Origin of the sequence: Glaesserella sp., from assembly GCF_041817755.1 — a bacterium.
In the GTDB taxonomy this organism is placed as follows: Bacteria; Pseudomonadota; Gammaproteobacteria; order Enterobacterales; family Pasteurellaceae; genus Glaesserella.
This window is the reverse complement of the sequence record NZ_JBGYBX010000023.1, coordinates 1-53,352: the sequence shown is the minus strand read 5'-3', so window position 1 is coordinate 53,352 and position 53,352 is coordinate 1. Positions and strand designations below refer to the sequence as shown.

50 protein-coding genes, 3 tRNA genes and 1 pseudogene are annotated in these 53,352 nt (G+C 44.2%); 29 read left to right on the top strand and 25 right to left on the bottom strand.

The features are described from left to right. Positions 1–154, top strand: a pseudogene (locus ACEYKX_RS02850) (elongation factor Tu); the annotation flags it as partial. A gap of 315 nt (positions 155–469) precedes the next feature. Continuing rightward, positions 470–1,057 (top strand): NAD(P)H-dependent oxidoreductase, encoded by a 588-nt coding sequence (locus ACEYKX_RS02845; protein WP_373767019.1) that lies wholly within the window; start codon positions 470–472, stop codon positions 1,055–1,057. 140 nt (positions 1,058–1,197) lie between these two features. Here ACEYKX_RS02845 and ACEYKX_RS02840 read toward each other — a convergent pair whose 3' ends face one another. Then, complete coding sequence (locus ACEYKX_RS02840; protein ID WP_373767020.1) at positions 1,198–2,460, bottom strand: O-antigen ligase family protein; 1,263 nt, start codon at positions 2,458–2,460, stop codon at positions 1,198–1,200. 116 nt (positions 2,461–2,576) lie between these two features. Here ACEYKX_RS02840 and rfbB point away from each other — a divergent pair, with 116 nt between their 5' ends. The 8 genes from rfbB (at position 2,577) to ACEYKX_RS02800 (ending at position 11,271) form a co-directional block, all read left to right on the top strand. Then, on the top strand, positions 2,577–3,641 hold the full coding sequence (rfbB, locus tag ACEYKX_RS02835; protein WP_373767021.1) for a dTDP-glucose 4,6-dehydratase: 1,065 nt from the start codon (positions 2,577–2,579) through the stop codon (positions 3,639–3,641). Positions 3,642–3,698: 57 nt separating this feature from the next. Further along, on the top strand, positions 3,699–4,577 hold the full coding sequence (rfbA, locus tag ACEYKX_RS02830; RefSeq protein WP_373767022.1) for a glucose-1-phosphate thymidylyltransferase RfbA: 879 nt from the start codon (positions 3,699–3,701) through the stop codon (positions 4,575–4,577). Between the two features lie 3 nt (positions 4,578–4,580). After that, positions 4,581–5,459, top strand: coding sequence for a dTDP-4-dehydrorhamnose reductase (rfbD, locus tag ACEYKX_RS02825; RefSeq protein ID WP_373767023.1), 879 nt, complete (start codon positions 4,581–4,583; stop codon positions 5,457–5,459). Further along, positions 5,456–5,998, top strand: a complete 543-nt coding sequence (rfbC, locus tag ACEYKX_RS02820) for a dTDP-4-dehydrorhamnose 3,5-epimerase (protein WP_373767024.1) — start codon at positions 5,456–5,458, stop codon at positions 5,996–5,998. The genes rfbD and rfbC overlap by 4 nt, the downstream gene beginning before the upstream one ends. A 120-nt stretch (positions 5,999–6,118) precedes the next feature. After that, on the top strand, positions 6,119–6,334 hold the full coding sequence (rpsU, locus tag ACEYKX_RS02815; protein WP_373767025.1) for a 30S ribosomal protein S21: 216 nt from the start codon (positions 6,119–6,121) through the stop codon (positions 6,332–6,334). Between the two features lie 152 nt (positions 6,335–6,486). Further along, entirely contained in the window at positions 6,487–8,241 is a 1,755-nt protein-coding gene (gene dnaG, locus ACEYKX_RS02810) for a DNA primase (RefSeq protein WP_373767026.1), read from the top strand. Positions 8,242–8,340: 99 nt separating this feature from the next. Beyond that, a complete protein-coding gene (gene rpoD, locus ACEYKX_RS02805; protein ID WP_373767027.1) occupies positions 8,341–10,212 on the top strand; it encodes an RNA polymerase sigma factor RpoD in 1,872 nt (623 codons plus the stop codon). A gap of 57 nt (positions 10,213–10,269) precedes the next feature. Further along, positions 10,270–11,271 carry a DUF3298 domain-containing protein gene (locus tag ACEYKX_RS02800; RefSeq protein WP_373767028.1) on the top strand — a complete coding sequence of 334 codons (1,002 nt, stop codon included), beginning with the start codon at positions 10,270–10,272 and terminating at the stop codon, positions 11,269–11,271. A gap of 173 nt (positions 11,272–11,444) precedes the next feature. Here the strand turns inward: ACEYKX_RS02800 and ACEYKX_RS02795 are convergent, their stop codons facing one another. Next, complete coding sequence (locus ACEYKX_RS02795; protein WP_373767029.1) at positions 11,445–12,740, bottom strand: NCS2 family permease; 1,296 nt, start codon at positions 12,738–12,740, stop codon at positions 11,445–11,447. Positions 12,741–12,761: 21 nt separating this feature from the next. Next, complete coding sequence (locus ACEYKX_RS02790; RefSeq protein ID WP_373767030.1) at positions 12,762–13,751, bottom strand: oxidoreductase; 990 nt, start codon at positions 13,749–13,751, stop codon at positions 12,762–12,764. A 70-nt stretch (positions 13,752–13,821) separates the two neighbouring features. Between ACEYKX_RS02790 and ybaK the strand changes: the two genes are divergently transcribed. The 9 genes from ybaK to ACEYKX_RS02745 all read left to right on the top strand — a co-directional run bounded on the left by ybaK (position 13,822) and on the right by ACEYKX_RS02745 (position 22,716). Beyond that, on the top strand, positions 13,822–14,295 hold the full coding sequence (gene ybaK, locus ACEYKX_RS02785; protein WP_373767031.1) for a Cys-tRNA(Pro)/Cys-tRNA(Cys) deacylase YbaK: 474 nt from the start codon (positions 13,822–13,824) through the stop codon (positions 14,293–14,295). Between the two features lie 169 nt (positions 14,296–14,464). Further along, positions 14,465–14,737 (top strand): LexA regulated protein, encoded by a 273-nt coding sequence (gene ybfE, locus ACEYKX_RS02780; protein WP_373767032.1) that lies wholly within the window; start codon positions 14,465–14,467, stop codon positions 14,735–14,737. Positions 14,738–14,766: 29 nt separating this feature from the next. Then, positions 14,767–15,291, top strand: coding sequence for a flavodoxin FldA (gene fldA / locus ACEYKX_RS02775; protein ID WP_373767033.1), 525 nt, complete (start codon positions 14,767–14,769; stop codon positions 15,289–15,291). Positions 15,292–15,310: 19 nt separating this feature from the next. Further along, positions 15,311–15,763 (top strand): ferric iron uptake transcriptional regulator, encoded by a 453-nt coding sequence (fur, locus tag ACEYKX_RS02770; RefSeq protein WP_373767034.1) that lies wholly within the window; start codon positions 15,311–15,313, stop codon positions 15,761–15,763. 96 nt (positions 15,764–15,859) lie between these two features. Beyond that, complete coding sequence (locus tag ACEYKX_RS02765; protein WP_373767035.1) at positions 15,860–18,520, top strand: MlaD family protein; 2,661 nt, start codon at positions 15,860–15,862, stop codon at positions 18,518–18,520. Between the two features lie 57 nt (positions 18,521–18,577). Next, the gene (luxS, locus tag ACEYKX_RS02760; RefSeq protein WP_373767065.1) at positions 18,578–19,087 is read left to right on the top strand and encodes an S-ribosylhomocysteine lyase; all 510 of its coding nucleotides are present in this window, start codon (positions 18,578–18,580) and stop codon (positions 19,085–19,087) included. 54 nt (positions 19,088–19,141) lie between these two features. Then, positions 19,142–20,977: an ABC transporter ATP-binding protein gene (locus tag ACEYKX_RS02755; RefSeq protein WP_373767036.1), complete on the top strand. Its 1,836-nt coding sequence runs from the start codon at positions 19,142–19,144 to the stop codon at positions 20,975–20,977. A 131-nt stretch (positions 20,978–21,108) separates the two neighbouring features. Continuing rightward, complete coding sequence (gene mltF, locus ACEYKX_RS02750) at positions 21,109–22,566, top strand: membrane-bound lytic murein transglycosylase MltF (RefSeq protein ID WP_373767037.1); 1,458 nt, start codon at positions 21,109–21,111, stop codon at positions 22,564–22,566. Positions 22,567–22,575: 9 nt separating this feature from the next. Next, positions 22,576–22,716 carry a hypothetical protein gene (locus ACEYKX_RS02745; RefSeq protein ID WP_373767038.1) on the top strand — a complete coding sequence of 47 codons (141 nt, stop codon included), beginning with the start codon at positions 22,576–22,578 and terminating at the stop codon, positions 22,714–22,716. 60 nt (positions 22,717–22,776) lie between these two features. Here the strand turns inward: ACEYKX_RS02745 and ACEYKX_RS02740 are convergent, their stop codons facing one another. The 6 genes from ACEYKX_RS02740 to serB all read right to left on the bottom strand — a co-directional run bounded on the left by ACEYKX_RS02740 (position 22,777) and on the right by serB (position 26,042). Further along, positions 22,777–24,075, bottom strand: a complete 1,299-nt coding sequence (locus tag ACEYKX_RS02740) for an NAD(P)/FAD-dependent oxidoreductase (RefSeq protein ID WP_373767039.1) — start codon at positions 24,073–24,075, stop codon at positions 22,777–22,779. Positions 24,076–24,123: 48 nt separating this feature from the next. Then, positions 24,124–24,200, bottom strand: a tRNA-Arg gene (locus ACEYKX_RS02735). Between the two features lie 67 nt (positions 24,201–24,267). Continuing rightward, a tRNA-Arg gene (locus tag ACEYKX_RS02730) sits at positions 24,268–24,344 on the bottom strand. A gap of 13 nt (positions 24,345–24,357) precedes the next feature. Next, positions 24,358–24,452: transfer RNA gene (locus ACEYKX_RS02725), tRNA-Ser, on the bottom strand. 224 nt (positions 24,453–24,676) lie between these two features. Then, complete coding sequence (locus ACEYKX_RS02720) at positions 24,677–25,168, bottom strand: YajQ family cyclic di-GMP-binding protein (RefSeq protein WP_373767040.1); 492 nt, start codon at positions 25,166–25,168, stop codon at positions 24,677–24,679. A gap of 1 nt (position 25,169) precedes the next feature. Then, positions 25,170–26,042, bottom strand: a complete 873-nt coding sequence (gene serB / locus ACEYKX_RS02715) for a phosphoserine phosphatase SerB (protein ID WP_373767041.1) — start codon at positions 26,040–26,042, stop codon at positions 25,170–25,172. A 132-nt stretch (positions 26,043–26,174) separates the two neighbouring features. Here serB and ACEYKX_RS02710 point away from each other — a divergent pair, with 132 nt between their 5' ends. Both ACEYKX_RS02710 and infA read left to right on the top strand, forming a co-directional pair. After that, positions 26,175–26,840 carry a YtjB family periplasmic protein gene (locus tag ACEYKX_RS02710; RefSeq protein ID WP_373767042.1) on the top strand — a complete coding sequence of 222 codons (666 nt, stop codon included), beginning with the start codon at positions 26,175–26,177 and terminating at the stop codon, positions 26,838–26,840. An 83-nt stretch (positions 26,841–26,923) separates the two neighbouring features. After that, on the top strand, positions 26,924–27,142 hold the full coding sequence (gene infA / locus ACEYKX_RS02705; RefSeq protein ID WP_005712424.1) for a translation initiation factor IF-1: 219 nt from the start codon (positions 26,924–26,926) through the stop codon (positions 27,140–27,142). 45 nt (positions 27,143–27,187) lie between these two features. On the opposite strand, the gene ACEYKX_RS02700 is transcribed toward infA, so the two are convergent. The 4 genes from ACEYKX_RS02700 to clpP all read right to left on the bottom strand — a co-directional run bounded on the left by ACEYKX_RS02700 (position 27,188) and on the right by clpP (position 30,282). Continuing rightward, positions 27,188–27,349 (bottom strand): Trm112 family protein, encoded by a 162-nt coding sequence (locus ACEYKX_RS02700; protein WP_373767043.1) that lies wholly within the window; start codon positions 27,347–27,349, stop codon positions 27,188–27,190. After that, positions 27,330–28,331: a tetraacyldisaccharide 4'-kinase gene (gene lpxK, locus ACEYKX_RS02695; RefSeq protein WP_373767044.1), complete on the bottom strand. Its 1,002-nt coding sequence runs from the start codon at positions 28,329–28,331 to the stop codon at positions 27,330–27,332. The genes ACEYKX_RS02700 and lpxK overlap by 20 nt, the downstream gene beginning before the upstream one ends. Before the next feature lie 65 nt (positions 28,332–28,396). Continuing rightward, the gene (clpX, locus tag ACEYKX_RS02690; protein ID WP_373767045.1) at positions 28,397–29,647 is read right to left on the bottom strand and encodes an ATP-dependent protease ATP-binding subunit ClpX; all 1,251 of its coding nucleotides are present in this window, start codon (positions 29,645–29,647) and stop codon (positions 28,397–28,399) included. Next, complete coding sequence (clpP, locus tag ACEYKX_RS02685) at positions 29,647–30,282, bottom strand: ATP-dependent Clp endopeptidase proteolytic subunit ClpP (protein WP_373767046.1); 636 nt, start codon at positions 30,280–30,282, stop codon at positions 29,647–29,649. The genes clpX and clpP overlap by 1 nt, the downstream gene beginning before the upstream one ends. A 61-nt stretch (positions 30,283–30,343) precedes the next feature. Between clpP and ACEYKX_RS02680 the strand changes: the two genes are divergently transcribed. Continuing rightward, positions 30,344–30,727 carry a SufE family protein gene (locus ACEYKX_RS02680; protein WP_373767047.1) on the top strand — a complete coding sequence of 128 codons (384 nt, stop codon included), beginning with the start codon at positions 30,344–30,346 and terminating at the stop codon, positions 30,725–30,727. Between the two features lie 53 nt (positions 30,728–30,780). Here ACEYKX_RS02680 and ACEYKX_RS02675 read toward each other — a convergent pair whose 3' ends face one another. Together ACEYKX_RS02675 and fbp are read right to left on the bottom strand one after the other, a co-directional pair. Next, positions 30,781–32,376: an ABC transporter substrate-binding protein gene (locus tag ACEYKX_RS02675; RefSeq protein WP_373767048.1), complete on the bottom strand. Its 1,596-nt coding sequence runs from the start codon at positions 32,374–32,376 to the stop codon at positions 30,781–30,783. 166 nt (positions 32,377–32,542) lie between these two features. Further along, positions 32,543–33,547 carry a class 1 fructose-bisphosphatase gene (fbp, locus tag ACEYKX_RS02670; protein WP_373767049.1) on the bottom strand — a complete coding sequence of 335 codons (1,005 nt, stop codon included), beginning with the start codon at positions 33,545–33,547 and terminating at the stop codon, positions 32,543–32,545. Between the two features lie 122 nt (positions 33,548–33,669). Between fbp and mpl the strand changes: the two genes are divergently transcribed. Then, on the top strand, positions 33,670–35,028 hold the full coding sequence (mpl, locus tag ACEYKX_RS02665; RefSeq protein ID WP_373767050.1) for a UDP-N-acetylmuramate:L-alanyl-gamma-D-glutamyl-meso-diaminopimelate ligase: 1,359 nt from the start codon (positions 33,670–33,672) through the stop codon (positions 35,026–35,028). A 73-nt stretch (positions 35,029–35,101) separates the two neighbouring features. On the opposite strand, the gene ACEYKX_RS02660 is transcribed toward mpl, so the two are convergent. The 3 genes from ACEYKX_RS02660 to ubiD all read right to left on the bottom strand — a co-directional run bounded on the left by ACEYKX_RS02660 (position 35,102) and on the right by ubiD (position 38,337). Then, positions 35,102–35,671, bottom strand: a complete 570-nt coding sequence (locus ACEYKX_RS02660; RefSeq protein WP_373767051.1) for an acetate uptake transporter — start codon at positions 35,669–35,671, stop codon at positions 35,102–35,104. 9 nt (positions 35,672–35,680) lie between these two features. Further along, positions 35,681–36,733, bottom strand: coding sequence for an extracellular solute-binding protein (locus tag ACEYKX_RS02655; protein ID WP_373780417.1), 1,053 nt, complete (start codon positions 36,731–36,733; stop codon positions 35,681–35,683). 137 nt (positions 36,734–36,870) lie between these two features. Beyond that, positions 36,871–38,337, bottom strand: a complete 1,467-nt coding sequence (gene ubiD / locus ACEYKX_RS02650) for a 4-hydroxy-3-polyprenylbenzoate decarboxylase (RefSeq protein WP_373767053.1) — start codon at positions 38,335–38,337, stop codon at positions 36,871–36,873. A gap of 170 nt (positions 38,338–38,507) precedes the next feature. On the opposite strand from ubiD, the gene znuA reads away from it, so the two are divergent. Continuing rightward, entirely contained in the window at positions 38,508–39,449 is a 942-nt protein-coding gene (gene znuA, locus ACEYKX_RS02645) for a zinc ABC transporter substrate-binding protein ZnuA (RefSeq protein WP_373767054.1), read from the top strand. A gap of 31 nt (positions 39,450–39,480) precedes the next feature. Here the strand turns inward: znuA and cls are convergent, their stop codons facing one another. From cls to ACEYKX_RS02620, 5 genes are all read right to left on the bottom strand, one after another. Continuing rightward, positions 39,481–40,938 carry a cardiolipin synthase gene (gene cls / locus ACEYKX_RS02640; protein WP_373767066.1) on the bottom strand — a complete coding sequence of 486 codons (1,458 nt, stop codon included), beginning with the start codon at positions 40,936–40,938 and terminating at the stop codon, positions 39,481–39,483. An 8-nt stretch (positions 40,939–40,946) separates the two neighbouring features. Next, positions 40,947–41,813 (bottom strand): endonuclease/exonuclease/phosphatase family protein, encoded by an 867-nt coding sequence (locus ACEYKX_RS02635; RefSeq protein ID WP_373767055.1) that lies wholly within the window; start codon positions 41,811–41,813, stop codon positions 40,947–40,949. Between the two features lie 41 nt (positions 41,814–41,854). After that, the gene (gene lpxB, locus ACEYKX_RS02630; protein ID WP_373767056.1) at positions 41,855–43,012 is read right to left on the bottom strand and encodes a lipid-A-disaccharide synthase; all 1,158 of its coding nucleotides are present in this window, start codon (positions 43,010–43,012) and stop codon (positions 41,855–41,857) included. Between the two features lie 115 nt (positions 43,013–43,127). Beyond that, positions 43,128–44,495: a nucleotide 5'-monophosphate nucleosidase PpnN gene (ppnN, locus tag ACEYKX_RS02625; protein ID WP_373767057.1), complete on the bottom strand. Its 1,368-nt coding sequence runs from the start codon at positions 44,493–44,495 to the stop codon at positions 43,128–43,130. 8 nt (positions 44,496–44,503) lie between these two features. Beyond that, entirely contained in the window at positions 44,504–46,078 is a 1,575-nt protein-coding gene (locus tag ACEYKX_RS02620) for a DUF2813 domain-containing protein (protein WP_373767058.1), read from the bottom strand. A 146-nt stretch (positions 46,079–46,224) separates the two neighbouring features. Here ACEYKX_RS02620 and ACEYKX_RS02615 point away from each other — a divergent pair, with 146 nt between their 5' ends. Beyond that, positions 46,225–47,319, top strand: coding sequence for a porin (locus ACEYKX_RS02615; protein ID WP_373767059.1), 1,095 nt, complete (start codon positions 46,225–46,227; stop codon positions 47,317–47,319). 105 nt (positions 47,320–47,424) lie between these two features. On the opposite strand, the gene asd is transcribed toward ACEYKX_RS02615, so the two are convergent. After that, positions 47,425–48,540 (bottom strand): aspartate-semialdehyde dehydrogenase, encoded by a 1,116-nt coding sequence (gene asd, locus ACEYKX_RS02610; protein ID WP_373767060.1) that lies wholly within the window; start codon positions 48,538–48,540, stop codon positions 47,425–47,427. Between the two features lie 341 nt (positions 48,541–48,881). On the opposite strand from asd, the gene ptsH reads away from it, so the two are divergent. From ptsH to miaB, 4 genes are all read left to right on the top strand, one after another. Next, positions 48,882–49,139, top strand: a complete 258-nt coding sequence (gene ptsH, locus ACEYKX_RS02605; protein WP_373767061.1) for a phosphocarrier protein Hpr — start codon at positions 48,882–48,884, stop codon at positions 49,137–49,139. Between the two features lie 138 nt (positions 49,140–49,277). Then, on the top strand, positions 49,278–50,999 hold the full coding sequence (ptsI, locus tag ACEYKX_RS02600) for a phosphoenolpyruvate-protein phosphotransferase PtsI (RefSeq protein WP_373767062.1): 1,722 nt from the start codon (positions 49,278–49,280) through the stop codon (positions 50,997–50,999). A 73-nt stretch (positions 51,000–51,072) separates the two neighbouring features. Continuing rightward, positions 51,073–51,576 (top strand): PTS glucose transporter subunit IIA, encoded by a 504-nt coding sequence (crr, locus tag ACEYKX_RS02595; RefSeq protein WP_373767063.1) that lies wholly within the window; start codon positions 51,073–51,075, stop codon positions 51,574–51,576. A gap of 163 nt (positions 51,577–51,739) precedes the next feature. Next, positions 51,740–53,167 (top strand): tRNA (N6-isopentenyl adenosine(37)-C2)-methylthiotransferase MiaB, encoded by a 1,428-nt coding sequence (gene miaB / locus ACEYKX_RS02590; protein WP_373767064.1) that lies wholly within the window; start codon positions 51,740–51,742, stop codon positions 53,165–53,167. Between the two features lie 64 nt (positions 53,168–53,231). Here miaB and ACEYKX_RS02585 read toward each other — a convergent pair whose 3' ends face one another. Continuing rightward, the gene (locus tag ACEYKX_RS02585; RefSeq protein ID WP_373778728.1) at positions 53,232–53,351 is read right to left on the bottom strand and encodes an IS3 family transposase; all 120 of its coding nucleotides are present in this window, start codon (positions 53,349–53,351) and stop codon (positions 53,232–53,234) included. Position 53,352 lies beyond the last annotated feature (1 nt).

Sequence of the window (53,352 nt, the reverse complement as noted above, 5' to 3'; positions counted from 1 at the left end):
ACCGGAAGGTGTTGAGATGGTCATGCCGGGCGACAACATCAAAATGACTGTGAGCTTAATTCACCCAATCGCAATGGACGAAGGTTTACGTTTTGCGATTCGTGAAGGTGGTCGTACAGTCGGTGCGGGCGTTGTAGCGAAAATCATCAAATAATTGATGGGTTAACCGCACATCCGAAAGGCTCATTTAAAGGTGGGCATAGTAATAAAAAGCTAAGTTCTTTGGAACTTGGCTTTTTTACTTTTTCCGAACAATTATTTGCAATAGCATTGTAACCTCCTGTCTCGAAATATGAACGAATAAAATTTTATTATAGGTTCATTAACAAATTTTTTGTCCGGTATGTCATTATTTATTTTTAGTAAATACTCTCTTTCTTTTCTCTATCTTTATTTCCTTATTGTTTCCCCATAAACTAGCTTCCCTCAATTCACACCTGATTTCTATTTTATCTTTGGAGTTTTTTTAATGAAGAATGTGCTGATTATTAAATCAAGTATCCTAGCCAACAATTCAACCTCAAATCAATTAGTGGATTACCTTAAATCTAAAATCTTGGCAAACATCGTCGAATATGATTTTGGCTCAAATCCATTACCTTATTATGATTTAAATGCCGCATCGGGTACCCGCGGAGAACCGCAAAATGACGCTCAACGCCAAGCATTAGATCTCTCAAATCAGTTGATTGGTGAAGTGAACCATAGTGATGTACTTATTTTTGCCGTACCGATGTATAACTTGGGTATCCCGGCACAACTTAAAACTTATATTGATTATTTAAACCGCGCAGGTGTGACTTTCCGCTATACTGCGAATGGTCCGGAAGGCTTAATTAAAGGTAAAAAAGCGATTGTTGTCTTAGCTCACGGCGGTATTTATAAGGATGGTCCGGCAGATTTGACTAAACTATATATGCAAACTGTGTTGAATTTTATCGGTATTACCGACGTTGAATTTGTTTATGCGGAAGGGATCGGTTATGGTCCGGAAGCTGCAGCTAAAGCCATTGATGTAGCAAAAGCAGAATTAGATCGTATTGCGAAAACATTATAATTATGATGTAAGTAGAATAATTAATTCAAAGTGCGGTAAAGTCTTATATTGCGGGTTTTATTGCAATTTTTTCCTACTATGTCTTCAAAAAGAATAGGCATAGCAACGACTGCTGCTATGCCTATCTAATCATTAACGGATTAACCGTTTTTTCGATGTATTTCACTTTTTGTCAAACAATACAACACAATAACCAAAAAGAAGTAAAAAATAGAGCCGGAATTGTGAGCTAAAAAGGTTTGGCTCAGAAAATAGAACATAACGGATACAATATGAACAATGCCCAAGATGGCAATGCATTTTAGTTCCAAATCGTCACTTTTCACTACAGTTAAAAAATACTTTAACGGAATGATTAATACCAGTAACAAGCCGAAAAATCCAATAATTCCCCGTTTGACCCAAGATTCTAAGTATTGATTATGGGTATCGTTGAAAACCAATGTACTGCTCGACATGGTTTTACTGTCTACTTGTGCTTTTTTTAAGGCTTGATAACCGTTACTGCCCCAGCCTAACACCGGTTTTTCCCGAATGGCGAGAACGGCATTTTCCCACATGTCAAAACGGGCGCCGAGTGACGTGTTTTCTTCCCCGTGTTCCAAATATTTTTCGATATCGGATTTAGCGACGTGGAATCGTTGCATGACATCCGTTTTCGGGTTCAACGCAACCAAAGTGATAAATGTCGCGAAGATACCGACAATCAGCAAAATAAAGCGTTTGTTCAGATATCGGCGATAGCATAATAACATTGTCGCCATCACAAACGGAAACCCGACCCAACCGCCTCTGGCTCCGGTTAACGCACTGGCGAACATACCTAACAGTGCGCCAATGAGGCAGAATAAAGCTAATCTCAATTCTTTTTTAATCCCCCAATACACCGCAATAGCCAAGCTGAGCGTTGCCAATGTAATGGCGACATTACCCGATTGAATGTGCATGGTGTCGGGAAACGGTTTCGGTAATCCGAGAGCGAATTTTTGATAGGCTGCCAAAAGACCGCTCACGGCGGAGCCGATAGGAATCGCATAAAAAACGATTTTTACGTTAAGCGGAAATTGCGCGAATAACAATATTAGCGGTAAAAACAGTAACACTCGGCTCGGGTTATCAATTTCCCTTAAGCCGTCCCCATGTACGACGGTGGAGATGACAAAAGTTATAAAATAAGCTAAAAAAGCCCATATCAAACGTTTGTCATCTTTATCGAAGGCGAACCCTGCTCGTGATTTGACGCCATAGATACCAAGATAAACAAGGCTTGATATCCCCAAAATCATGGGAACGTAGCTGTAGCCTTTTTTAAAGGTCAAAATCGTGACAAAAAACACGGCAACCAATATGTTGATCAGGAACGTCACGTGTTTATGATTGATTTTTTTTAAAGCGGTAAGCATGTAAACACTCTCTTTGGAGAAAACGGGCGGATTATAACAAAGTTTATTCGGAGAATACTATTTCGACCACCTTATTTGATACAATAGCGTAAATTTATTCGACATAAGAGCATATTATGAAAATTTTAGTCACCGGCGGTGCCGGGTTTATCGGCTCGGCAGTGGTACGCCATATTATTCATCACACTCCCGACTCGGTCGTTAACGTGGATAAATTAACCTATGCGGGAAATTTGGAGTCGTTGACATCAGTCGAAAACCACCCGCGTTATGCGTTTGAACAGGTTGATATTTGCGATAAAACGGCATTAATGCAAGTCTTTCACCGGCATCAGCCGGATGCCGTGATGCATTTGGCGGCGGAAAGCCATGTCGATCGCTCTATTGATGGCCCGGGGGCATTTATTCAAACCAATATCGTGGGAACCTATACGTTATTGGATGTGGCTCGCAGCTATTGGCACAACTTGCCGGAGGCGCGAAAATCCGCATTTCGTTTCCATCATATTTCAACCGATGAAGTTTTCGGTGATTTGGAAGGTACCGAGGATCTCTTTACCGAAACAACGCCTTACGCGCCTTCCAGTCCGTATTCGGCGTCGAAAGCCGCCAGTGATCACTTGGTACGGGCATGGTTACGCACTTATGGTTTACCGACGATTGTGACGAACTGTTCAAACAATTACGGACCGTATCATTTCCCGGAAAAGTTGATTCCGCTCATGATCTTAAATGCTTTGGAAGGTAAACCACTGCCGGTGTACGGCAACGGTATGCAAATTCGTGATTGGCTGTTCGTTGAAGATCATGCTCGAGCGTTATATAAAGTGGTGACGGAAGGTAAAATCGGTGAAACGTACAATATCGGCGGACACAATGAAAAAACCAATATTGAGGTTGTTCGGACGATTTGTGCCTTATTGGAAGAATTGGTACCGGGCAAACCTGCCGGTGTGACAACATACAACGCATTGATTACCTATGTGACGGATCGCCCGGGGCATGATGTGCGCTATGCCATTGACGCCTCGAAGATCGCAAGAGAATTGGGTTGGAAGCCGCAGGAAACGTTTGAAAGCGGTATTCGAAAAACCGTGGAATGGTATTTGCAGAATAAAACATGGTGGAGTCGCGTATTGGACGGCTCCTATAACCGAGAACGCTTAGGTCAATACAAATAACAAGCGGTCGGATTTTGCAAAAAATTTGCAAAAACGAACCGCTTGTAAGGTGGCAAGATGAAAGGCATTATTTTGGCAGGCGGTTCGGGTACCCGCCTTTATCCGATAACCCGAGGAGTATCAAAACAACTGTTACCGGTTTACGACAAACCAATGATTTATTATCCGCTATCGGTATTAATGTTAGCGGGTATTCGCGAGATTTTAATTATCACCACACCGGAAGATCACCGTGCGTTTAAGCGCTTATTGGGTGACGGATCCGATTTTGGCATTCGATTGGAATACGCGGTACAGCCGAGCCCGGACGGACTGGCGCAAGCGTTTTTGATCGGTGAAGCATTCATCGGTCAGGATACGGTTTGTTTGGTGTTGGGCGATAATATTTTCTACGGACAGCATTTTACCGGTGCCTTAAAAGAGGCGGCGGCACATGTTGAAAAGAAGGGCGCAACGATATTCGGATATCAAGTCAAAGACCCGGAACGTTTCGGCGTGGTGGAGTTTGATGAGCAATTTAAAGCCGTTTCCATTGAAGAAAAACCGCAACGACCAAAATCCAACTATGCGGTGACCGGTTTGTATTTCTATGACAATCGCGTTGTGGAATTTGCCAAACAGGTAAAACCGTCCGCCCGCGGCGAATTGGAAATTACGACGTTAAATGAAATGTACCTTAATGACGGTTCGCTCAATGTACAATTATTAGGACGCGGTTTTGCTTGGTTGGATACCGGGACGCACGAAAGTTTGCACGAAGCCGCCGCTTTTGTCCAAGCCGTGCAGAATATTCAAAATATGCAAATCGCCTGTTTGGAAGAAATCGCATGGCGTAACGGTTGGTTAAGTGCGGCACAAGTAGAAGCGCAAGCCAAGCCGATGGCGAAGAATCATTACGGGCAATATTTGTTACGCTTAATTCAAGGAACAACATAACGTATGGCAAGATTTCTGATTACCGGCGCAAAAGGGCAAGTCGGGTATTGTTTGATGCAACAATTACAGGGAAAAGCCGACGTTCGGGGGCTTGATCGTGATGAGCTTGATATTACGGACAGGGCGGCAGTGTTCCGTGCCGTCAACGCCTTTCGACCGGATGTGATTATCAACGCGGCGGCACATACGGCGGTGGACAGAGCCGAGCATGAGGTGGCACTGTCCGAGGCGATTAATGTCAACGGGGCGCAATACCTTGCGGAAGCAGCGGACGGCATCGGTGCGATAATTCTCCATATTTCAACGGATTATGTCTTTAACGGCGAAGGCGAACACGCTTATCGGGAAGAGGATGAAACGGATCCGCAAGGTGTTTACGGCAAAACGAAATTAGCGGGGGAGCTTGCCGTGCAGCAGGCTAATCCGCGTTCCGTTATTTTGCGTACCGCATGGGTGTTCGGCGAACACGGGCATAATTTCGTCAAAACCATGCTGCGCTTAGCGAAGGAACGGACGACATTGGGGGTGGTGGGCGACCAAATCGGTGCGCCGACCTATGCGGGTGATATTGCCGCGGCATTAATTCATATCTCAACTCAGCTTTTAGCATGCCGACAACCTCTTTTCGGGGTTTATCATTTTAGCGGTCAACCTTATGTCAGTTGGTGTGAGTTTGCAAAAGCGATTTTTAAGGAAGCCGAATTACAAAATATGTTGCAAAACGTACCGCTTGTAAATTGTATTGCAACATCCGATTACCCGACACCGGCGAAACGGCCGGCAAATTCCCGCTTGGATTTAACAAAAATTCAGGACACATTCGGTATCAAACCGAGTGATTGGCAACGCGCATTAAAAAATCTTAAGGCATATGCATCATGAAAGTCATTGAAACACGCATCCCGGACGTAAAACTTTTAGAACCGCAGATCTTCGGCGACGAACGCGGATTTTTCATGGAAACCTTTCGTGATAATTGGTTTAGACATAATGTCGCGGATCGCGTTTTTGTACAGGAAAACCATTCAAAATCACGACAAGGTGTTTTACGCGGCTTGCATTATCAAACGGAAAATATCCAAGGCAAATTAGTCAGAGTGGTTTCGGGGACGGTGTTTGATGTTGCCGTCGACTTACGTCAATCCTCCCCGACGTTCGGACAATGGGTCGGCGAAGTGCTGTCTGCCGAAAATAAACGCCAGTTGTGGGTGCCGGAAGGGTTTGCCCACGGTTTTTACGTGATGAGCGACGAAGCCGAATTTGTTTATAAATGCACCGATTATTATAATCCGTCGGCAGAACAGGCATTGATTTGGGATGATCCCGATATCGGTATTGCTTGGCCGTTGTCAGGCGAACCGAGCTTATCGGCAAAAGATTTGGTCGGAAAGCGTTTGAGCGAAGCGGTTTTATTTGATTAAGCCAAAACAACTTCTTTACTTCAATGCGGTGCTGAGGTAGAATACCGCACCTTTTTTAGTTCTATGCCGCCCCGATTTGTGCGGTTTAATTTAAACATATCTTTTCTGAGGTGATGGCACATGCCAGTAATTAAAGTTCGTGAAAATGAATCATTTGACGTTGCATTACGTCGTTTCAAGCGTTCTTGCGAGAAAGCAGGTCTTTTAGCTGAAGTTCGTGCACGTGAATTCTATGAGAAACCGACAACAATTCGTAAACGTGAAAAAGCATCTTTAGCGAAACGTCACGCTAAACGTAATGCGCGTGAAAATGCACGCAGTACTCGTTTATACTAATTTGATTTAGTTGACAGTATAACATTGAGACCGTGAAACCTACAGGAATCACGGTTTCAACATTTATAAAAGCCATTCTTTTTACAAGCGGTGCGATTTTGTGAATTTTTTGCAAAATCAGACCGCTTGTATTCCAAGCAAGGAGACAGTCAATGAAAGGTTCCATTCCCCGTTCGTTTATTGATGATCTTATTGCGCGTACCGATATTGTTGAGTTGATTAACAGTCGGGTCAAATTGAAAAAAGCCGGGCGCGATTACCAAGCCTGTTGCCCTTTTCATCATGAAAAAACGCCCTCTTTTACCGTCAGTCAATCCAAACAGTTCTATCATTGTTTTGGGTGTGGCATGCACGGTAATGCAATCGGTTTTTTAATGGAATACGATAAATTGGAGTTTCCCGAAGCGGTTGAAGAACTTGCCGCCATGCACGGATTGGAAGTACCGCGGGAAAACGTGATCCATCGGGATGGGCAAGCCGCTCAGACCAGTTATAAAACCCGCCGCAATTTATATGAGTTATTAGGGGCGGTAGCAACGTTTTATCAACAGCAATTGGTGCGGGAGACGACGGCTCAAGCTTATTTACAACAGCGGGCATTATCGCAAGAGGTGATTGAACGTTTTGAAATCGGTTTTGCGCCCAATGCCATGGATACTGTGTTACGCCGTTTCGGGAATAATCCTGAAGAGGTTCAGAAGTTACTGGATACAGGGATGCTTTCAAAAAATGATCGAGGGCATGTTTACGATCGTTTCCGCAATCGGATTATGTTTCCGATTCGGGATAAGCGTGGGCGGGTGATCGCCTTCGGTGGTCGGGTCATGGGGGATGAGAAGCCGAAATACCTGAATTCGCCGGAATCCGCGACCTATCATAAAGGCAGTGAACTCTACGGTTTATATCAAGCCTTACAACATGAAGCCGAGCCGACTTTTCTGTTTGTTGTGGAGGGCTATATGGATGTTGTGGCGCTGGCCCAATACGGTATTACCAATGCCGTTGCGTCGTTAGGCACGGCAACGACGGGCGAACAGATTCAGCAAATGTTTCGTTGTACCGAACAAATCATTTGTTGCTATGACGGAGACCGAGCAGGGCGCGAAGCAGCCTGGCGTGCATTAGAAAACGCCTTGCCTTATTTACACGACGGACGTCAGTTGAAATTTATTTTTCTCCCTGACGGCGAAGATCCGGACAGTTTTGTACGAAAAGAAGGCAAAAGCGGCTTTGACGCCTATTTGGCAAATGCCCAAACGCTTAGCGATTTTTTATTTGATTCGTTACTAATGCAAGTCGATTTGTCCACCAAAGAAGGAAAATCCAAATTGGCGTCATTGGCGGTTCCGCTGATTAAGCGCATCCCGGGAGACATGTTGCGTGTCTATTTACGAAATATTCTCGGGCAAAAATTAGGCATTCTTGATCCGACTCAACTTGAAGCGTTATTACCGCAAAAAGCCATTGAAAATAAGCCGTCTAACCACAATATGCCAAAGATCGAGCGGACGCCGATGCGTTTGTTAATTGCCTTATTGTTACAGCATCCGGAATTGGTTGAAAACGTCCCGGACGATATATCGTTTTTATATGCTTTGGAAGAAAAAGGGTTTGATCTGTTTTTACAGCTGACCGAAATATGTCGACAGCATGTCGGGATGTCAATGGGCGGTATTCTTGAACATCTGCGTGATAGTCATCATTATCGCCACTTGGTCGTCTTGGCAAATTGGGATCATCTTGTCGCGCCGGAGCATATTAAAGATACCTTTATCGAAACGTTAGACTTCTTTTATAAAAAGTTAGTCGATAGGCAAATTGAGATCCTGATGGCAAAAGATCGTACCACAGGATTGGGCAGCGCTGAAAAGCAAGAATTAATGATGTTGCTTGCAGGGCGAAATTAAGCGGTCACTTGTTAAGAATTTTTTGCAAATCTATTTATCGTTAAAAAGCAGTGGTATAATCTCCCACCTGTTTTGCACGCACAGATACGGATAATATTTATGGAACAACAATCTCAGTTAGAAGAACAACAATCGCAGTTAGAGCTCCTTATTGCTCAAGGACGTGAGCAAGGCTATTTAACGATTTCGGAAGTACATGACCACTTACCGGAAGAGTTGGTTGACGCCGATCAGATCGAAGATATCATTCAAATGATCAACGATATGGGAATCAAAGTCCTTGAAGTTGCCCCTGATGCGGATGAGCTGATGCTTGCCGGTGCGATTGCAGATGAAGATGTCGTGGAAGAAGCTACCAAAGTGCTTTCGACGGTGGAGTCGGAATTAGGTCGTACTACCGACCCTGTTCGTATGTATATGCGTGAAATGGGAACCGTGGAATTACTGACCCGCGAAGGGGAAATCGACATTGCAAAACGGATTGAAGAAGGGATCAACGAGGTGCAATGTGCCGTTGCGGAATATCCGGAAGCCTTGACTGATCTAATTGCACGTTATATGCAGGTCGAAGAGGGGGCGATGCGTCTTTCCGACCTGGTGACTGCGTTTGTTGATCCGAATGCGGAAGAATCGGCGCCGATTGATGAATTGGAAGCGGATTTGGATGACGAAAATGAAGACAGCGTTGTGACAGCAGATGTGGATGACGAAAGCGAAGATGAAGACGGTGAAGGCAGCGGCGACAATGGCGATGACAATTCGATCGACCCGGAACTGGCTCGTGAGAAATTTTACGCATTGCGTGATCAACATGAAAAAGCGTTACAAACCATTCAAAAATACGGACGAACCAGCAAACGTTCAAAGGAGCAAATTCAAGCCTTGTCCGATATTTTCCGTGAATTCCGTTTAGTGCCGAAACAATTCGATTTGCTGGTGGAATCCATGCAGAAAATGATGAAACAGGTTCGGGCGGAAGAGCGTCAAATTCAGCGTTATGCGGTGGAATATGCCAAAATGAAGAAAAGCGATTTCATGAAAGCTTTCCAAGGGCATGAAACCTCCGAAGCGTGGATTGAAAAAGCCATTAACGCAAAAAAAGGCGGCGCACCGAAATTGGTGGAATATATTGATCATATCCGCGTCAACATTGCTAATTTGCAGAAATTGGAAGAGACTACCGGCTTGACGATTGCCCAAATTCGCGAGATCGGCGGACGTATCTCGGAGGGTGAATTAAAAGCCCGTCGTGCGAAAAAAGAAATGGTAGAAGCCAACTTACGCCTTGTAATTTCCATTGCGAAAAAATACACCAACCGCGGTTTACAATTCTTAGACTTGATCCAAGAAGGGAATATCGGGTTAATGAAAGCGGTGGATAAATTTGAATATCGTCGGGGCTATAAATTCTCAACCTATGCAACCTGGTGGATTCGCCAAGCGATTACGCGTTCAATTGCGGATCAGGCTCGCACTATCCGTATTCCGGTACATATGATTGAAACTATCAATAAATTAAATCGGATTTCCCGCCAATGTTTACAAGAAATGGGACGAGATGCGACACCGGAAGAGTTGGCGGAGCGCATGGGCATGCCGGAAGATAAGATCCGCAAAGTCTTGAAGATTGCCAAAGAGCCGATTTCAATGGAAACGCCGGTCGGTGACGACGACGATTCACATTTAGGTGATTTCATTGAAGACAGCACGTTAGAGCTGCCTTTAGATTCGGCAACGGCGGAAAGTCTGCGTATTGCAACTAATGAAGTGTTGGAAGGTCTAACCCCGCGTGAAGCAAAAGTCCTTCGTATGCGTTTTGGTATTGATATGAATACCGACCACACATTAGAAGAGGTTGGTAAGCAGTTTGATGTAACCCGTGAGCGTATTCGCCAAATTGAAGCGAAAGCACTGCGCAAACTGCGTCATCCGAGCCGTTCTGAAACGTTGCGTAGTTTCTTAGACGATTAATCAGATTCTATCCTCGGCTTCAAAAACCGGGGATTTTTTTATGATAAGGAGAATACGATGAAAAAATTGTTATTAGCGACCGTCGTTGCTTCGGCGTTGGCTTTATCGGCGTGTGAAGATACGAATTTGCCGCAGAAAGTGTTTGAGGCAGAGAAAAAAATCGTTCAGCTGGAAACGGATTTAAAGAAATCTCAAGCGGATCTGAAAACCAAATCCGATGAACTTGGTGCGCTTAAGAGAGAGCATGAAGGGCTCAAAAACCAATATACAGAAACAAAAACTACCTTGGAAAACATCGGTTTTCCGTCGCTAAAGGTCACGATTGAACCGTTATTCGAGAAATCGGAACATCTGAAATTCGGTAAAGATCCTAAAGATGAATTCGCACGGGAAGATACCACAGTCAGTATGTTCGTTTCCGTGCCGAAAACCCGGATCGAATGGCTTAATCAATTGCTGTTGGCGGAAATGTTTAAAATGTGGTTGGTCGAGAATGAAAAACTCCCGGAAAACATCACGGTTGAATTATTGACTCAGCGATTACAAGAACGCTATGGAGCGATGCTTGAAGAAGCTAAAGAGTTTAAGCCGATAGCACTGAGCGAAAGCCTTGATAGTTTTTATATCGGGCAACGCAACGGTATTGTGACCTTCTCTTTGACTTCCCATAGCTACAGCGGCGGAGCTCACGGTATGTTTGCCGTTCAATATATCAACGTAGATACCAACAAGAAAGCTGTGATCGGATTAAATGATTTAATCAGCGAGAAAAATCAAACGAAAGTGAAAGAATTATTATGGGAGCAATACCGTATAGCTAGGACGGATATCGATGGAAAGTATGTAGGATTTGCCGATAAAAAGGATTTCCGTATTTCCGATGATTTTTATTTTTCGCCGACGGGAATAACGTTTGTCTATCCGCCGTATGAGTTAGGCTCATTTGCTGAGGGAATTGTGGAAGTCAGCCTGTCTTGGTATGAAGTGAACGCACTCTTGAACGGCGATTATCAACTTAAAGCACAAGACGGTTTTGGGTTGAATAAGATCGAAAACTGATCGTTTGCAATATATTGAGTAGAGTAGACTAAAAAGTAGCTTAAAGTCTTATATTACAGGCTTTAAGCCACGTTTCGTCTATTACGCCTTTTTATTCCGACACCAAAGTGGGTCAAATAAGATTGATAATTTGCAAATTTTCCGTCAAAACCGACCGCTTGTATGATGCGAGATCAGCCGACCCAAACAAACTTGGCGATAAACAGCAATGAAACGACGGCAACTGCCGGGTTAATCTCTTTGGCTCTACCGGTACAAAGTTTCATCACACAATAGCTGATAAAGCCGAAAGCAATCCCTTCGGTAATCGAGTAGGTAAACGGCATCATTGCGGTGGTAATAAAGGCCGGCGTGGCTTCGGTTAAATCGTCCCATTTCACTTCAATCAGGCTCGATGCCATTAAAATGCCGACAAAAACCAGCGCTCCCGCCGTTGCATAAGCCGGTACAACGGCTGCAAGCGGTGAGAAGAAGATTGTTAATAGGAAAAGCACGCCAACAACGACAGCCGTTAAACCTGTACGACCGCCCACAGAAACGCCCGATCCGCTTTCGATATACGTACTGATTGCCGAGGTTCCCATATAAGAACCCGCCATGGCACTGACGCTATCCACATAAAGCGCTTGTTTCATTTTCGGGAAACGCCCTTGCTCATCGGCTATGCCCGCTTTGTTTGTTACGGCAATTAACGTACCCGACGAGTCAAACAGATTGACCAACATAAACGAGAAAATAATTCCGAGCAAAGCGGTATCCAGCGCCCCCGCTACGTCAACTTGACCAACGACTGCTTCAAGGCTTGGTGGTGTGGAAATAACACCTGAGAATTTGACATCGGGATCAAAGAGTAATGCTAATGCAGTGACAACCACGATTGAAATTAACACGCCGGAATGAATGCCTTTTGCCGCTAAAACGACAATAATAAAGAAACCTAAAATGCCCATTAACACTTTCGGATCGTGTAATTCGCCTAACGCCACTAACGTGTCCGGATTCGCCACCACTAAGCCCATGTTTTTAAAGCCGATTAAGGCGATAAATAAGCCGATACCTGCGCCGATGCCAACCCGCAAACCAAGCGGAATGGCTGACATGAACCAGTAGCGAACTTGCAATACGGTCAATACAAACAAGCCGACGGAACCCCAGAAAATTGCGCCCATCCCCGTTTGCCACGAGTAGCCGAGCTTCTGAACCACCACAAAGGCAAAGAATGCGTTTAACCCCATTGCCGGTGCGAGGGCGATAGGCAGGTTACTGAATAAGCCCATCGCAATGGTGCCGAAAGCGGCGATTAAACAGGTGGTAACAAATACAACCTGCGTATCCATTCCCGCCACACCAAGAATCGACGGGTTAACGAAAACGATATACACCATCGTAAAGAAAGTGGTGATCCCCGCCACAATTTCGGTTTTGACATTACTGCCTTTTGCTTTCAACTGAAATAGTTTTTCTAACATGATTATGCCCCAATAACTAAATTATTCGTAAGTTAAAACGTCTTTCAACAATTCCACCGCTAAAAACGCCAGGCTGAAACGTTGTTCATCGGCGACAGTCCAGAATTGTAAGGTATTGTCGTTTTTATTGAGTAATTGGCTGATTTGCAGCGCATTCGCTTCTTCATTTTCACCGTTTTTCACCGGGGTAACGACAGCCTCGGCATTAAACTCAACCCATTCTTGTTGTTGCCACTGCTCACTTAATCGGTTTGCGTCAAAGGCATATTCCGATTGCACTGTCACCATTTGTGAAACGCCATAAAAAACAGGTACTTGAACCGAATGAAACGTTATACAAGCGGTCAGATTCGGCAAAATTTTTGCAAACTGCAGTTCAAAGGCTCGGGAAAACGGCAACTGCTTCTCATCGCCTTGTACATTGGCGGGTACACAGTCAAAGGCTACACGCGGCTTTTCATCATCAAGCGGAATGCCGTTCAGCAATTGTGCGGTTTGCCCCGCCAGTTCGCGCACTTTTTCATCACCGAAATAGGCGGATGGTAATAATGAAGTCACAAAAATCTGTTGAAGCGGCTGATCGAGCAACGGTTTTAACGCAAGAGCAAGCTGGCTGATTTGCGGGTTCGCCAACGCTACGATATTACGTTCCCGCACGTTGGCGACCATTTCATTATTCACACTCGGTACAATAACCGGTACGTTACCGATTAACGCCGTGATACCGTACAAATCCAAGACGATACAACCCGCTTGCACTGCTTGAGCGAGCAATTCCGCATTTGCCATTTTTCCGGCAAACAACACATGGGTAAATTGCGACCAATCGACGTCATCCAATGCAATTTGTTCTATCGCTTTTGCCCCGAAACGCAAGGAATGTTCTTCACCGAAGTTTTCTAATTCCACGGCAGAAATCTGTTCAAATTCTAAACTGCTCTGTGCTAAAGCGCCTAATAATTTCTCAGCTAATAAAAAATCGGCAGCGATTGCCAAACGAATATTTGCCATTCTGTTCTTCTCTCGTCAAAATAAAGAAAAGATTTTACCCCTAATTCGCTTTTTTACGAAAGGAAAAACCGTGACACCTGCCATCAATTTACTGAAGAAACACCGCATCGCTTTTCAACTTCATCCTTATGAGCACGATCCGAACAACACCGATTTCGGGCAAGAAGCAGTGGATAAACTCGGTTTGAATGCCGATCAGGTATTTAAAACGCTATTGGTTGCCGAAAACGGCGATCAAAAGAAGCTCGCCGTGATGATTGTGCCGGTATCCAACATGCTGAATTTAAAGCGAGCCGCCCAAGCATTGAATGTGAAAAAAGTCGAGATGGCGGATAAAAATATCGCACAAAAAACCACCGGCTATTTGCTTGGCGGCATCAGTCCGCTCGGACAAAAAAAGCGTTTAACGACAATCATTGACCGTGCTGCGCTGAATTTTTCGACAATTTTTGTCTCCGGCGGAAAACGCGGATTGGATATCGAGCTGACTCCACAAGATTTAGCCGACTTGCTCTCGGCGAATTTTGAAGACATTCAAGACTGACAAGCGGTCTGTTTTGCACAAAAATTTGCAAATCCGATAATCAAAAAGATACGCGCTCCCTACGCATTCAGCCATTTCCAACGATTTTAGATTGTGCTATAGTTCGCACTTTAATAATTGGCTTCTCATTCTCATCTGAACGGGAGGCTCGTAGCCCAATATTGTAGTAATGGCAAAACAAGATTCAGATTGTATTACGCTTGATCTGTTCGCAAACATGCCGAAAGCCGGGCGACCTCGAACCAATCCGTTAACGCGGACACAACAAGCCCGTATTAATAAACGTAATCAGCTGAAACGTGATCGTTCATCGGGTTTAAAGCGGGTGGAATTGAAACTCCATTCGGATTTGGTGCAGGCACTGGAAGATAAAGCGGTCCTCCAAGGGGTATCGCGCGGACAGTTAATCGAAATAATTTTAAATGAGCACATCAATACGTAAGGTATTGCACAAACAAATAGGTATTTCAAATGGCAGTTGTCGGTTTATTTTACGGTAGCGATACCGGAAACACAGAAAATATTTCTAAAATGATCCAAAAACAACTAGGTGCAAATCTAGTGGATATTCGTGATATTGCAAAAAGCACAAAAGAAGATATTGAAGCCTACGATTTCTTATTAATCGGTATTCCGACATGGTATTACGGCGAATCTCAAGCAGATTGGGACGATTTTATGCCGACCTTAAAAGAGATTGATTTTACCGGCAAAATCGTCGGAATTTTCGGTTGCGGCGACCAAGAAGACTACGCCGAATACTTCTGTGATGCCATGGGAACGGTACGTGACGTTATTGAACCGAACGGCGGTACGATTGTCGGACACTGGCCGACGGAAGGTTATACGTTTGAAGCCTCTCAAGCCTTAGTGGATGAAGAGACTTTCGTCGGTTTATGTATCGATGAAGATCGCCAACCGGAATTAACCGAAGATCGCGTCAATCGTTGGTGTAAACAAATTTTTGATGAAATGTATTTAGCCGAATTGGCTTAATATATCTATTGGAGGATATATGTCTGAAGAAAATGTGAAACTACTGAAAAAAGTCGGCTTAAAAGTCACCGAACCACGTTTGACGATCTTGGAATTAATGCAAGTCACCCGTGAGGATATGCAACATTTTTCCGCCGAGGACATTTATAAATTATTATTGGAACGAAAATCGGAAATCGGTTTGGCGACCGTTTACCGCGTGTTGAACCAATTTGAAGAGGTCGGGATTTTAACCCGCCACAATTTTGATGCCAACAAAGCGGTTTATGAGTTAAACATGAATCATCAACACGATCACATCATCTGTATGGACTGTGGTAAAGTGTTTGAATTTAAAGATTCCGAAATCGAACGCCGTCAGCGTGAAATCAGTCAACAACACGGTATCGAGCTGGCGAACCATAGCCTCTATCTTTATGGGAAGTGCAGCAATATCAATCAATGCGATGAAAAAGATAAAGAGAAAAACTAACGCTTTTCATCATAGGCGCTTTTGATAAGCGGTGTGATTTTGCAAAATTTTTGCATAATCGCACCGCTTGTGTGTATTTAAACTTCGTAAAAAATTATGTCAGAAAATAATCCTGAAACGGTACCGGCTAAAATCCGCCAACCTCGAAAAATTTCACCTTTTTGGTTGTTACCGATTGTTGCCTTTATTGTCGGTGGTTTACTTTTTTTCCAAATTTTGAAAGAGCAAGGTGAAAAAATCACCATTCGCTTTAATGAAGGCGACGGCATTACCGCCGGTAAAACCATCATTCGTTACCAAGGCTTGCAAATCGGTCAGGTGAAGAAAGTTTATTTTGTCGACGACTTGAAAGAAGTCGAAGTCGAAGCCGAAATCAATCCGGAAGCCAAATCCGTTTTAACCGAAGGCACGAAGTTTTGGTTGGTCAAACCCAGTGCCTCTCTTGCCGGAGTTTCCGGTTTAGATGCATTGGTATCGGGTAACTACATCACGTTATTACCGGGCGAAGGAAAAAGTAAGAATGAATTTGTCGCCGAACAAGAGCCACCCGCCGTATCGGTCACCGACGGGGATTTATTGATTCGTTTGGTATCCGATGATTTAGGCTCGATTACCGTCGGGGCAAGCGTTTACTTCCGCAAGGTGCCGGTCGGAAACATTACCGATTACCGCTTTACCGCCGATCAAAAAAAAATTGAAATTGACGTCGTGATTGATAAAAAGTATGCCAATTTAGTCAAAAAAGACAGTCACTTTTGGAATATCAGTGGTATCAATGTCAATGCCAATTTAGGTACCGGTTTAAATATCTCGATGGATAGCCTTGCTTCCATCGTTCAAGGCGCAGTGGCTTTTGATTCACCGGACAATGCAGTGCCTGCCGAGCAAGGGCAAAAATTTGAGTTATACGACAATTTAAAATCGGCGCAACGCGGTAAAGAAGTCCGTATTACACTACCGGTCATGCCGAATTTGAAAGTCAATGAAACCCCGGTTTATTACCAAAATATTCAGGTCGGTGTACTTTCCGGGCTGGATATCTCGAATATACAGACGGCTGAAGGCGAATTAAACGACGACGTTCAAGGCACAATGACCGGTACCTTGTTGATTGATCCGAACCATACCGATTTGCTGCGTTCCGACTCATTGATACTGTTAAAAGAACCGCGATTTAACCTGAATAAAGAACAAATCAGTAAAATCAACGAGCTTTTCCGCGGTATCTTTTTTGATATTCAGAAAGGCAACGGCGAACCCCGCTTTGAGTTCACCGTACAAAAAGAATCCGATTACTTGCTCTCCCGACCGAATATTTTGGCGATTACATTAACTGCGCCGCAATCTTATGGGGTCGATCAAGGTCAGGGAATCTACTATAACGATATCCAAATCGGGGAAATTCTCAAACGGTCGTTGGCGCTGGATAATGTCACGTTTCAAGCGATTATTTTCCCGCCGTACCGCCATTTGGTTTCCGCCGACAGCAAATTCGTTGCGATTTCGAATGTGGATATGTCCGTCGGATTAGACGGATTACGGATTCATGCCGGTTCACCGTCCGATTGGTTGAAAGGCGGTATCCGTATCCTTGCCGGGAAAGGCGGTAGCGAACCGAACAAACATTATCCGCTTTATAAAGATATCGACAATGCCGAAGCGGGTATCACCAGTGCCGAAAAACGGGCGACGCTCACGCTCTCGGCAACGGAATTATCCGGTATCGATAGCGGTTCGGTCGTACTGTATCGGGATTTTCAAATCGGTGAAGTACTGAACGTACAGCCACAAAAAAATAAATTTGAGGTTTACCTTTATATTGAACCGAAATACCGCCATTTATTAAGCGAAACCAGTCGCTTCTGGGTTGAACCGGCGGTACAAGTTAATGTATCCGCCAGCGGATTAAATGTCCAAGCGGCTCCGCTGATGCGTACGCTAAAAGGTGCCATTAGCTTTGATAACGAGGGAGTAAAAGGCAACAAAACCTTATATGCCAGCTACACTAAGGCGACGTCAGGCAATACGTATATTACCTTGATTGCCAAAGATGCATCTAAATTAAGTAAAGGTATGCCGATCAAATATATGGGACTCACTGTCGGTACCATTGAATCCTTACAACTGGATAATGCAAAAAAACAGATCAAAGCCACCGCTTACTTGGAAGGGAAATATTATGCGATGTTAGCTAAAGCCGGCAGTAAATTCAGCGCCGTTTCCCCTGAAATCGATACCACCGGTTTCAGAAACTTAGATGCCGCATTACAAAACTACGTCAATGTGGACGCCGGTTCGGGAGAACGCCAAACACTGTTCCACATCAGCGATACCGATACGGTGAAAACCCAATACGGTAACGGCTTCCCGATTATTGTGGAAACCACGGATGCCAACGGCATTACACCGCAAGCACCTGTCATGTATCGCGGTATGCAAGTCGGTATTGTACAACGCCTCAGCCTCAGCGAATTGGGCGACCGCGTCTATATTCATTTAGCCATAAACAATCAATACAAACATTTAGTCCGTAAAAACAGTGAATTTTGGGCATCAACAGGCTATAGCATGGATATCAGTTTAAGCGGCGCAAGTATTAGCTCCGGTACGATGTCGCAGTTGCTCAACGGCGGAATCACCTTCTCAACGCCATCCGGCAAGGTCGTTCAACCGCAAGCGGAGGCAAATCAACGCTTTCGTTTATTGCGTAAATCGCCGGAGGGCGCACAAAGTTGGGATCAGGGTTCTGCACAATAGGCCCGAATCGTATGAGCGGAAGTCCCTATTTTTATGTTAATTTTTTTGGAGAAGATTATGCCATTATTAGACAGTTTTAAAGTTGACCATACTAAAATGAACGCCCCGGCAGTACGTGTGGCAAAAACCATGACAACCCCGAAGGGCGATACGATTACCGTATTCGATTTACGTTTTGTCCGCCCGAACGTAGACATTTTATCGCCTCGCGGGATTCATACCATGGAACATTTATTTGCAGGCTTTATGCGCGATCACCTAAATAGCGAAAGCGTTGAAATCATCGACATTTCACCGATGGGTTGCCGTACGGGGTTTTATATGTCGTTAATCGGTGCGCCTGCGGCGGAAGAAGTGGCAAAGGCATGGGAAGCCTCTATGCGTGATGCGTTAGAAAAAGTGCCGGACGAATCTAAAATTCCGGAATTAAACGAATACCAATGCGGATCGTATAAAGAGCATTCCCTTGCCGACGCGCACGATATTGCAAGAAACGTATTAAAACAGCCGATAGGCATTAATCGTAATGAAGATTTAACATTAGATGAAAAATTGCTAAATCCATAATTACTCATGCTTTTTGTCCCCCGACTTTAGGGGGAATTTCATTTTAGGAAAGTTATGCTAAACAAACTCTTCGAATGGTTTGAAAACCGTATCAATCCCTATCCCGAAGATCACCCTGCAACACCTCGTTCTAAAGTCATTCCGTTTATTTTTGAAACAACCAAAGGAATGCGGGGCTACTTTATTACGTTAATTGTATTTGTGGCGTTTATCGGGATCATTGAAGGGATCTTATTTCAATATATGGGAGAATTGGTTGACTGGGTAAACAAATATTCCGTTCAACAGCTTTGGCAAGAAAAAGGCACCTCGCTGATTTTAATGCTGATTGTGGCGTTAATGAGTGTAGTCTTTGTCTATCTTGCCTGCGCGATTCGCTTTCAATCTTTACAAGGTGTGTTCCCAATGCGTTTGAGATGGAATTTCCACCGTTTAATGCTTGGTCAGAGCATGAGTTTCTATCAGGACGAATTCGCCGGACGCGTTTCCGCCAAAGTCATGCAAACCGCTCTTGCGGTACGGGATGTGCTGATGACTTGTGCTGACATGTTGGTCTATGTGATTGTCTATCTCACCACCACCAGTGTCATTTTGATCCAACTTGACAGTTGGTTGTTCGTTCCGTTTATTCTATGGGTTATCAGTTTAGCCACGATTATTCGCGTCTATGTACCGAAATTGGCACAAGCCGCTCAAGAGCAATCCGATGCCCGCAGCTTGATGACGGGGCGAATTACCGATGCTTACTCTAACATTGCAACGGTCAAACTGTTCTCCCACGGCAACCGCGAATCCCGTTATGCCAAAGAATCGATGGAGGAGTTTATGGTAACCGTGCATAAGCAAATGCGCTTGGTGACCACCATTGAAACATTAACCTACTTTATCAGTATCGCATTGATTACGATCACAGCGGGTATTGGTTTATGGCTTTGGTCCGCCGGTCAAGTTACCGCCGGCGCGATCGCTACTTCTACGGCATTGGCGTTACGCATCAAAGGATTATCCCAATGGATTATGTGGGAATTCGCCCGCCTGTTTGAAAATCTGGGCACGGTACAAGACGGCATGGAAACCTTATCCAAACCGAAAACGATTGTCGACAAAGCCGAAGCCAAGCCGCTTGAAGTAATGCGGGGAGAGATTCATTTTAATCATGTGGACTTTGCTTATAATGCAAAAAAACCGTTATTAAAGGATTTTGAATTACACATTAAAGCAGGCGAAAAAGTCGGACTGGTCGGGCGAAGCGGTGCCGGTAAATCTACGCTCACTAACCTATTGTTGCGCTTTTATGATGTACAAAACGGCTCCGTCGAAATTGACGGGCAAGATGTCCGCAATGTCACCCAAGAGAGCTTGCGCTCGCAAATCGGTTTGGTGACGCAAGATACTTCTCTTTTGCATCGTTCGGTTCGGGATAATTTACTTTACGGTCGCCCGACGGCAACGGAAGAAGAGATGTTACGTGCGGTTGAGCGTGCTTCTGCGGCGGATTTTATTCCTTACTTAACCGATGCCAAAGGCAGAACGGGGTATGATGCACACGTCGGTGAACGGGGCGTGAAACTCTCGGGCGGACAACGTCAACGTATTGCGATTGCCCGAGTGATGTTAAAAGACGCACCGATTTTGCTGCTTGATGAAGCCACCAGCGCTCTAGATTCGGAAGTCGAAACGGCAATCCAAGAGAACTTAACCGAACTCATGGAAGGCAAAACCGTCGTGGCGATTGCTCACCGCCTGTCAACCATTATGGCAATGGATCGATTGATTGTATTGGATCAAGGCGAAATCGTCGAACAAGGCAGCCACGAAGAACTCCTCGCGTTAAACGGCGTCTATGCAAAACTGTGGGCACATCAAAGCGGCGGGTTCTTACCGGAGTAATTGACAAGCGGTGAGATATCGAGAAAATTTTGCAAAAAAATCATCGGATCACACCGCTTGTTTATCTGTTTTGATCTGCCTTAAAGTTTGCTACACTGCCGTTTACTGACTGTTTTTAAAGAGAATTTATCGTGAAAGGTTTAGCTATTCGACTATGTATCGGTATCGCATTATTGCTATGGGCATGGGATATGGTTTTCCCGTGGCAAAAAGCGATGCAGGCCGAAGAAAACCGCTATGCGCAAATCCAGCAACGTCAGATGTTAAAAGTCGGCATGATTAATCACCCGATCTCTTATTTCATCGGTTCGGAAGGTAAATCCGGCATTGAATACGATCTTGCCAAAGCCTTTGCCGATTACATCGGCGTCAGTCTTGAAGTGGAATCCTATGAAAACAGTGAATTGCTGTTTAACGCACTCAAACATAATGAGGTCGATATTGCCGCCGCCGGACTCTTGTTTCAGCCTGAGCAAGCCGAGCAATTTCAAATCGGTGCCAGCTATTATTCCGCCTCATGGCAGGTCGTATATCGAAAAGGGACGACGCGCCCCTATAAGATTACCGATCTGAAAGGTGAATTGCTCGTTCCTGCCGGCAGTCCCGTGTTGCCGATCTTGCAAAACCTGCAAGAGAAAAATCCGACGTTAAAATGGAAAACGACCGATCAGTTCACTCAAGAAGAATTATTGATTCAAGTGGCAGAAGGGAAGATTCCGTATACGGTGGCGGTTTCCATCGACGTTTCCGCCGCGCAGCAAATCAAACCGAATGTTGCCGTCGGCTTTGATCTGACCGATGAAGTCCCGGTGGTATGGTATCTGCAGAATAACCCCTACAGCGAATTGCAGGCGGCGGTATTGGAGTTTCTCAATCAAGCCAATGAAACGGGTTTGATCTCCCGCATTGAAGAGAAATATTTTAATCACTTAGCGCGTTTTGATTATGTCGATACGCAAAGTTACTTAAAAGCGATTGAAAGCATTTTACCGCGTTATCAAGCGCTGTTTGAAAAGCATAATAACGGCATGGAATGGCAGATGTTGGCGGCAGTGGCCTATCAAGAATCGCATTGGGATCCGAACGCCACCTCACCGACCGGCGTACGAGGTATGATGATGCTGACGCGGGATACGGCGGAGCGCATGAATATCAGCGACCGAACCGATCCGGAACAAAGCATTAAAGGTGGGGCGGAGTATTTGCGATTATTGGTCAGCCAATTACCGCAAACCATCCCTCAAGAAGATCGCATTTGGTTCGGGCTGGCCGCATATAACATGGGCTTGGGGCATGTATTGGATGTTCGTCGCTTGACCAAACAACTGGGTGGCGACCCGGACAACTGGCTGGACGTGAAAAAGAATTTACCGCTGCTTGCTGAAAAACGTTATTATAAAAACCTGAAATACGGTTACGCGCGCGGCTTTGAAGCGTTTAGCTATGTGGAAAACATCCGCCGTTATTACAACAGCATCATGAACCATCAACGGGTCAAAGAGCAAGAAGCGCAACAAACGGAAAAAGCACAGCAAAATGAAACAATGATACCGAACGGTACTAAACCGACGGTTCAATCAGAAAAATAAGGATTCTTTATGTTTAGAAGACGTAAATTAAAACAAAAAACTAAGCGGCTATGCAGTAACAAAGCGCGCCGCATTTTACACATCCATAAATTAAAACGGCGAATTGCCGGCAGACAGCGCATCGGTTTCATGATGTTGCATCAACAATAAAAAAACAAGCGGTACGATTCTGCAAATAATTTGGAAAATCGTACCGCTTGTATATTCGGCTTACTTGTATTTATCCAAATACCGATAATAATTCATCCCGATCTTAAGCGCCATTTGTTTGACGAATTTTCCCCCTAAAATACTCGGTACTTTTAACGCTTCAAAAACGGCAAGACGTTCACCGTTCCCTTCAATCGCCTCGGCAATGATTCTTCCCGCCAGCCCCGTTAAGGCGACACCGTGTCCGGAAAAACCATGGGCAAAATAGATATTGGATCTGACCCGTCCGAAATGCGGGGTAGAATTAACGGTCATATCAACCGGCCCGCCCCAACCGTACTCAATCTTAACGCCTTCCAACTGCGGAAAGACTTCCAGCATATTGCGGCGCATCTTTTCGACCATATCGACGTTGCTGCTGGAATCACTGCCGAACAACAAACGGTTATCGGCGCTTAAACGGTAATAATCGAGAAAAATATTGTTATCGCAAACCGACATGCCGTTATTGATAATACTGTCCGCAACATGTTGTTCCAAACGTTCCGTGGCAATCATAAAACTTTCTATCGGTAAAATTTTACGGGCTATCTTAAAACTGATTTTTTTATTGGATTTGGCATCAATATACGCATTGGTCGCCAATACAACGTACTGTGCGGTCACTTCGCCTTCCGGTGTGGTAATCTTCGCCGTCTTACCGTTTGTCTGCAAATCCAACGCCGGAGTATGTTCATAAACGGAAACGCCGGCTTGCAAGCAGGCTTGTGCCAACCCCAAGCAATAGTTGAGCGGATGCAGATGCCCGGATTGGCTGTCATATAAACCGCCACAGTAAATTTTACTACCGACGTGCCGTTCAACTTTCGCTTTATCCCACAGTTGCATGTGCTGATAGCCGAACACGTCACGGCTGGCTTTTTCAATCGATACCAAGTCATTCAAACGGCGCTCGTTTAACGCCAATGTGGCGTAACCTTTTTTCCAATCGCATTGAATACCGTATTTGTTGATCCGCTGCTCGATAATCGCGATGGCTTCTAACGACATCTCCCACAACTGACGGGTTTTTTCAATACCGATTTGTTTAATATATTCATCAATACCTTCTTCAAAGCCGTTAATTGCCTGTCCGCCGTTACGCCCCGATGCCCCGAAACCAATCCGAGCGCCTTCAAGGACAATCACCCGTTTGCCTTTTTCGGCAAGCTCTAATGCGGCGGATAATCCGAAAAGTCCTCCGCCAATGACGCAAACGTCAGCGGACAGTTTTTGAGTTAAATTCGGTAATTGAAAATGAATATTTCGGGTATCGGAATAATACGTTCGAATATGTTCTTGATGTGCAAAGGTCAGCATAAAAACCGTTTATATACACTAAAATGAAAATCGGGAAGCACTTTGAAATGGCGCACCCGAGAGGATTCGAACCTCTGACCGCTCGGTTCGTAGCCGAGTACTCTATCCAGCTGAGCTACGGGTGCGTATTTGAAAAGAAACCGTGTTATTTAATTTATCTGCAACCATTTTATCTGATAGATAAAAATAAAATGGCGCACCCGAGAGGATTCGAACCTCTGACCGCTCGGTTCGTAGCCGAGTACTCTATCCAGCTGAGCTACGGGTGCGTGATAAAGTAAATGGCGGTGAGAGAGGGATTCGAACCCTCGATGGAGCTTTTGAACCCCATACTCCCTTAGCAGGGGAGCGCCTTCAGCCTGCTCGGCCATCTCACCACTCACTGTGTCTGTGGGCGTGCATGATACTAGGATATAAAAATATGTCAAACTCTTTTTCAAAAAAACGACGCATTTGGCTAGTTCCTAGGCAAAACGATGATTTTTACAACTTTTTAAAATAAATATCATAAATATCATAGAGTTAGCATATTTCCCCAAACAAACGCCGCCAAAAAGCGATCCCCGTTCGAACATCACCTGTTTGCTCTTTTTTCAATCAACTAGTCGCGGAAATTATTAAATTGGAACGGTTGTCCCAAATCGGCGCCTTTCACTAATTGAATCACCGCTTGCAAATCATCTCTCGATTTCCCGGTCACACGCACTTGTTCGCCTTGAATCTGCGTTTGCACCTTAATTTTAGACTCTTTAATCAATTTCGTGATTTTCTTCGCCATTTCGGTTTCAATGCCTTGCTTTAACTTCACTTCTTTACTGTAAAGTTTACCGTGATGCTCACTTTCCGTCGGAATATCAAGCGAAGTGCTATCAATATCACGTTTAATGCATGCACCGATTAAAATCTCGATTAATTGTTCCAATTGGAAATCCGATTCGGTCGTGACTTTAATCGTTTCATTTTTTTCATTTAATTCGATAACCGCTTCCACACCACGAAAATCATATCGGGTACTGAGAACGCGATTGGCGTTTTCCACCGCATTACGGACTTCGTGTAGGGTAATTTCAGATACAATATCAAAAGACGGCATATTATTTTCCTCTTACTTGGTTAAATAAATTTTTCGCATTTAATAATAAAACTAATGCGCTTAAATCCCCGAAGTTTACGACATATTCGGCTTGTTCCTGCACCTTAGGTTTGGCATGTAACGCCACGCCTAAGCTTGCCGCCGCCAACATCGGCAAATCGTTTGCACCATCACCGACGGCAACCCATTGACATTGCGGAATCTGAAAGTTTTCACCCAAACGCCGTAAGGTTTCGGCTTTATATTTTGCATCAACCACCTTTCCCAACACATTACCGGTTAATTTGCCGTCGATAATTTCCAACCGATTGGATACGGCAAAATCCAGCGCATGCTTTTCTTTTAGATAGTCTGCAAAATAATCAAACCCGCCCGACGCGATCGCCAGTTTCCAACCGTGTTGCTTCAAAATAGCCACCATTTGCTCAAAACCGTCCATTAGCGGTAGGTTTTCCCGTACTTTTTGCAAAATACCTTCAGGGGCATTTTCAAGGGTGCCGACACGTTTGCGCAAACTTTGTTCAAAATCCAACTCGCCACGCATTGCACTGGCAGTAATTGCCGAGACCATATCGCCCGTTCCCGCCAATTTGGCGATTTCATCAATACACTCAATCTTAATGGCGGTTGAATCCATGTCCATCACTAACAGCCCGGTTTGTGCTAACGTCGGTGTTATCGATAACTCGCTGAAATCCGCCTGTATAGCGGCAGCATTCTCACGTACACAAGCGGTCACTTCGCCTTGAAAAAATGCAATTCGGTAATCTAAATAATCCGTTACCCCCAACAATTCGGCTTCGGATTGTTCGGCAAATCGGCGGATTTGTTCTGAAGAGAGCGATTTCGCATAAATAAAAAAAGTGGTCTGCATATTTGTTCCGCATTAAAGAGAATGGAGGTGCGATCATATGAAAATAACGCACCGCTGTCTACCGAAGACAAGCCACTATACTATTGTTGATTTACAGGCTACAATCGCTGCGCTAATCCTAAGAGGGTATGTATGTATATTGCGCGTGAAAAACTCATCCGAATCAGTATTCTTTCTGCCGTTGTCGTCATCTGTGTGGCAATCGTCGGCATTATTTTAACCGGCGTCAGTCACTTCAAGCTGGGGTCGCAACTGGCCAGCATAAACCAAGTGTCAAACTTGTCTCATTTGTTGGTGCGCCAGCAAGCGAAGCTGTTTTCGATGATGCTGATGAAAAATGCCTCAAATGAAGAGCTGACCGAAGCGCTCGATACCTTCGTCAAAGAAGAGTTCGTGATTGACGCCAACCTCTATTCGACCGAGGGCGTTCTCATTGCACAAAGTAAAAATGCACTGCCGTTTCAACCGCAACATGTACAAGACGACGATGCTCATCCTGCCACACAACAAATTGTGGAACCGATTTTCGCTCAACAGGATTTAGTCGGCTTTTTGCGGGTGACCTTCGATTCGCAATATGCTCAAACAACCCGAAGTAAAGTGAACGAACTGTTTCATTTACTGTACGGCGAACTGGTCATCCTGTTCCTCGCCGGTGGATTATTCGTCAGTTGTTTCTATTATTTTGTCCGCAGACATCCGCATATTGTCAGCCTGCCGTTTAAATTGGTGCCGGAAAGCACCAAAACCCAAACGCAGCGTTTTCATTCCCGCCGCCGGGCTTTTCAGCGCAAGTGATTGTAATTTGACCCAGTGAGAGTATAATACCGCCCGTTTTTGCCAAAAAGGCATCAGTAAATTCATAACTCAAAGAGGAATCAATGGCTAAAGAAGATTGCATTGAAATGCAAGGTACGATTTTAGAAACCTTACCTAACACGATGTTTCGTGTCGAATTAGAAAACGGACATGTCGTCACCGCTCATATTTCAGGCAAAATGCGTAAGAACTACATCCGTATTTTAACCGGGGATAAAGTGACCGTTGAAATGACACCTTACGATTTAAGTAAAGGTCGTATTATTTTCCGCGCAAGATAAACCAAACAAAAACGGAAGCCATTGGCCTCCGTTTTGTTTTGGATGTTACAATTTTTCCGCTTTTTCGGGGAGCAATACCGGAATGCCGTTTACAATCGGGTACGCTACTTGCGCTTCACGACTGATTAAACGGTTATTCTCTTTATCCCACTCCAATTTGCCGTGGCTAATCGGGCAAGCAACGCTGTTAAGTAATTTTTCGTTCATGGTGTTTTCTCACTAAATCGAGGACGGGGTTCAATAAACAAGCGGTCTCTTTTTCGGAAAAATTTGCAGATACGGGGACGAACCACCAATTTCCCTGAGCAAAAGCGTTGCATTTGACCGCATCTTTCTCAGTCATCAACAAGGGAATATCGCCCTGTTGCAATGGTTGAATCATATGTTGCGAATAGGATTGATGATCGGCAAAGCTGTGCTCGGCGTGTAATTCAATCCCTAATGCCTTTAGCATGGTGAAAAAACGCGGCGGATAGCCGATCCCGGCAAATGCAACGGCCGGCTTGCGGGCGAAGTCGCCAAGCGGTTTCTGTTCCCCTGTTTTTAAATTGACGGCGATACGAGGAAGCAGTTGCATCAGGTATTCGCCGTTTTTTGCATTTTTTCCGTTACAAATGACCGCTTGTACCGATTTCAAACGGGACGGCAATTCCCGTAACGGACCGGCAGGTAGTAAAAAACCGTTACCGAAGCGGCGCTCACCGTCTACCACCACCCATTCCATATCCCGCTCAAGCGCATAATGCTGTAAACCGTCATCGGTCACAATGAGATCCAATTTATACTGTTCAAGCAACAATTCAATGCTTTGTTGACGATTCGGCGAAACTGCAACGGGAGCCCCGGTACGTCGGGTAATTAACACCGGTTCGTCACCCATCAAATTCGGATCACTTTCCGCACTCACCAACTGCGGGAAGATCTTGTTTTTACCGCCGTAACCGCGGGAAATCACACCGACGTTCATTCCTCTTTGTCGAAGTTGTTCGACCAACCAAATCACTACGGGGGTTTTACCGTTGCCACCGACCGTGATATTACCGACCACCAATACCGGTACCGGAGAGCGGTACGATTTCAGTATTTTTTTGCGGTATAACGCCATACGCAGTCGGCTGATCAGCCCAAAAAGGCAGGAAAAGGGCAGTAACAAATAAGTAAGGATATGTCGGGTTTGCCACAGTCTCATACTTTTTCTCTCTGTTTAGCGCAAAAGGACAAAAATCACCCCGTGATTTTTGCCCTCCGCCACGGTTACTCGACCTTCGGTTTTTCGCCTTTCTCAATACAGGCTTTGCCTACGGTTACTCTTTTCGCTTGAAGCGAAGGCAGATCATACATTGTATCAAGAAGCAGATTCTCGACGATTGAGCGCAATCCCCTTGCCCCTGTTTTACGGGAAATCGCTTTTTGGGCAATTGCCGTCAATGCTTCTTTGGTGAATTTCAGCTCAACCCCTTCCATTTTGAATAAGGCTTGGTATTGCTTGATAATGGCATTTTTCGGCTCGGTTAAGATCTTAATCAATGCCTCTTCATCCAACTCGGTTAATGGCGTGATGACAGGTAGTCGACCGATCAACTCGGGAATTAGACCGAACTTGACCAAATCTTCCGGTTCGACTTGTTTGAATAATGCCGTGAGCGCTTCGCGATCCTTATCTTTTTTCAATTCGGCACCAAAACCGATACCGCCTTGCGTATTGGTTCGCGCTTCAACGATTTTATCCAGTCCGACGAAAGCCCCGCCACAGATGAATAAGATTTTAGACGTATCGACCGGGATCGTTTCTTGTTTCGGGTGTTTGCGCCCGCCCTGCGGGTTAATATTCGCGATCGTACCTTCAACTAATTTCAGTAAGGCTTGTTGTACCCCTTCCCCCGATACATCCCGTGTTAGCGACGGATTTTCCGATTTGCGCGTGATTTTGTCGATTTCGTCAATAAAAATAATACCGCGCTCCGCTTGTTCTTGATCAAAATCGCATTTCATCAACAATTTTTGAATGACGTTTTCGACATCTTCGCCAACGTAGCCAGCTTGGGTTAATGTTGTCGCATCCGCCACCGCAAACGGTACGTTCAAGCGACGAGCCAAGCTTTCGGCAAGCAACGTTTTCCCGCTGCCGGTCGGTCCGATGAGTAGAATGTTACTTTTACCCAATTCGACGCCTTCGCTCTCGGTATTCCCCGAAATAGCGTTGCGTAAACGCTTATAGTGGTTATATACCGCCACGGATAAGACTTTCTTCGCATGTTCCTGCCCGATCACGTAATCGTCCAAATGCGCGTGAATTTCATGCGGGGTCGGCACTTTATCCAATACATCCCGGTTCACACCGGCGTTTTCATCAATAAGCGGTTCTTCTTCACCGTTTAACAATGCATAAGATTCTTCGATACACTCATTACAAATATGCCCTTCCGTACCTTCAATCAACGCATCGACCTCTGAACGGCGCTTTCCGCAGAAGCTGCAGTGCGGTTCTTTTTCAAAATTTGCCATTATTTTTTATCTCTATGGGTTACAACTGCATCAATTAAACCGTACGCTTTAGCTTCGTCGGCAGACATAAAATTATCGCGATCGGTGTCTCGTTCGACTTTTTCAATCGGCTGACCGGAATGTGCCGCCATGCGTTGATTCAACGTATGCTTAATTTGGAGAATTTCTTTCGCATGAATTTGAATATCCGATGCCTGACCGCGGAAACCACCGAGCGGCTGGTGAATCATCACGCGGGCATGCGGTAAGGCAAAGCGTTTGCCTTTGGCGCCGGCGGACAGTAAAAACGCCCCCATAGAACACGCTTGCCCGATACAAACCGTGCTGACATCCGGTTTAATGAAGTTCATGGTGTCGTAAATCGCCATACCCGCCGTCACGGAGCCGCCCGGTGAATTGATATAAATGCTGATGTCTTTTTCAGGATCTTCCGATTCTAAAAAAAGCAATTGCGCCACGATTAAATTTGCCATGTTATCTTCCACTTCACCGCTTAAAAAGATAATACGCTCTTTCAACAAGCGTGAATAAATATCGTAGGCACGTTCGCCTTTTGAGCTTTGCTCAACCACCATTGGAATGACGCTCATAGTTTGTTCCTTATGTAAATCAGTGAAAGTGCTCGATTCTAGCAAAATTTAGGGATTGCATAAAGTAGCGGGAAGATTACAATTTCGCTCCTGAAAAAGAGGAATTATGACATTACACGACATTTATACCCAATTCGACAATTGCAAATTTTGGGAAGAAAGATACCGCTTGTTAATTCAACTGAGCCGCAAACTTCCCCGTCCGACGGAAGAACAGCTGACCGTTTGGGCGGAAATCCCCGGCTGTGAAAGCCGTTTATGGTTTGAACTGACGACACAGCCCCGCCAAATTCATGCTTATAGTGAAGCCCGTTTAATGCAAGGATTGTTGTTTATTTTAATTACGGCATTGCATGAAGCCGATAACGATGGCTGGCGGCAATTTGATGTACAAAAACTGTTTGATGAATTGCAGATCGCCCGAAATTTGACCGCCACCAAGCTGAACGGATTGATGAAGATACAGGAGATTGTGCGACAAGCACGGTAATACAAAATCGGGCGAACCTTTCAGCCCGCCCGATTACGTGTAATCCGAAAAGATTAATCCGCCAATTTCGTACCGTAGAAGTAAGAATAGCCGAACGGACTTTGCTTATAATCTTGCACACGTTTTGTCGTCGGCGCAAAGTTGATCGAGTGAGCGACATTGATCCACGGCGCTTGCTCTTTTAACAACACTTGCGCTTCTTCATAAATTTTTGCCCGCTGTGCTTTGTCCGACAAGCCGATGGCTTTATGTAACATCGCATCTAATTCGGCATTTTTAAAACGCGCATAGTTACTGTTACCGACGTTCTCACTACCGAATAACGGCGATAAGAAGTTATCCGGATCACCGTTATCGCCCGACCAACCGTAAGTCCCTGCGGTAAGTTCGCCCGCTTTGGTACGTTTGATGTAATCTCCCCACTCATAGCTGACCAAATCGGCTTTCACACCGACTTTCGCCCAATCGTTTTGGACTAATTCCGCCATACGGCGCGGATTCGGATTAGATGCCCGTACGACTGGTTGCACCCAAATTTGCGTGGTAAAACCATTTTCCAATCCGGCTTCTTTTAACAGCGCTTTGGCTTTTTCCGGGTTATATTCATAACCGGTAATTTGATTGTTATATCCCCAAATCGTTGGCGGCAGCGGATTTTTCGCCGCAACACCGGCACCGCGGTAAACCGCATCGATAATCGCATTTTTATCCACCGCATAATTCAGCGCCTGACGGACTTTCACATTATCAAACGGTGCTTTTTCCGTATTAAAGGCAATATATGCAATATTTAAACCTTCTTGAGAAAGCAGGTTAATTTTCGGATCCGTTTTCATTTTCTCCAAATCCGCCGCATTCGGGAAGTCCATCATATCGCAAGTTCCCGCTTGTAATTTGGCATAACGTGTCGTTGCATCCGGAACAATGTCGAAGATCAAACGATCGATATCCGCTTTACCGTTCCAATATTCTTTATTTGCCAAAAAGCGGATACGCTGATCCAATTGATATCCCGAAAAGACGAACGGACCGGTACCGATTGGCGTCGTATCAATGACTTCCGGCGTTCCTGCGTTTAACATCTGATCGGCATACTCCGCCGAATAGATTGAGATAAAGTCCATGCCGAGGCTGGCTAAGAAAGTAGCATCTTGGCTGTTTAAGGTAATTTTTACCGTATGATCATCCACTTTCTCAACTGACTTTAACAGTTTCGGGAATTTCATCGCGTTAAAGTACGGATAGGTTGCTTTAGATACATTGTGATAAGGGTGATTTTTATCCAATTGACGTTGGAATGAAAAAACCACATCGTCCGCATTAAAATCGCGTGTCGGCTTGAAATCTTTATTTGAATGGAATTTCACACCTTTACGTAAATTAAAGGTATAAGTCAAACCGTCATCACTGATCGTCCAACTTTCCGCCAATGCCGGTTCAATCTCGGTTGAGCCGCGTTTAAACTCAACCAAGCGGTTATACACCTGTTGGGAGCTGGCATTATACGAAATGCCGTCCATCACCAATGCCGGGCTAAAACCCGACGGTGAACGGCTGACACAGTTCACAAAGGTTTTATCTGCAGCTTGTGCAACACCCGACAGTAACAGGGTGGTGGCAATAAAAGAAAGTTTGGTATTTAATTTCATATTGTCTCCGAATTGACATATCAATATAACGTTATGTGAAAGATACCGATTCTTGCTCGGAAGGTAAAGAACGAAAGGTAGGTTATTATAACTAAATAATATAAGCAACAAGCGGTTACTTTTTGCAAAATTTTTACCAAAAGTGACCGCTTGTATGTAGTGACGGTTAGCCGTTGTACTGTCGCATCAACTCGCCCGCTTTTTTGACCATCGCGGTGGAACCGACAAAAAACGGTACGCGCTGATGCAATTCCGTCGGTTGAAGATCCAAAATCGGATTAAAACCGTCCGTTGCCATACCACCGGCTTGCTCGGCTAAAAATGCCATCGGGTTGCCTTCGTACAACAAACGTAATTTCCCGTTCGGGTAGCTTTTCGCGCTCGGATAGATATAAATCCCGCCCTTCAATAAATTACGGTGAAAATCCGATACCAAGGAGCCGATATAACGTGAAGAATACGGACGTCCCGTCGCTTTGTCTTCTTCTTGGCAGAATTTGATGAATTTTTTCACGCCGTCAGGGAATTTCAGGTATTGCCCTTCATTAATCGAATAATATTTGCCGTCATAAGGCATTTTCATATTCGGATGAGAAAGAATAAACAAGCCTAACGACGGGTCGTAAGTAAAACCGTTTACCCCGTTGCCCGTGGTATACACCAACATGGTAGAAGAACCGTAGGTAACATACCCCGCCGCCACCTGCTTACGTCCCGGTTGAAGGAAGTCCTCCATGGTCACAGGTGTACCGATCGGCGAAACCCGTTTATAAATCGAAAAGATTGTACCGACCGAGACATTGACGTCAATATTGGATGAACCGTCGAGCGGATCGGTTAACAGGACATATTTGGCATGGCGACCGCGCTCGGTATCGAACGCCACAAAGGTATCATCCTCTTCCGAGGCGAATCCCGCAACGTCACCGCGGGCAATCAGGGCTTTTTTCATGGTTTCGTTGGCGAATACGTCCAATTTCATTTGGGTTTCACCCTGAATGTTTTCATCGCCGGATACACCTAAAATATCTTGGGTCAACCCCGCCCGATTGATATCACGGTGAATGATTTTTGCCGACAAACGAATAGAAGAAAGAATGCCGCTCAATTCACCGGTTGCTCCGGGGTATTCTGCTTGCCTTTCGACAATAAATTCGCCTAATGTTTTCATTTTAGTCTCCTTATTAGCTATTCAATTCGGTTTGCTTTATTATAGCCAGTCAAATTCACTCTCTCGGAAGCAAATGTTCGTTTTGAGACATTTGTCACAATTTATTTACTTTAAGGATTCAAATGAAACAGAAGCATATCCATATTTTAGGTATTTGCGGTACTTTTATGGGCGGCGTGGCGATTATCGCGCGGGAATTGGGTTATCGGGTTACCGGGTCAGACACCAATGTTTATCCGCCGATGAGTACCTTTTTAGAAAAAAGCGGCATTGAGATTATCCCGAATTATGATGTTGCCCAACTTCAACCGGCGCCGGATATGGTGATCATCGGCAATGCCATGAGTCGAGGCAACCCGTGCGTTGAATATGTTCTGAACCACCAACTGAATTTCACCTCCGGCCCGCAATGGCTGCATGACAACCTGCTGAAAGACCGTTGGGTACTCGCCGTGTCCGGTACACACGGAAAAACAACGACGACGGGGATGTTAAGCTGGATTTTAGATAAAAACGGCATCGATACCGGCTTTTTAATCGGCGGGGTATCCGGTAATTTCGGCATTTCCGCCCGTGCCGGTTCAAGCCGCTTTTTTGTGATTGAAGCCGACGAATACGACTCCGCTTTCTTTGACAAACGCTCAAAATTCGTCCATTACAATCCTAAAACGCTGATTATCAATAATATCGATTTTGATCACGCCGATATTTTTGATGATTTAAAAGCCATCCAACGGCAATTCCATCACCTCATTCGCGCTATGCCGCAAAACGGTTGTATTTTATCGGCAAAAGCCGATCATAACGTACAAGACACCTTGGCGATGGGCAGTTACAGCGCCTTGCAGTTTATCGGCAAAGAAAATGAATGGTATGCCGAGCCGATTAACTCGGATTGCACGCGTTTTAACGTGTATCATCGCGGTGAAAAAGCCGGTGAGGTCACGTGGTCGATTCTAGGCGAACATAATATGCACAATGCATTAATGGCGATTGCGGCAGCACACCATGCCGGCGTCGCAGTGAATGAAGCTTGTTCGGCGCTGTCTGGGTTTATTAACGCCAACCGCCGCTTGGAAGTAAAAGGCGAAGTCAACGGTATCACTGTATATGACGATTTTGCCCATCATCCGACAGCCATTAGTGCAACCCTTGCTGCCTTACGGGGGAAAGTCGGTCAATCGCAGCGTATTTTAGCTGTATTGGAACCACGTTCGAACACCATGAAAATGGGCGTGCATAAAGACGACATCGCACCGTCTCTTGCCGATGCCGATGAAGTTTTTGTTTTTCAACCGGAAACCATTCCATGGCATGTCAGCGAGATTACCCAAGCGCTGACGCAGCCGTCCGCTTGGTCTGCAAACATTGACGAACTCGTCGGCTTCATTACGGCCTCCGCCAAACCGGGCGATCATATTTTAGTGATGAGCAACGGTGCTTTCGGCGGTATTCACGCGAAATTGCTGGCGAGACTGTAAGAAAGCCAAAGCCCCGCAGAGAATTGCTCTGTGGGGTTTTTTGCAAAATATTCGTCGGATCCGACCGCTTGTATTAGGCTTTCGGTGCGCCGATCGGCAATACGGTACAGCCGAAGCTTTCATTAATAATTTCCGCTGCCGCTAAGTAGAATGCCAATAGTGCGGTTAATAAACCGAAATTGCCGCCGATATGGGTAATGACCGTGTTATGCGTGAAATCCCCCGCCGCCAACAGATAGAACGTGATGGTTAAGGAGAGGAAAATCGCTTGTAATGCGCGCGGTTTGGTCAACGTCCCGATAAACATCATTAATGTGAAGGTTCCCCACACCACTAAGTACCAGCCGACAAATTCCGCCGAAACGGTAGCGGCGAAAAAGACTTTCAATAATGCGAAAGACCACCAAAATGCGCCGTAACTGATAAACGCGGTAAAACCGAAGGTGTTACCTTTTGAGTATTCGAACATGCCGGCGATCATTTGTGCCGTACCGCCGAAGGCAAAACCCATTGCGAGCACCAAGCCGACGTTTTCGCCGCCGAAGGTGCCGTTATTGATTAAGCTGAGTAACCATGTTGTTAATGCAAATCCGCATAAGCCTAACGGACCCGGATTCGCTGTTGTTGAATTGTGAGCAGACATTTAAGACCTCTATTTTCGATTTGTTCTAAGTAAATTCCAGTATTTTTCATAAATGTCGATCGCATCGCCGACATCGCTTTGCAAAATACCTTTTTCAATTTCCTCAAGGGGCGGAAAGATTAACGGGTCGTTCACCGTTTCTGCCGGCAATAGCGCTTTCACGCCCTCGTTCGGCATGGAGAATCCCATTGTGTCAATCACCTCTTTTGCACTTTCGGGACGCAACAGAAAATCAATAAATTGATATGCCGCCTCCTTATTTTTGGCATGTTTAGGAATCACATAATTATCCATCCACAGTACCGCTCCCTCTTTCGGAAAGATAAAGCGGAGATTCGGATTTTCATGTTTGGCTCTGTATGCCGAACCTGTCCATTGCATACCGATTGCAACCTCGCCTTGTAAATAAGGCATTTCCGGCGAATCGGAATTAAACACCAACACATTCGGCATCAGTTTGGTTAGACGCTCGTAAGCCGATTTAATTTCCGCCGCCTGTTGTGTATTCGGGGAATGTCCGTCTAACAACAAGGCGATATGGAACACTTCGCGAGAGTCATTCATCAGCAACACTTTGCCTTTGAATTCGGGCTTCCATAAATCTCCCCAACCGGTAACGGTATTCGGGTCAATATCGGCAGCATTAACCCCGATGCCGGTTAACCCGTAGACATAGGGGAGAGAATATTTATTTTCGGGATCAAAGGGCAAACCCGTTAACGATTTACTGATATTATGTAAATTAGTCAACTTGGTTTTATCCAACTCGGCTAACATCCCTTCTTTTGCCATTTTACCGACATAGTAACTGGACGGAAAAACGATGTCGTATCCTTTGCCACCGGTTAACTTTAGCTTGGAATACATCTCTTCGTTACTTTCAAACGTCGAATAAATCACTTCGATACCGGTTTCTTTGGTAAATTTCTCCAGTAAGGAAGACGGAACATATTCCGTCCAATTATACACGTAGAGCTTTTCCGCCGCTTGAGCGGAAAGTGTAAGCACCGCACCGCATAAGGCAATCACATTAACAAAAAACCGTCGACCTAATTTAACCAATTCTCAGTCCCTCCGATAAAAAGCATGAATAACGAAAAAGCCCGAAGTATAACGACTTTGCACCCGTTTTTCCAACAGATTCCCCCAACAAGCGGTACGATCCCGATGATTTTTTGCAACATCGTACCACTGTCGCGTTAATCTATTCCCAAACTTTCCCAAATCTCATCAATACGTTTGACGACATCGGGATTTTTGGTAATCGGCGTCCCCCATTCTCGTTGGGTTTCGCCAGCCCATTTATTGGTGGCATCAATCCCCATTTTTGAGCCTAACCCAGCCACAGGGGACGCAAAATCAAGGTAATCAATCGGTGTATTTTCGATTAATGTCGTATCTCTTGCAGGGTCGCAACGAGTGGTAATCGCCCAGATCACATCTTTCCAATCTCTCGCATTGACATCATCATCACACACAATCACAAATTTGGTGTACATAAACTGCCGTAAAAACGACCAAACTCCCATCATTACTCGCTTGGCGTGTCCTGCGTATTGCTTTTTGATGGTCACTACCGCTAGGCGATAAGAACAGCCTTCGGGCGGTAAGTAGAAATCAACGATTTCAGGGAATTGCTTCTGTAAAATCGGGATAAACACTTCATTCAAGGCTTCACCTAAGACCGCAGGTTCATCAGGCGGTCTGCCCGTGTAGGTGGAATGATAGATGGCATCTTTTCGCATGGTAATATGCGTTACGGTAAACACAGGGAAATACTCTTGTTCATTGTAATACCCCGTATGATCGCCGTAAGGTCCTTCCAACGCCGTTTCGTTCAGATCGATATAGCCTTCAAGTACAATCTCCGCACTGGCAGGCACTTCCAAATCATTGCTGATAGATTTCACCACTTCGGTTTTGTGTCCACGCAATAACCCTGCAAAGGCATATTCCGATAAGGTATCAGGGATCGGCGTAACGGCGGCTAAAATCGTAGCAGGATCTGCCCCTAATGCGACGGAAACAGGAAACGGCTTATCAGGGTTAGCTTCTTTCCACTCTTGGAAATCCAACGCACCGCCACGATGCGACAGCCAACGCATAATCAGCTTATTTTTGCCGATCAACTGCTGGCGATAAATCCCCAAATTTAACCGCTTTTTATAAGGACCTTGCGTAATGGTTAAACCCCAAGTGACAAGCGGTGCGACATCACCTTGCCAGCAGTGCATAATCGGCAGTTGATACAAATCGACATCATCACCCGAGATCACCACTTGCTGACAATCTGCTTTACTCAACACCTTACTTGGCATATTCAGCACTTGCTTCCATTGTGGCAACTGTCCGATTAGATCTTTAAAGCCTTTTGGCGGTTCGGGTTCTTTTAAGAACGCCAACAACTTGCCGAGCTCTCGCAAGGCTTTAGTATCTTCTTGCCCCATCCCTATTGCCACACGTTCCGGCGTACCGAACAGATTGCACAGTACAGGCATTTTGTAGCCTTTCGGGTTTTCAAATAAAAGAGCCGGACCGCCTTTACGCAAAGTACGATCCGCAATCTCGGTCATTTCCAAATAAGGATCGATCTCTTGAGTAATGCGCTTCAGTTCGCCTTTTTGCTCAAGCAGATCGAGAAATTCTCGCAGGTTTTTGTATTTCATTGGATTCTCCACATCATTGGCGGAAGTATAGCAAAATTTTAACGAAATCTAACCGCTTGCAAGCGGTCGGTTTCAGCCAAAATTTTGCAAATATAATACCCATAAAAAAATTATAGAAATTTAATAAAATTCTGATAATATCTCGCCACTTAATTTGAAAGGAGATTGTTATGTTGAGAAAAAGCTTATTAACCTTTGCTCTGTTCGGTGCTGCCACCGTAGCAAACGCCGATGTGTTAACAACGGTAAAACCGCTCGGTTTTATTGCCGATGCGATTACTGACGGTGTGACAGAAACCAAAGTATTATTGCCAGTCAGTGCGTCGCCGCACGATTACAGCTTAAAACCGTCCGATGTTGAACAACTTCAATCGGCACAGCTCGTGGTATGGATTGGCGAAGAGATGGAATCTTTTTTAGAGAAAAGCATTGAGAAACTACCGAAAGAGAAAGTGCTGACACTTGAGAGTGTTGAAGCGATTAAGGAAATTGTCGAACATTCAGGCGAAGAAAAAGAAGAACATCACGATCATAAAGATGATCATAAACACGAACATAAACATTCCCATAACCACGCTCACGATGGGCATAGCCACGACGAAGATTGGCATATTTGGTTATCACCTAAAGCGAGTGAACATATCGCCGAGCAAATTGCCGAGCGTTTAAGTCAACAGTTACCTGAACAAAAAGCAAAAATTGCAGAGAATTTGGCGAATTTTAAAGCGACATTGGCAACAAAAAATAGCGAAATTGTAAAACAGTTAGAGCCTGTAAAATCAAAAGGTTACTACACTTTTCACGACGCTTATGGCTACTTTGAAGAGGCTTATGGATTGAAATCGTTAGGTTCATTCACGATCAATCCAACCGTTGCACCAGGGGCAAAAACCTTAAATGCGATTAAGAAAAATATTGCTCAGAATAAAGCACAATGTTTATTTGCAGAGCCACAATTTACGCCAAAAGTGATTGAGAGCTTAAGCAAAGGCACATCGGCAAAAGTGGGGCAATTAGATCCATTAGGGGCGAAAATTGAATTAAGTAAAAACGCCTATCTAGAATTTTTACAATCGTTAGCCGATCAGTTTAGTGATTGTTTAACTAAATAGCCTCATTACTGCCCCGTTTGTCGGGGCTTATTTATAGTAGCGGGCTGGAAAGATAAAAAAGTTTTTCGGTGATCCGCTTATATAGCGGACGGGATGCCCATTGTTCGGCATCAACCTGTGTGGATGACTCAAGATAGTCTTGCTGTAATCGGCTGACTTGCGTTGCAAAATCGGCATCATCGACAATCATCGTCACTTCAAAATTAAGCAAGAAGCTACGAATATCCATATTCACCGAACCGATCAGTACTAAGCGTTCGTCAATCACAATGCTTTTAGTGTGCAATAATCCTTCTTCAAAACGATAAATTTGCACACCGGCTTCGAGTAATTCGTCAAAGAAATAGCGGCTTGCCCATTCTACCATGGTAGAGTCATTTCGTTCCGGAACGATGATTTTTACGGAAATACCTCTTAATGCAGCACTTTCCAACGCATTAGCAATTTCAGCGCTCGGCACAAAATAAGGGGTGGTGATCACAATACTGCTACGGGCGGAATAGATGGCGGTTGCTAAAGCACGCGGCATTAATTCTTTATTTTCATTCGGACCGGAAGGGAGAATTTGGACGGCATGTTGATTATCCGACTCCACCGGTAACAAATGCTCATCCGGGTGAGGGGGTAATGCATCGATTTCCGCTTCAATCTGCCAATCCCAAGAATGTAACGCCGCCAATACCGTCGATACCGGTCCGTTGATCCGAACCATGACATCAATCCATTGCCCGACGTGTTGATCTTGCTTGAAGTAAGCCGGATCCACCATATTCATACTACCGGTATAGGCAATGTGGTTATCAATGACAATAATTTTGCGATGTTGGCGTAAATCAATGCGGTTTAAAAAGACCCGCCATACCTTAACTTTAAGCGCTTCCGCAATGTCAATTCCGTTGTTTAACATCTGATGATATTGTTCACTGCCGATAAAAGACGAGCTGCCGACGGCATCTAATAAAATTTGGACTTTCACACCGCGTTGACTAGCTTTCATCAGTGCTTCGGAAACATCATCGACCATCCCTCCGTTATGCCAAATATAAAACACCATGCGAATATCCGTTTCCGCCAGCTGAATATCGCGGATAATCTGTCTCATAATGGTATCGGGCGACGAAAACAGCTTTAATTCATTACCGGCAACACAAGGAATTTGTAACTGTCGTTGGCAAAGTTCAAAGAGAGAAAGATAACGTCCGGATATGTTTTGGCGTAATAAATGCGGATGTCGTTGAAGTTGTTTGAACCACTCCTGATAAATCGGTGCTAAGGCGTTGGATTTTTCCGCATGTTTACGACCAAGGGTCACTTCACCAAAAAGCAGATAAATAATTAGCCCGACAATCGGTACTAAATAAATCAGCATAATCCAAGAAATCGTCGTCGAATTAGATTGTTTTTTCGTTAATAAACGTAACGTGACGGAAGCCATCGCAAACCAAAACAATAACGGCGAAACAATCGAAATTACTTGTGCCAATGTAATACTCATCGTTACTCCAATTTTAATCTAATTAACAACGGATTATGATCCGAGCTTTTCGTTTCGACCGTTGTCGCCTGTAAAATGGAAAGCCCTCTGATAAAGACATGATCCAACGGATTACCCATAAAACGGAACCGGACATCCGGTTCAAACGATACCGCTTTAAATTGTGCAGTATCGGCAAGTTCCTCGACCAATTGAAGTCGCTTGCGATTCCATGTGTTGAAATCCCCGGCTAAAATAACGGGTCCTTGGTGTGCCTCAATAAAGTGAAATGCTTCAGTTAATTGTTGTCGATAGTGGGTCGGGTTCCATTCAAAATTGACTAAATGCAAATTGACCACGAGAAGTGACCGCCCGTTTGTCAGAGGATATTGCGTTACCGTTCCCACTTTCGGAATTTGTATCCAAGGCTCTTTTGTTGCCGAGGCACAATAAGTTTGTGCCGCTAATTTAGAGAATGTTCCGACACCTGAAAAATGATCACGATAGGAGAAGCTTGCCGCATATAAAAAATAGGGGAAGTCGTTGCCAAGTAACGACGGTAGTTTCTGTTGACTGCTGACTTCTTGTAATAAAAGCAGATCGGCATCGTGAGAAAATTGAGTCAATTGGGATTGCCATCCGCTATCTAATCCTTTATGAATATTCCAAACCAACAATCGGAATTCGGATTGCACAAACGCCATCGGTTTTTGAGAAGCATGATAGCACAAGGTATTATCCCCCCGCTTTTCAATAAAAAATTCGGTTTGATGAGGAGAAATTAAAGTGACTTGTGGGGGAGAAAAAACGGTCAATGTAACGGACAGATAACCGCCCAAAGCTACAGCGATCGCCAAGAAAATCAGAACGGCTTTTTTACATTTTGACATCAATATGTGTCCATATCATGATGGCCTACACCATACAACCACTAACTGTTTAACATATCTACTACGGCTTGAGCAGCTTGAGCATCCGCATTACATTGAATCTTTTGATGAAGCTGCATGAAATATTGTTTCAGCGCTTCTTTTTGCTGTATATCTTCATCATCATGTGAAAAATACGGGATTAAATGTTGTACCAGATTTTCCGGCGTACATGCGTTTTGAATCAGCTCTGGGACAAGCGGTGCTTTCGCCAATAAATTTGGCAAAGAAACATAGTCGGTTTTGACCAATCGTTTCGCTAACCAATAGGTGAGCGGCTTCATTTTATACCCGACAACCATCGGTGATTTACAGAGCATCGCTTCCAATGCCGCCGTACCGGAAGCAAGTAATGTTGCTTCCGCTGCAATCATTGCCTGTCTTGCATTACCTTGTAGAATAATCACATCCAATTCGGGCGCAACTCTGGCTTTAATTTCTTCAAATTGAGCAATACGTCGTTGATTGACTAACGGGATAAGAAACTGAACATCAGGATATTTTTGTGTTAACAACCGTGCGGCTTGTAAAAACGGTTCCGTCAGAAAGAATACTTCACTCGCCCGACTTCCGACCAAAATCGCCAAATAGCGTTGCTCTTCGGGAATACCCAATGCCAAGCAAGCCTCGCTTCTACTCGGTTTTAAGGCAATTGCATCCGCCATGGTATGACCGATAAAACGGCAAGGCACATTAAACTTGTCATAAAAGGCTTTTTCAAAAGGTAGGAAAGCCAACACCAAATGCGTTGCTCGAGCAATTTTATGCACCCGACTTTGGCGCCAGGCCCAAACGGAAGGACTGACATAATGAATGGTTTTAATACCTTTGGCTTTGAGCTTTTCTTCAACATCAAGATTAAAATCCGGTGCATCAATCCCGATAAAGATATCAGGTTTCAATTCGAGCATGCTTTCAATCACTTGTTTACGCCGTTTAAGCAGTCGGGGAAGATGTCTGACCACTTCGGCTAATCCCATTACCGCCAGCTCCTCCATATTAAACAATGTCTCACACCCGGCATCTAACATTTGCGGTCCCGCTACACCAATAAAACGTGCATTCGGATAATGGGTTTTTAACGCTTTGATTAAGCCGGCGCCTAAAATATCACCTGAAATTTCTCCGGCAACAATGGCAATAGTCGGTGATTGATGCATGCGAAAGCCCCTACAAAACATAAGATAATTTATAGGGTGCGATCTTATACCTTTTTAGCGATAAAAAGGAAGAGGCTTGCTTTGTAAAGTCACATTTCCCCATAAAAATAGTATGTTAATCGGTAAAAATAATCTCATAGCAAGGTACATATGCCTCACCACCCGGCAATTTCATACGATGTTGTACAATAAAATCTTGTAAGACTTTATCGATTTTATCCATCAAGATCGTATCACCGTGTAATTTAAACGGACCGAATTGCTCGATTTTATCCAACGTATCCGATTTAATGTTTCCCGCCACAATACCGGAAAACGCACGACGTAAATTGGCAACCAAATCGGATAACGGTTGACCCGCCCGAAGATTTAATCCCGCCATATTTTCATGCGTCGGCACAAACGGTTCTTGTAACGCAGGGTTAATTCGGAGTGACCAGTTAAAAGCATAAGAGTCGCCCAAAATGCGGCGATAATCCTTCACGTCCAGCATTGCGTTACTCATTTTCTGCCCGACTTTAACCGGGTCATCAATAATAATTTCATACAACGATTGGGCTTCTTTACCGAGCGTTTCGCCAATAAATCGGTCAATGGTGGCAAAATAATCGGCACTTTCTTTCGGTCCGGTTAAAATGATCGGTAACTTTTGATGTGCATTGGTCGGATCCAGTTTAATTCCGAGAATATACAAGAGTTCTTCAAACGTCCCCGGTCCTCCCGGAAAGATGACGATACCATGCCCCATACGAACGAACGCTTCCAAACGTTTTTCAATATCCGGCATAATCACCAACTCATTGACAATCGGATTTGGTGGCTCCGAAGCAATAATTGATGGTTCCGTAATGCCGATAAAACGGCTTTTCTTATAGCGTTGATTGGCATGTCCGATTGCTGCCCCTTTCATCGGCGCTTCCATTACGCCCGTACCACAACCGGTAATAATGTTAAGTTCCCTTAATCCAAGTTCCAGTCCGACGGCACGACAATATTGATATTCCGTTTGGCTAATCGAGTGACCGCCCCAACACACCACTAAGTTCGGATCTGCATCCAAAGAAAGCGCTTTGGCATTTCGTAATATTGCAAAGACTTGATTGGTGATAGACAACGAATCTGACTTATTTTCCCATTGTAAATATTGCCCGACAGCATTCACAAAGACGATATCACGCAATACCGCGAATAAATGATATTGGATATTTAAAATCATTTTACCGTCGACAAATGCCATCTTAGGCGGATTATGCAATTCTAACGCGACGCCCCGTTCACGCTGTATCAAATTGATCTCAAAATCCGCATATTGGTTAAGTAACGTACGGCTGTCATCCATGACCGCACCGGAATTCAATACGGCCAACGAACAATTCCGATACAACGTATAAAGTTCACTTTGTGCTTTTTGAGTTAACAGTTTCGTTTCTAGATGAGATAACTGTTCCATGCTCCCTTTAGGGTTAATACAATAAGTTGTCATAATTATCCTTATCTTTTGGTCAAATTTAATACTTTAGAAAATAAACGGTGAAATAATTTCGGAATAGTATGTACGCCTTTTTTCTCAATTTCTGAGGCTAATGCCAACGCTAAATCCGGTTTGGATGTTCGCTTAACCGCTTGCTGAATAATTTTACTGACCGGATAATGGTTGCCCTGTACCTTCCAGCGTGCCAGCTGAATAAACACCGACTCAAAGCCGGAAAAATATAAAAAATGCTCAATATCTCTTTTAGGCAGCACCGTTAACCGCTCAAACACACTTTCATTATCGTCAAGCATCTGCTTGACAATATCCGCATATTTTTGCCCCGCTGTATCTCCGTCCGTTAACACGTGCCATTCTATCCCCATTGATTTCGCATATTTCAACAAATGTGATAAACCGCATTGGGCAAATTCAACAATTCGAATACCTTCCATTTCCAAATTAATGTCCAGTAACTCTGCCAACGCGGATAACAGCCACACTTCGGTTTCGCCCTCAACAAAAATCCAGACATTGGAGAATAAAGCAATACTGCGGTTATAGTGAATATGAAAGGTCAAACGACGTAAAGCTTGTTTGGACAAACTGTATTTTGCCAATTGAAATGCTCTTGTTTCTTCCGGATAGCGAACGAGACGACAAATGGATCGCAACTCAACCCTTGATAATAATTCTACGGAATTAGTCGTCGTAATACGCTGAATCGGCAAATAACTCATTAATTCCCAAATAATCGCCATCATTCTCGGATGCAAACGGGCATCCGGATCTTCAAATAACACGATCGGGTGTGAAACCTGCGTTTTACTCAATTGTGTCGGAGGCTCAAATAATTGGGACAGCTGCTGAAACACCGTTTGTCTTAAACAATGATCACCTTTTTTTAACTGCAAACAAAGCGATTTAACTTTCTGCCACAGTTCCGTAGTATCTTTTAAAGAGACCGCCCACAGATGCCCCTTACGACGATGATGGAAGTAATGTTGTAACAATAGTGAAAACGCCTCAATCTCTTCGTATAACTCGTGTTCTTTACTGATCCCCTCGCATAGTAACGATTCCGTCGAGTGATGTTTATGATTCAGTCGTGCATCACGAAAACGATAAACGGTAAATTTTTCAATCAAGGATTGAATTAACTCCGTCACATTATCTTGCTGAATTTCATCACCGTTTTGATTTAAAAACGCATAGTTTGTTACCACTTGGCGATCATCCGGCATTTCACCGCTTACTCTCAAATAGATACGGTGATAATTATCTTCATGAGGAGAAAAGAAAGGCGCATAAGGTAGACTGCTTTGTTCATAGCGTTCGCCGATAAAACTCTCGCTGAACGTGAAAAGTAACATGAGTTGCGTTGAAGATTGGCTCTTCTTATCGTGAGAAATGTGAAAATCTTCAGGTTTAAATTGATAGAACGTATGCTGAGTATTAAAAATCAAACTGAGCGCATCCAATAAACTCGATTTACCCCACGCATTTTCCCCGATTAATACCATATTGGGTCTTAATGTCATCGATAAGCGGTTAATCCCTCGAAAATCAACAATATTAATATTACGTAAATACATGGCTCCTCCGTTACATAACCGAAGTGTTATTCTACGATACATCCGATGAGAGGATTCGGGGATAAACCAATCAGCTTGACCATTTCTCACATTCCTTCTAAACTGCCCAACTTTTACCCTTATATCTTACTCGGAGAATTTACTTCATGAAAAAAACGCTTTTTACGTTATCCACAATAGCACTAATCACAAGCGCTGCTCAAGCTTATACCTTTGTAGATAATAAAGATACAGGAACAAAGTTAGAATTTTTAGGATCTGCGCGAATTAAATGGAACAGTACGTCGGATAAAACGGAATATACCAACGGTACAACCGAGCGCGAACATATTAACCATGCCGTCGCCAATAACGGCTCACGCTTCGGTTTTAAAATTACCCAACAACTCGGTAACGGTTTCTACGGCTTAGGTCGCGTTGAATGGCGTTTCCGCGGCACATCCGGTTCACAGCACGATTTTGATGATATTTATACCCGTCAGCTTTATGCCGGTATTGGTCATAAACAATACGGTGAACTGACTTACGGTAATCAATCCGTCATCACTGATGATGTCAAACAAACCGACTTACCGAATACGCTGAGTTTAAGTGACGGATTACTCGTCGGTTCGGCTCGTAAAACCGTTCAATACGCTTATACCGGCATAGAAAACCTAAAATTAGGGATCTTCTACGGTGCTGACAGTGATAAAGGCAATAATGGTTTGGTACTTACCAATAAACGTAAGGACGTTTGGGGATTCGGTGCCATTTATAAGCATGAAATTGATGAACATCAACACATTAAAATCGGTAGCGGTATGACGCGCGAACGTTTCCAAAAGAATAACGCCAATACATACGATCAAACCGCCTATGCGCTCGGAACGGCTTATACGTTTGACAAAACGACGTTAGGACTTGATTTAGAACGTCGCGTTACCCATGATCAAGACGATATCGGCAGCAAGCGCACTCAAAAGGAAATTCGTACCGTGATTTATCATCGTATCACCGACGATTGGCGTGCTTATACCATGTATGCCTATAAAACGAATAAACGAGACCGAATTAGTCGTAGTGATCTTGAAGAAAAAGCGCACGAATTTATGTTAGGGACAGAATATTACATCGTACCGGAATACCTCAAAACCTTTGTGGAATGGAAAACGGCAAAAGTGAACAACTACACGAACGGGGTAAAAGTATCAAAAGAGCGTAACAACGAAACGGTGATCGGCTTGCGTGCTTACTGGTAAACCTACGGAAAGTCTCTCCTGACACACCGATCCGATAAAATACAAGCGGTCTGATCTTCGCAAAATTTTGCAAAGATCAGACCGCTTGATCATTTCATGAAAAGATTATTTGACTAATTGTACCAAAATACGACGTACAGGCTCCGCCGCCCCCCATAATAATTGGTCACCGACGGTAAATGCCGCTAAGTATTCCGGCCCCATCGCCAGTTTACGTAAACGACCGACCGGAACAGTTAATGTCCCTGTGACTTTCGCCGGCGTTAATTCACGTAATGTGGTTTCTTTATCATTCGGAATGACTTTCACCCACTCATTGTGTGCCGCAATAATTTTTTCGATTTCCGCTAACGGTAAATCTTTTTTGAGTTTGATGGTGAACGCTTGGCTGTGGCAACGTAATGCACCGATACGCACGCATAAACCGTCAACCGGAATTGGATTTGCACTTAAACCTAGAATTTTGTTGGTTTCTGCATAGCCTTTCCATTCTTCTTTGGTTTGTCCGGTTTCAGGCAATAATTTGTCAATCCAAGGAATTAAGCTACCTGCAAGCGGTGCACCGAAGTTTGCGGTTGGGAAATCTTCTGAACGCATTTCAGCGGTGACTTTACGTTCGATGTCCAAAATAGATGATGCAGGATCAGCCAGTTCTGCTTTCACTGAATCTTCCAATTCACCCATTTGAACGAGTAATTCACGCATGTTTTTTGCACCCGCACCGGATGCCGCTTGGTAAGTAGCGACCGATACCCACTCCACGAGATCTTTCTCGAATAAACCGCCGATTGCCATTAACATTAAGCTCACGGTACAGTTTCCGCCCACGAAGGTTTTAATGCCTTTTTGTAAACCTTCGCTGATCACGTGTTGGTTTACCGGGTCTAACACGATGATCGCATCATCTTGCATACGTAATGCGGAAGCCGCGTCAATCCAGTAACCGTTCCAGCCCGCAGCTTTTAATTTCGGATAGACTTCGTTGGTGTAATCGCCGCCTTGACAGGTCACGATAATGTCTAATTTTTGTAATTCAGCGATATCAAAGGCATTTTTTAATGTACCTGCATCTTTACCTGCAAAAACCGGGGCTTTTTGACCCGCTTGTGAAGTAGTAAAAAATACTGGGTTAATATTCGCGAAGTCGTTTTCCTGAACCATACGATCCATCAGTACAGATCCGACCATACCGCGCCATCCGATAAAACCTACGTTTTGCATTTTATGCTCCTAAAAGTTGAAGTTGTGTTTGAGATGAAAGGCTTGATAAATACAAGATTTTTTTATTAAATGCAATGAAATTTTATCATCATGTATTGATAAGCTTGCTGTAGTATAAATTTATATCACTTATAAATCTCACAAAAGATTGATAAGAAGCAAACGATTTCCTTCATTGTTCAAAATAAATACTAATTACTGACAATTAATTACTTATTTAATCTTTTTTTATCGTGTTTTTGCACTGATTTTGTAGTAAAGTTACCCCTGTTTTTATTAGGAAATATTCTCAGACACAATACAGTTTTACTTAACTATTTGATTTTTAAGAGGAATCCATTATGTACTCAAAAGATGTAACAATTACCGCTCCAAATGGTTTACACACTCGCCCGGCAGCTGAATTCGTCAAAGCGGCAAAAAGCTTTGCCTCAGATGTTACCATAACATCCGGTGGAAAAAGCGCTAGTGCAAAGAGTTTATTTAAACTTCAAACGTTAGGTTTAACTCAAGGTACTGTAATCACTATCTCAGCCGAAGGCGAAGATGAACAAAAGGCAGTGGATTTCTTAGTAGATTTGATTCCTACTCTAGAATAACTGCCTTTTTACATTTCTTGCGACTTTATCGCCCCGATTTCAAGTTTCAAGCCTTTTACTTCAGGTTAGAAAATAAAGGCGGTAAAGTCGTTGTGCTATCTAGCACTGTTGTATCACTTTCTAAGCAAGGATTAAATTATGATTACAGGTATCGCAGCTTCCCCCGGTATTGTTTTTGGCAAAGCACTCGTATTAAAAGAAGATCCTATTGTTCTTAATACACAGAAAATCTCTTCCTCACAAATTGAAGCCGAAAAAGCAAAATTCTTTGCAGGTCGTGAAAAGGCCGCCGCGCAATTAACGGCAATTAAAGAAAAAGCCAGACTGACTCTCGGAGAAGAAAAAGAAGCCATTTTCGAAGGTCATTTGATGATCTTGGAAGATGAAGAATTGGAAGAAGAGATTTTATCTTATATTGAGGAAAATCTTGCCAGCGCAGATGTCGCGGCAAGTAAAATCATCGATATGCAAGCCTCTATGCTTGCTGAAATTGATGATGAATATCTTAAAGAACGTGCCGGAGATATTCGAGATATCGGTAACCGCTTAATCCGTAATATCTTAGGCATGCATATTATTGATTTAGGTGATATTCAGGAAGAAGTCATTTTAGTTGCTTATGATTTAACTCCTTCCGAAACCGCTCAATTAAATTTGGATAAAGTGCTTGGTTTCGTTACCGATATCGGTGGTCGAACATCACATACTTCCATCATGGCTCGCTCTTTGGAACTTCCTGCCGTGGTCGGTACAAATAACGTAACCTCATTAGTCAAAAGCGGGGACATGCTGATTTTAGACGCGATCAACAATGAAGTGCATATTAATCCGTCTCCGGCTAAACTTGCCGCTGCAGAGAATTTACAGGCTAAAATCGCTGCCGAAAAAGCGGAATTAGCGAAATTAAAAGACTTGCCTGCAGAAACGACCGACGGTCATCGCATTGAAGTCTGCGGTAATATCGGCACTATCCGTGATGTTGACGGTGTGTTACGTAATGGCGGAGAAGGCGTCGGATTATACCGCACCGAATTCTTGTTTATGGATCGCAGCCAATTACCGGGTGAAGAAGAACAATTCCAAGCTTATAAAGAAATCGTAGAAGCGATGCAAGGTAAATTAGTGGTCCTGCGCACCATGGATATCGGTGGTGATAAAGAGCTGCCGTATTTGGATTTACCGAAAGAAATGAATCCGTTCTTAGGCTGGCGTGCAGTGCGTATCGGCTTGGTACGTCGTGAAATTTTAGATACTCAGCTACGTGCGGTATTACGTGCTTCCGCATTCGGTAAGCTTGCCGTCATGTTCCCGATGATCATTTCGGTTGAAGAAATTCGCGAATTGAAAAGTATTATTGCCAGCTTGAAAGTACAACTTCGTAACGAAGGTAAAGCCTTTGATGAACATCTGCAAATCGGTGTAATGGTTGAAACCCCATCCGCAGCGGTTAACGCCCGCCATTTGGCAAAAGAAGTGGATTTCTTCAGTATCGGTACTAACGATCTCACCCAATATACCTTAGCGGTTGACCGTGGTAATGAAATTATCGCGCATTTATACAATCCGTTAACACCGTCTGTCTTGAACTTAATCAAACAAGTGATCGATGCCTCTCATGCCGAAGGTAAATGGACAGGCATGTGCGGTGAATTAGCCGGTGATGTCCGAGCAACCGCATTATTACTCGGTATGGGCTTAGATGAGTTCAGTATGAGTGCTATTTCCGTACCGCATGTGAAAAAACTTGCCCGCAGTATCAGCTACGCTGATGCCAAAGCGCTGGCGGATAAAGCGTTGGCACAGCCGACCGCAGCGGACATTGAGAGATTAGTCGATGAGTTTTACCAAAAACTTCACTAATTAGCATACAAACGCAAAATTCTCGTATAGAATAGCCGAGAATTTTGTTCATTCAGTAACGGAGATTTGAATTATGGGATTTTTTGATAAATTATTCAGCGGTAAAAAAGAAGCAACTGCGAAAGAAGTAAAAATCTATGCACCGCTTTCAGGTGAAATTGTCAATATTGAAGATGTTCCGGATGTTGTTTTTTCCGAAAAAATTGTCGGTGACGGCATTGCAATTCGTCCTAATGGTAGTGAAATCGTTGCACCGGTAAACGGTACAATCGGAAAAATTTTCGAAACTAACCACGCCTTCTCTATTGAATCGGACGACGGTATCGAGTTATTCGTTCACTTCGGTATCGACACCGTGGAATTAAAAGGCGAAGGCTTTACCCGCGTTGCCGAAGAAGGACAAAAAGTGAAAGTCGGTGATCCGGTGATTAAATTCGATTTAGCCTTACTGGAAACCAAAGCAAAATCGGTATTAACACCTGTCGTCATCTCAAACATGGATGAGATTACCAACCTCCAGAAGCTATCCGGTGAAGTAATTAAAGGCGAAAGTGTTGTATTAACCTTGACCAAATAAGGTCCTTCCGTTTTCACAAAAAACCACGAGCCATCGTGGTTTTCTTTTTTATGGCGCTTACCGGATTAAACAGGTAAAATATGAGCGTTTTGCGTAAAGGGTTCTCATTTATCCCCCTTTACGCTTTTATTTTCTCACTTACTGATTTATCTATTATTTACCCATGGCGAAATTACATATTACCACTTGGGGCTGTCAAATGAACGAGTACGACTCATCCAAAATGGCAGACCTTTTAAACAGTACGCACGGTTTGGAATTAACCGACAACCCTGAAGATGCCGATGTATTGTTACTCAATACTTGCTCTATTCGTGAAAAAGCACAGGAGAAAGTGTTCTCACAACTTGGTCGCTGGAAAAACTGGAAAAAAGACAAGCCGAATTTAATTATCGGTGTAGGCGGTTGCGTCGCTTCACAAGAAGGTGAACATATCCGTGAGCGTGCGCCGTTCGTGGATATTGTTTTCGGCCCTCAAACGCTGCACCGCTTACCTGAAATGATTAACCAGATTCGCGGAGGGAAAAGCTCGGTGGTCGACATCAGCTTCCCTGAAATTGAAAAATTCGACCGCTTACCTGAACCGCGTGCGGAAGGCCCGACTGCTTTCGTGTCTATTATGGAAGGCTGTAACAAATACTGCTCATTCTGTGTGGTACCTTACACCCGAGGTGAAGAAGTCAGTCGCCCTGTAGATGACGTATTATTCGAAATCGCTCAGCTTGCCGCACAAGGCGTGCGTGAAGTCAACCTGCTCGGTCAAAACGTAAACGCTTATCGTGGCGAAACTTTTGACGGCGGCATTTGCACCTTTGCGGAATTATTGCGTCTAGTCGCAGCGATTGACGGCATTGACCGCTTACGTTACACCACCAGTCACCCGATTGAATTTACTGACGACATTATCGAAGTTTACAAAGATACTCCTGAATTAGTGAGTTTCCTACATTTACCGATTCAAAGCGGCTCCGATCGTGTTCTAACAATGATGAAACGCAACCACACTGCATTAGAGTATAAAGCGACGATTCGCAAATTGCGTGAAGCCCGCCCGGATATTCAAATCAGTTCGGACTTTATCGTCGGTTTCCCGGGCGAAACGGCAAATGATTTTGAACAAACCATGAAAATCATTGAGCAAGTCAATTTCGATATGAGCTTTAGCTTTATCTATTCCGCCCGACCGGGAACACCGGCGGCAGACTTGCCGGATGATGTGAGCGAAGAGGAGAAAAAAGAGCGCCTTTACCGCTTACAACAGCGTATCAACCACCAAGCCATGCAGTTCAGCCGTGCTATGTTAGGGACAGAACAACGTATTTTGGTCGAAGGTCCGTCGAAAAAAGACATTATGGAATTGACCGGCCGTACCGAAAATAACCGTATCGTCAATTTCCAAGGTACGCCTGATATGATCGGTAAATTTGTTGATGTTAAAATCACCGATGTTTACACTAACTCATTACGTGGCGAAGTAGTGAGAACGGAAGAACAAATGGGTTTACGTGTGATTGAGTCCGCCCAAAGCGTGATGAACCGTACTCGTAAAGAAGATGAACTCGGTGTCGGAAAATACGTAGTAAATTTGTAAAATTTCATGTGAAACAAACCGCTTGTAACGCTTACATGATCTGCCCCCCCAAAAGTTGGACAGGTTACTCACGTAAATATTGAGCTCGGTATTGTGCCGGGCTCAATCCTTTTAAGTCGGGTTTAATTCGTTTTTGGTTGTAATACACCAAATATTCTTCAATTTCTGCCTGTAATTCGGCGATT

What these genes read in the sequence shown, in the direction of transcription:
- ACEYKX_RS02755 (WP_373767036.1), top strand. Translation starts at nt 19,142, where the DNA reads ATGCTAAACAAACTCTTCGAATGGTTTGAAAACCGTATCAATCCCTAT.
- ACEYKX_RS02635 (WP_373767055.1), bottom strand. Translation starts at nt 41,813, where the DNA reads ATGTCAAAATGTAAAAAAGCCGTTCTGATTTTCTTGGCGATCGCTGTA.
- ptsI (WP_373767062.1), top strand. Translation starts at nt 49,278, where the DNA reads ATGATTACAGGTATCGCAGCTTCCCCCGGTATTGTTTTTGGCAAAGCA.
- ACEYKX_RS02840 (WP_373767020.1), bottom strand. Translation starts at nt 2,460, where the DNA reads ATGCTTACCGCTTTAAAAAAAATCAATCATAAACACGTGACGTTCCTG.
- ACEYKX_RS02615 (WP_373767059.1), top strand. Translation starts at nt 46,225, where the DNA reads ATGAAAAAAACGCTTTTTACGTTATCCACAATAGCACTAATCACAAGC.
- clpX (WP_373767045.1), bottom strand. Translation starts at nt 29,647, where the DNA reads ATGGCAAATTTTGAAAAAGAACCGCACTGCAGCTTCTGCGGAAAGCGC.
- lpxB (WP_373767056.1), bottom strand. Translation starts at nt 43,012, where the DNA reads ATGCATCAATCACCGACTATTGCCATTGTTGCCGGAGAAATTTCAGGT.
- znuA (WP_373767054.1), top strand. Translation starts at nt 38,508, where the DNA reads ATGTTGAGAAAAAGCTTATTAACCTTTGCTCTGTTCGGTGCTGCCACC.
- fldA (WP_373767033.1), top strand. Translation starts at nt 14,767, where the DNA reads ATGGCAGTTGTCGGTTTATTTTACGGTAGCGATACCGGAAACACAGAA.
- ACEYKX_RS02765 (WP_373767035.1), top strand. Translation starts at nt 15,860, where the DNA reads ATGTCAGAAAATAATCCTGAAACGGTACCGGCTAAAATCCGCCAACCT.
- fbp (WP_373767049.1), bottom strand. Translation starts at nt 33,547, where the DNA reads ATGAAAACATTAGGCGAATTTATTGTCGAAAGGCAAGCAGAATACCCC.
- ACEYKX_RS02800 (WP_373767028.1), top strand. Translation starts at nt 10,270, where the DNA reads ATGAAAAAATTGTTATTAGCGACCGTCGTTGCTTCGGCGTTGGCTTTA.
- ACEYKX_RS02790 (WP_373767030.1), bottom strand. Translation starts at nt 13,751, where the DNA reads ATGGCAAATATTCGTTTGGCAATCGCTGCCGATTTTTTATTAGCTGAG.
- ACEYKX_RS02845 (WP_373767019.1), top strand. Translation starts at nt 470, where the DNA reads ATGAAGAATGTGCTGATTATTAAATCAAGTATCCTAGCCAACAATTCA.
- crr (WP_373767063.1), top strand. Translation starts at nt 51,073, where the DNA reads ATGGGATTTTTTGATAAATTATTCAGCGGTAAAAAAGAAGCAACTGCG.
- rpoD (WP_373767027.1), top strand. Translation starts at nt 8,341, where the DNA reads ATGGAACAACAATCTCAGTTAGAAGAACAACAATCGCAGTTAGAGCTC.
- lpxK (WP_373767044.1), bottom strand. Translation starts at nt 28,331, where the DNA reads ATGAGACTGTGGCAAACCCGACATATCCTTACTTATTTGTTACTGCCC.
- ptsH (WP_373767061.1), top strand. Translation starts at nt 48,882, where the DNA reads ATGTACTCAAAAGATGTAACAATTACCGCTCCAAATGGTTTACACACT.
- ACEYKX_RS02620 (WP_373767058.1), bottom strand. Translation starts at nt 46,078, where the DNA reads ATGTATTTACGTAATATTAATATTGTTGATTTTCGAGGGATTAACCGC.
- infA (WP_005712424.1), top strand. Translation starts at nt 26,924, where the DNA reads ATGGCTAAAGAAGATTGCATTGAAATGCAAGGTACGATTTTAGAAACC.
- rfbA (WP_373767022.1), top strand. Translation starts at nt 3,699, where the DNA reads ATGAAAGGCATTATTTTGGCAGGCGGTTCGGGTACCCGCCTTTATCCG.
- ACEYKX_RS02700 (WP_373767043.1), bottom strand. Translation starts at nt 27,349, where the DNA reads ATGAACGAAAAATTACTTAACAGCGTTGCTTGCCCGATTAGCCACGGC.
- mpl (WP_373767050.1), top strand. Translation starts at nt 33,670, where the DNA reads ATGAAACAGAAGCATATCCATATTTTAGGTATTTGCGGTACTTTTATG.
- ubiD (WP_373767053.1), bottom strand. Translation starts at nt 38,337, where the DNA reads ATGAAATACAAAAACCTGCGAGAATTTCTCGATCTGCTTGAGCAAAAA.
- rfbD (WP_373767023.1), top strand. Translation starts at nt 4,581, where the DNA reads ATGGCAAGATTTCTGATTACCGGCGCAAAAGGGCAAGTCGGGTATTGT.
- rpsU (WP_373767025.1), top strand. Translation starts at nt 6,119, where the DNA reads ATGCCAGTAATTAAAGTTCGTGAAAATGAATCATTTGACGTTGCATTA.
- ACEYKX_RS02710 (WP_373767042.1), top strand. Translation starts at nt 26,175, where the DNA reads ATGTATATTGCGCGTGAAAAACTCATCCGAATCAGTATTCTTTCTGCC.
- miaB (WP_373767064.1), top strand. Translation starts at nt 51,740, where the DNA reads ATGGCGAAATTACATATTACCACTTGGGGCTGTCAAATGAACGAGTAC.
- serB (WP_373767041.1), bottom strand. Translation starts at nt 26,042, where the DNA reads ATGCAGACCACTTTTTTTATTTATGCGAAATCGCTCTCTTCAGAACAA.
- dnaG (WP_373767026.1), top strand. Translation starts at nt 6,487, where the DNA reads ATGAAAGGTTCCATTCCCCGTTCGTTTATTGATGATCTTATTGCGCGT.
- fur (WP_373767034.1), top strand. Translation starts at nt 15,311, where the DNA reads ATGTCTGAAGAAAATGTGAAACTACTGAAAAAAGTCGGCTTAAAAGTC.
- ppnN (WP_373767057.1), bottom strand. Translation starts at nt 44,495, where the DNA reads ATGACAACTTATTGTATTAACCCTAAAGGGAGCATGGAACAGTTATCT.
- ACEYKX_RS02795 (WP_373767029.1), bottom strand. Translation starts at nt 12,740, where the DNA reads ATGTTAGAAAAACTATTTCAGTTGAAAGCAAAAGGCAGTAATGTCAAA.
- rfbB (WP_373767021.1), top strand. Translation starts at nt 2,577, where the DNA reads ATGAAAATTTTAGTCACCGGCGGTGCCGGGTTTATCGGCTCGGCAGTG.
- ACEYKX_RS02660 (WP_373767051.1), bottom strand. Translation starts at nt 35,671, where the DNA reads ATGTCTGCTCACAATTCAACAACAGCGAATCCGGGTCCGTTAGGCTTA.
- rfbC (WP_373767024.1), top strand. Translation starts at nt 5,456, where the DNA reads ATGAAAGTCATTGAAACACGCATCCCGGACGTAAAACTTTTAGAACCG.
- ACEYKX_RS02680 (WP_373767047.1), top strand. Translation starts at nt 30,344, where the DNA reads ATGACATTACACGACATTTATACCCAATTCGACAATTGCAAATTTTGG.
- ACEYKX_RS02745 (WP_373767038.1), top strand. Translation starts at nt 22,576, where the DNA reads ATGTTTAGAAGACGTAAATTAAAACAAAAAACTAAGCGGCTATGCAGT.
- ACEYKX_RS02675 (WP_373767048.1), bottom strand. Translation starts at nt 32,376, where the DNA reads ATGAAATTAAATACCAAACTTTCTTTTATTGCCACCACCCTGTTACTG.
- asd (WP_373767060.1), bottom strand. Translation starts at nt 48,540, where the DNA reads ATGCAAAACGTAGGTTTTATCGGATGGCGCGGTATGGTCGGATCTGTA.
- ACEYKX_RS02740 (WP_373767039.1), bottom strand. Translation starts at nt 24,075, where the DNA reads ATGCTGACCTTTGCACATCAAGAACATATTCGAACGTATTATTCCGAT.
- ybfE (WP_373767032.1), top strand. Translation starts at nt 14,465, where the DNA reads ATGGCAAAACAAGATTCAGATTGTATTACGCTTGATCTGTTCGCAAAC.
- luxS (WP_373767065.1), top strand. Translation starts at nt 18,578, where the DNA reads ATGCCATTATTAGACAGTTTTAAAGTTGACCATACTAAAATGAACGCC.
- ACEYKX_RS02720 (WP_373767040.1), bottom strand. Translation starts at nt 25,168, where the DNA reads ATGCCGTCTTTTGATATTGTATCTGAAATTACCCTACACGAAGTCCGT.